The following is a 45676-nucleotide window of genomic DNA, read 5'->3' as shown; positions in this document are numbered from 1 at the left end:
CCCCCCCCCCCCCCCCCCCCCCCCCCCCCCCCCCCCCCCCCCCCCCCCCCCCCCCCCCCCCCCCCCCCCCCCCCCCCCCCCCCCCCCCCCCCCCCACTCCCCGCCGCGGGCGGCTGCCGGAGCGTTTCGGCTGCGCCGCAGAGCCATGACCGCTCCGGTGCGTTCGCGGCTGCGGGAACGCTTCGGCCGCGCGTCGGCGCCATGACCAATTCCGGCCGCCGGGCGGTGCGGGTGTGTTTCGGCTGCGCGTCGGCGTCACGGCGCGCTGCCGCCGGAGGGCGGGGGGTGCGGGGGTCACATCAGAGGGGTCAGGAAGCGGCGTAGGGCTTCCTCGTAGGGGGCTGGGTCGGCGTTCCACATGGCGGCGTGGGGGGCCTGGGGGACGGTCTGGAGGGTGATCAGGTCGGGGCGGTGGGCGGCGAGGCGGCGGGTGGTTGCCCAGGGGGCGACCGTGTCGTCGGGGCCGTGGAAGATCAGGGTGGGTACGCGGAGGCGGGTCGGGTCGGTGGTGCGGGGGGCGTCCAGGCCCGTGCGGCCCTGGGCGGCGCGGACGGCCAGGGGGAGCAGCGCGCCCGGGGTGTGGCGGGCGGCGGCGAGGGCGCGCAGGGTCGCCTGCCAGTCGAGGACCGGGGAGTCCAGTACGAGCCCCGAAACGAGGTCGCGCAGACCGGAGCGGTCGGCGGCGCGCAGGGCCATGGTGGCGCCGGTGGACCAGCCGAGCAGGACGACGCGTTCGGCGCCGTAGCGGACGGCGTGGTGCATCGCCGCGTCCACGTCGCGCCATTCGGTCTCGCCGAGGTGGTTGAGGCCGTCCGGGGGGCGGGGCGCGCCCCGGTCGCCGCGGTAGGCGAGGGCGAGCACGGGGAAGCGACGGCGGTGCAGGAAGGCGGTGAGGTTGAGGACGTGTTCCCGGGTGGTGCCCAGGCCGTGCACGGCGATCACCCAGGTGCGGCGGGCGCCGGGGACGAACCATGCGGGCAGCGGGCCGAGCTCGCCGGGCACGTCGACGTCGGTGTGCTCGAGGCCGAGTGCGCTGCTCGGGTCGCCGATGTGCAGGTTCGGGGTGAGCCAGACGGCGTCGCCGGGGTTCAGCGTGCCGTGGGTGACGCGTTCCAGGCGGCGTACGACGGTGTCGGCGGAGTGCGGTGCGGTGGCCAGGACCGGGCCGACGACCGCGTGGGAGTCGTTGCCGGAGAGGCCGTAGGTGCCGGGGCGCAGGGCGGCGAGGTCCCGGGTGAGGATGACCTGGCCGGCGGCGGTGCCGTGCACGGTGAGCCGGGGTTCGGTGGGCAGGGGCCGGCCGGGCGGCGCCTTCAGGGCGGCGTCGCTGGCGAACCGGCCGGCGGCGACACTGACGGCGCCGGCGGCCAGGGCTGCTGTGACGGCGGCGGCCGTCGCGGTGACAGTGCGCACACGTCCAGTGTCCTGGCCGGGCCCGTGGGCGGCCAGTGGTGGGACGGGGCCGCCCGGGCTCACTCCCGCTGGCCGTATCCCCGCAGCCGCTCCCCCACTTCGGCCAGTTGCTCGTGTGTCAGGAGGGTCGGGGTCCGGCCGGGTACCGAGGACGCCGTCAGCCACAGGCGGCACATCCACTCCAGCTGGGCGGTGCGGTCGTAGGCCTGGTCGAGGGTGGCGCCGTGGGTCACGGTGCCGTGGTTCTGGAGGAGGCAGCCGCTGCGGTCGGTGAGGGCCCGGAGCATGTTCTCGGCCAGCTCCTGGGTGCCGTAGGTCGCGTAGGGGGCGACGCGGACGGGTCCGCCGAGGGCCGCGGTCATGTAGTGGACGGACGGGAGTTCGCTCACCAGGGTGGAGACCGCCGTGGCGTGCACGGCGTGGGTGTGGACGACGGCGCGGGCGTCGGTGGTCCGGTAGACGGCGAGGTGCATGGGCAGCTCGCTGGTCGGGACCAGGGTGCCGAGCACCTGCCGGCCGTCCAGGTCGACGCCGGTGATGTCGTCCGGCGCGAGGCGGTCGTAGGGCACGCCGGACGGTGTCACCAGCACGGTGTCTCCGACGCGGACCGACACGTTGCCGGAGGTGCCGACGACGAGCCCGTCGGTGACCGTGCGGCGGGCCGTCACGACGAGCGCCTCCCAGGCCCGCTTCTCCTCCCCGCTCGGCGTGTCGTCGGTGCCGTCCATCCGGTCGCGTCGCTGCTCTGCCATGCCGTGATCCTGCCAGGAGGTCGCGGGCGCCGCCGGGGGTGCTGCGCACCTGGTCGCGGGGCCGGGGCGGTGCAGGGCGGGGGCCGGAGCCGAGGAAGGGCAGATATCGCTATTTATCGCTCTGTCGTGGAGATCAGGCTCATATCAGCTGGTATGTGGTGATCTTGCTCTAGCGTCTTGGGGGTTCGCCACGCGCGCCGTCATCCAGGGGAGTCCATGGTTCGCGTTCCTTCGTCACCGTTCCGCCGCGCCGTCGCGGCCGTGCTCGCGGCGGCGGGCGCCGCACTCGTCGCGCTGCCCGCCGTGGCCGCGGCGCCGCCGAAGGGGCACGACGTCTCGTCCCACCAGAGGGACGTCGACTGGCCGAAGGCGAGGGCCGACGGGGCCGGTTTCGTCTACGTCAAGGCGACCGAGTCCACCACCTACCGCAACCCCTACTTCCGCCGGCAGTACGACGGCGCCCGCTCCGCCGGACTGATCCGCGGCGCGTACCACTTCGCCCGCCCGGACAAGGGCTCCGGCAGGGCCCAGGCCGCGTACTTCGTGCGTCACGGGGGCGACTGGAGCGCGGACGGGCGGACCCTGCCGCCCGCGCTGGACATCGAATACAACCCCTACGACCGCAGGCACAAGTGCTACGGCCTGAGCCCGGGGGCGATGGCCGCCTGGATCCGGGCGTTCAGCGACGAGGTGCGGCGGCTCACCGGCCGGCGGCCGGTGATCTACACGACCACGCACTGGTGGAACACCTGCACGGACGGCAACCGTGCCTTCGCCGCGGATCACCCGCTGTGGATCGCCCGCTACGAAGCGCCCGGACCTGGCACGCTGCCGGCCGGATGGGCGTCGTGGACGTTCTGGCAGTACGACAACGGCGGCGGCCTGCCGGGTGACCAGAATCTCTTCAACGGCTCCGCGGAAGGGCTGAAGCGGTTCGCCGAGGGGTCCTAGCCGTGCGGCGCGCGGGCCGTCGCGGCGAGTGGAGCGGAAAACGCCTCGCGCGGTCACCACGATGCCCGCCCGAGTTCACCTTCCGTTCACTCAGGTTACCTACGTTCGTCCAGCCAATGACCTCTGAACGATTGCCTGGGTAAATGGAAAACTTCTCGCTGATCCTCGCGATTGTGGTCGTCACCGCACTCGCGTTCGATTTCACGAACGGTTTCCACGACACCGCCAACGCGATGGCCACCACCATCTCGACCGGCGCGCTCAAGCCCAAGGTCGCGGTGGCCATGTCCGCCGTGCTGAACCTTGTAGGCGCCTTCCTCTCCGTGGAGGTCGCCAACACGATCTCCAAGGGTCTCGTCGACGAGACCGGCATACGTCCCGAGGTCATCTTCGCCGCCCTGGTCGGCGCGATCCTCTGGAACCTGCTGACCTGGCTGGTCGGCCTCCCCTCCAGCTCCTCGCACGCCCTCATGGGCGGTCTGATCGGCGCCACCATCGCCTCGGCGGGCGTCGGCGCGGTCCACGGCGACGTGCTCGTCACCAAGGTCCTCATCCCGGCGATCGCCGCTCCGCTGGTCGCGGGCATCGCCGCGATGCTGGCGACGCGCCTGTCGTACACGCTCGGCCGGAAGGCCGACGGCAAGGCGGCGGAGAAGGGCTACCGCGCGGGTCAGATCGCCTCGGCCGGCCTGGTCTCCCTCGCCCACGGCACGAACGACGCGCAGAAGACGATGGGCATCATCACCCTCGCCCTGGTCGCCGGCGGCGCCGTCGCCCCCGACTCCGACCCGCCCATGTGGGTGATCCTCTCCGCGGGCATCGCCATCGCCCTCGGCACCTACCTCGGCGGCTGGCGCATCATCCGCACCATGGGCAAGGGCCTGACCGACCTCCAGCCGCAGCAGGGCTTCGCCGCCCAGACCAGCGCGGCGACGGTGATCCTGGCCTCCTCCCACCTCGGCTTCTCCCTCTCCACCACGCACTCCGTCTCCGGTGCGGTGATGGGCGCGGGCCTCGGCCGCAAGGGCGGCGTCGTCCGCTGGTCGACGGCCACCCGCATGTTCGTCGCCTGGGGCCTGACGCTGCCGGCCGCGGCGCTCGTCGGCGCGATCGCCGAGTACGTCACCGGCTTCGGCGACTGGGGCACGGCGATCGTCGCGGTCTTCCTCGTGGCGTCCAGCGCCGCGATCTGGGGGATCTCCCGTCGCGAGGTCGTCGACCACACCAACGTCAACGCCGTCGAGGAACCGCCCGGCGTGGTGACCACCGCGATGGCCGCGGTGACCCCGCCGCCCACCAGCGCGATGGCCGAGGAGCTGACGGCCACGATCTCCGCCCCCTCCACCTCGACGGGCGAGCCGGCCCCGCCGGCCGCGACCACCGTCTGAGCCCCGCCCCCACTCGGCACCAAGGAAGAGAAGCAGTATGAAGATCGACTGGGCGGCTCTGGGCTCCGTCTTCGGCGTCAGCCTCGTGGTCACGGTGGCCCTGGTGGGCCTGTTCACCCTCGGCATCATGGGGTTGTCGCGGCGCGAGCGTGCCGTGGCGCAGGGCGACTCGGCGGCCCTCGCGGTCACCGGCGCGTACGTCTGCTTCGCGGCCTGCGCGGCCGCGGTGGCCTACGGCATCTCGCTCATCGTGGCCTGACCCTCACCACATCCGCGTCCGCCCCGTCGGAGCCGCCTCACCGGCGGCCTCGGCGGGGCGGACCCATGTCCGCTCGGGGGCGGGTCCCGGATGCGGCGAAGGACCTCCGCGCGTCCGGAAGGTCCGAGCGCCGGGCGTGCCCGGTTCCGGGTCCGCCGGACCGTCCCGGCGGCCCCGGCGACCTCGCCGCCGTACCGGCGGTGTGGGGTTGTGCACACTCTCCCCGTGCAGGTCAGGCGCAGGTTGACGGCCGTTCCGGGCCCGTGGTGGACTGCCGGGGCCATGTACGGCGACAGGAGAGGAAGCCGGTGTGAGTCCGGCGCGGTCCCGCCACTGTCACCGGGGTAGATAGCCCCGGGAGCCAGGAACTCTCGTCGCCGGTCTCGTCGAACCAGGGCGTGGACACCCTGAGTGAGGACATATCGCCATGCTCGGCTGCCGTTCGAGGTTCAGCACCAGGTCGTTGCCCGACTCCACGGTCGGCTGAGCCGATGGGTGCCGATCGCGTTCACGCGTACGGCGCCGCCGCCGGCCTCCTGGGGGACCTGCTCCTCGGCGATCCGCGCCGGGGGCATCCGGTCGCCGTGTTCGGGCGGGCCGCGGCCGGCGTGGAGCGGGTGCTGTGGCGGGACCACCGCGGGTGGGGCGCACTGCACACCGCCGTGTGCGCCGGCGGCGCCGTGGCCCTGGGGGCCGTCGCCTCCCGCGCCGTACGGTCGTCCACCGCCGCCTCCGTCGCCCTCACCGCCACCGCCACCTGGGCCGTCGTCGGGGGGACCTCCCTGGTGAGGGAGGCCCGGACCATCGGGCGGGCCCTCGAAGCGGGGGACGTCGAGGGTGCTCGGGCGCGGCTGCCGCACCTGTGCGGGCGGGACCCGCAGGCCCTCGACGCGGACGGGATCGCCCGGGCCGTCGTGGAGTCGGTCGCCGAGAACACCTCCGACGCCGTCGTGGGAGCGCTGGTGTGGGGGGCCGTGGGCGGGGTTCCGGGGCTGCTGGGTTTCCGGGCCGTCAACACCCTCGACGCCATGGTCGGGCACAGGTCGCCGCGCCACCGCCGGTACGGGTGGGCCTCGGCGCGGCTCGACGACCTCGCCGGGTGGCCGGGGGCTCGGCTGACGGCCGTACTGGCCGCCGTCGCGGGGGACGATCCGCGGGGGGCCGTGCGGGCCTGGCGGGCCGATGCCCGGAAACATCCCAGTCCCAACGCCGGGCCCGTGGAGGCCTCCTTCGCGGGTGCCCTCGGTGTGCGGCTGGGCGGGACCCTCTCGTACGGCGGCCGGGTGGAGCACCGGCCCGTGCTCAACGGGGCGTCGGGCCGGCCCGTGGTTCCCCACGACATCGAACGCGCCGCGCGGCTCTCCCGCCGCGTCGGCCTGCTCGCGCTCGGCGTCACCGTCGCCGCGCGCCTCATCGCGAAGGGGCGTATGTCATGAGCGGAGGTCTCCTCGTCGCCGGCACCACCTCCGACGCCGGCAAGAGCGTCGTCACCGCGGGGATCTGCCGGTGGCTGGTGCGGCAGGGCGTCAAGGTCGCGCCCTTCAAGGCGCAGAACATGTCCCTCAACTCCTTCGTGACGAAGGAGGGCGCCGAGATCGGGCGGGCCCAGGCCATGCAGGCACAGGCCTGCCGTGTGGAGCCCACCGCGCTCATGAACCCCGTGCTGCTCAAGCCGGGTGGTGAGCAGAGCAGTCAGGTCGTGCTGCTGGGGAAGCCGGTGGGCGAGCTGAGTGCCCGCGGCTACCACGGCGGGCGGCAGCAGAAGCTGCTCGGGACCGTGCTCGAGTGTCTCGCCGAGTTGCGGGGCACGTATGACGCGGTGATCTGTGAGGGGGCGGGCAGTCCGGCCGAGATCAATCTGCGGCGGACCGACATCGTGAACATGGGGATCGCCCGGAACGCCCGGCTCCCCGTGCTCGTCGTGGGCGACATCGACCGGGGCGGAGTCTTCGCCTCCTTCTTCGGGACCGTCGCCCTGCTCTCCCCCGAGGACCAGGAACTCGTCGCCGGGTTCCTCGTCAACAAGTTCCGGGGTGACGTCTCCCTGCTGGAGCCCGGGCTCGACATGCTCCACGGGCTCACCGGGCGGCGGACGTACGGAGTTCTGCCGTTCCGGCACGGGCTCGGGATCGACGAGGAGGACGGGATGGCGGTGTCCCTGCGCGGAACCGTCCGGGAGTCGGCCGTCACCCCGCCCGTCGGCGAGGACGTCCTGCGGGTCGCCGTCTGCGCGGTTCCCCTCATGTCCAACTTCACCGACGTCGACGCGCTGGCCGCCGAACCGGGGGTCGTGGTGCGGTTCGTGGACCGGCCGGAGGAGCTCGCGGACGCCGACCTCGTGGTGATCCCGGGGACCCGGGGAACCGTACGGGCGCTGCAGTGGATGCGGGAGCGGGGGCTGGCGGAGGCGATCGTCCGCAGGGCCGCCGAGGGGAGGCCGGTCCTCGGCGTCTGCGGCGGCTTCCAGATCCTCGGCGAGCACATCGACGACGAGGTCGAAAGCCGGGTGGGACAGGTGGAGGGGCTCGGTGTCCTTCCCGTCCGCGTGCGGTTCGCCCGGGAGAAGACCCTCACGCGGCCGGCGGGGGAAGCCCTCGGCGAGCGGGTCGAGGGGTACGAGATCCATCACGGGGTCGCCGACATCGGGGGCGGCACCCCCTTCCTGGACGGCTGCCGGGTCGGCCAGACCTGGGGTACGCACTGGCACGGCTCTCTGGAGTCCGACGGTTTCCGGCGGGCCTTCCTGCGCGAGGTGGCCGCCGCCGCGGGCCGCCGCTTCGTGCCGGCCCCCGACACCTCGTTCGCCGCGCTGCGCGAGGAGCAGCTCGACCGGCTCGGCGACCTGATCGAACAGCACGCGGACACGGACGCGCTCCGGCGGCTCATCGAGTCGGGCGCGCCGCAAGGACTGCCTTTCATTCCACCGGGAGCGCCCGCATGAGCACAGTGTTGTTGTTGTCGACCGCCGACACCGATCTGCTGGCGGCCCGGGCCGCCACCGGCGTCTCCTACCGCATCGGCAATCCGACCCGGGTGGACGTGGCCCGGGAGCTCCCCGGTCTCGTCGAGGGCGCCGACATCGCCGTCGTGCGGCTGCTGGGCGGCAAGCGGGCATGGGAGGAGGGGCTCGCCGTGCTCAGGGCGTCCGGTGTTCCGACCGTGCTGCTGGGCGGGGAGGCCGTGCCCGACGCGGAGTTGATGGCCGAGTCGTCGGTGCCGGCCGGTGTCGTGGCGGAGGCGCTGAAGTACCTGGTCGAGGGCGGGCCCGCCAACCTGGCCGAGCTGGCGCGGTTCCTGTCGGACACCGTGCTGCTGACGGGTGAGGGGTTCGTCGAGCCGCGGAAGATGCCCGCGTACGGGGTGCGCGGCGAGCGGGAGTGCGTCGCGGGGCGGCCGACGGTCGGCGTGCTCTTCTACCGGGCCCACGAACTCAGCGGCAACACCGCCTTCGTGGACACGCTGTGCGACGCGATCGAGGCGCAGGGCGCCAACGCCCTCCCGGTGTACTGCGGTTCGCTACGCGGTGCGGAGCCCGGGCTGTACGAGATCCTGGGGCGGGCCGACGCGCTGGTCGCCACCGTCCTCGCCGCGGGCGGCACGCACGCCTCGCAGGCCTCGGCGGGCGGCGACGAGGAGGCCTGGGACATCGGGGCGCTGGCCGACCTGAACGTGCCGGTGCTGCAAGGGCTCTGCCTGACCTCGTCGCGGGCCGCGTGGGACGAGTCGGACGCCGCCCTGTCCCCCATGGACGCCGCGATGCAGGTCGCCATCCCGGAGTTCGACGGACGGCTGATCACGGTCCCGTTCTCGTTCAAGGAGCAGGGGCCGGACGACGTGCCGGTGTACGTGGCCGACCCCGAGCGGGCGGCGCGGGTGGCCGGGATCGCCGTACGGCACGCCCGGCTCAAGCACAAGCCGAACGCGGAGAAGAAGCTCGCGCTGGTCTTCACCGCGTACCCGACGAAGCACTCGCGGGTCGGCAACGCGGTGGGGCTCGACACACCGGCGTCCGCGGTCCGCGTGCTCGACGCGCTGCGGGACGCCGGGTACGCCCTCACCGACTACCCCGACAACGGCGACGAGCTGATCCACCGCCTGATCGAGGCCGGCGGGCACGACGTGGAGTGGCTGACGGAGGAGCAGTTGGCCGCCGCGCCCGCGCGGGTGCCGTTGGCGGACTACCGGGCGTGGTTCGACCGGCTCGATCCGGAGCTCAGCGACGCGATGACCGGGGCCTGGGGCGAGCCGCCGGGCTCCCTGTACGTCGACGGGGACGACATCGTCCTGGCGTCCCTGCGGTTCGGGAACGTCGTCGTGATGATCCAGCCGCCGCGCGGCTTCGGCGAGAACCCGATCGCGATCTACCACGACCCCGACATGCCGCCCTCCCACCACTACATGGCGGCCTACCGCTGGCTGGACAACAGCTTCGGCGCCGACGCGATCGTGCACATGGGCAAGCACGGCACGATGGAGTGGCTGCCCGGCAAGGGTCTCGGGCTGAGCGGGGGGTGCGCTCCCGACGCCGTCCTCGGCGACCTGCCGCTGATCTACCCGTTCATCGTCAACGACCCCGGCGAGGGCACCCAGGCCAAGCGGCGCGGGCACGCCACCGTCGTCGACCACCTGGTGCCGCCGATGGCGCGTGCCGACACCTACGGCGACCTGGCCAAACTGGAGCAGCTGCTCGACGAGTACGCGCTCGTGTCCGATCTGGACCCGGTGAAGGCCCCGGCCGTGCGGGCGCAGATCTGGACGCTGGTCAAGGCGGCGGAGCTCCACCACGACCTGCACGTGGACGAGCAGCCGGACGACGAGGCGTTCGACGAGTTCGTCATGCACATCGACGGCTATCTGTGCGAGATCAAGGACGTGCAGATCCGGGACGGCCTGCACATCCTGGGCGGCGGTCCGGTCGGTGAGGCGCGGGTCAATCTCGTGCTCGCCGTGCTGCGGGCCTCGCAGGTGTGGGGCGGGCGGGCGAACGCGCTGCCGGGGCTGAGGGCCTCGCTGGCGGCCCGTTTCGGGCTGGTGGAGAAGGAGTTGCTGGCCGAGCCGGGCGCCGTGGTGAAGGTGCCGGTCGAGCTGACGGACCTGGTGGAGGGGCCGTCGCGGACGGCCTCCGACGCGATCGACCTGCTGGAGCAGTTGTGCCGGCGGATCGCGGAGGGGATGGAGCAGCGGGCTTGGGCCGGCTCCGGGATCCGCGACCTGGTGCGGGAGGTGCTCGGCACCGAAGTCCCGGACGCCGTGGCCGTCCTGGAGTTCGCGTGCGACGAGGTCGTGCCCCGTCTGGCGAGGACGACCGACGAGATCGGGCACATCCTGAAGGCCCTGGACGGTGGGTTCGTCCCGGCCGGCCCGTCGGGCTCCCCCACGCGCGGGCTGGTCAACGTGCTCCCGACCGGCCGGAACTTCTACTCGGTCGACCCCAAGGCCATTCCGTCCCGGCTGAGCTGGGAGGTCGGCCAGTCGCTCGCCGACTCGCTGGTGCAGCGGTACCTGCAGGACACCGGCGGGTACCCGGAGTCGGTCGGCCTGACGGTGTGGGGCACCTCCGCGATGCGGACGCAGGGCGACGACATCGCCGAGATCCTCGCGCTGCTGGGCTGCCGCCCGGTCTGGGACGACGCCTCGCGCCGGGTGACCGGCTTCGAGATCGTGCCCCTGGAGGAGCTGGGCCGGCCGCGCATCGACGTCACGGTCCGGATCTCCGGCTTCTTCCGGGACGCGTTCCCGCACGTCGTCGGCCTGATCGACGACGCGGTGCGGGCGGTGGCCGAGCTGGACGAGCCCGCCGAGTCCAACTACGTCCGGGCACACGTGGACGAGGACGCCGCCGGGCACGGCGACCGGCGGCGCGCGACGGCCCGCATCTTCGGCTCCAAGCCGGGAGCGTACGGCGCCGGCCTGCTGCCGCTGATCGACGCCCGCAACTGGCGTTCCGACGCCGACCTGGCCGAGGTGTACGCCGTCTGGGGCGGGTACGCCTACGGGCGCGGGCTCGACGGGCGGGCCGCGCGCGGGGACATGGAGACCGCGTTCCGGCGGATCGCCGTCGCCGCGAAGAACGTCGACACGCGGGAGCACGACCTGGTCGACGCCGACGACTACTTCCAGTACCACGGCGGCATGGTCGCCATGGTGCGGCACCTGACCGGGGCGAACCCCGAGGCCTACGTGGGCGACAGCGCCGTACCGGACCAGGTGAGGACGCGCACGCTGGGCGAGGAGACCCACCGCGTCTTCCGCGCCCGGGTGGTCAACCCGCGCTGGATGGCGGCCATGCGGCGCCACGGCTACAAGGGCGCCTTCGAGATGGCGGCGACCGTCGACTACCTCTTCGGCTACGACGCCACCGCCGGTGTCGTGGACGACTGGATGTACGAGAAGCTCAGCGCGGAGTACGTCTTCGACGCGGAGAACCGGGACTTCATGAAGAAGTCCAACCCGTGGGCTCTGCGCGGGATCACCGAGCGGCTGCTGGAGGCCGCCGACCGCGGGCTGTGGGCCGAGCCGGACGCCGGCACGCTCGAGCGGCTGCGCGCCACCTACCTCGAGCTGGAGGGCGACTTGGAGGGCGACGAGAAGTGAGTGTCCCGTTCCCGTTCACGGCCGTGGTCGGCCAGGACGACCTGCGGCTCGCGCTGCTGCTGAACGCCGTGTCGCCGGCGGTCGGCGGGGTGCTGGTGCGTGGCGAGAAGGGCACCGCCAAGTCGACGGCGGTGCGGGCGCTGTCGGCGCTGCTGCCGGAGGTCGACGTGGTGCCCGGGTGCCGGTTCTCCTGCGCTCCGGGCGCACCGGATCCGGGGTGCCCGGACGGGCCGCACGAGGCCGGTGACGGCGTGCGGCGCCCGGCGCGCATGGTCGAACTGCCCGTCGGCGCCTCCGAGGACCGGCTCGTGGGCGCGCTGGACATCGAGCGGGCGCTCGCCGAGGGCGTGAAGGCCTTCGAGCCGGGGCTCCTCGCGGACGCGCACCGCGGCATCCTCTACGTCGACGAGGTCAACCTCCTCCACGACCACCTGGTCGACCTGCTGCTGGACGCGGCGGCGATGGGCGCGTCGTACGTGGAGCGCGAGGGCGTGTCGGTGCGGCACGCCGCGCGGTTCCTGCTCGTCGGGACCATGAACCCCGAGGAGGGCGAGCTGCGGCCGCAGCTCCTCGACCGGTTCGGGCTGACCGTCGAGGTCGCGGCCTCCCGCGAACCCGACCAGCGGGTCGAGGTCGTGCGGCGTCGGCTCGCGTACGACGACGACCCGGCCGGCTTCGCCGCGCGGTGGGCGGCCGAGGAGGCCGCTGTACGGGCGCGGATCGTGGCGGCGCGGGCGCTGTTGCCGTCGGTGCGGCTGGGCGACGGGGCGCTGCGGCAGATCGCGGCGACCTGCGCGGCCTTCGAGGTGGACGGGATGCGGGCCGACATCGTGATGGCGCGCACGGCGACGGCGCTGGCCGCCTGGGCCGGGCGGACCGATGTGCTGGCGGAGGACGTGCGGCAGGCCGCGCTCCTGGCGCTGCCGCACCGGCGGCGGCGCAACCCGTTCGACGCGCCGGGCCTGGACGAGGACAGGCTGGACGAGACGCTGGAGCAGTTCTCCGGCGAGGGCGACGACGGCGATCCGGATCCCGATCCGGATCCGGACGGGCCCGGTGGCGGCGGCGGTGGGCAGCCTCCGCAGTCCGACGGCGGCGACCCGCAGGGCGGTGACGCCGGGGCACGGCCCGAGGCAGGGGAGGGCCCGGAACTCCAGGCGCCCGGGGCCGGCGAGCAGTCCGCCGTCCGGGCCGCCGAGCCGTTCCGTACGAAGGTGCTGAGCGTGCCGGGGATCGGTGAGGGCGCCGCCGGGCGGCGGTCGCGGGCGCGGACCGAGCACGGGCGGACGACGGGTGCGCGGCGGCCGCGGGGCGGCCTGACGAAGCTGCACCTGGCGGCGACCGTGCAGGCGGCCGCGCCGCACCAGCGGGCGCGTGGGCGGTCCGGGCCGGGCCTCGTGGTGCGCCGGGACGATCTGCGGCAGGCGACCCGGGAGGGGCGCGAGGGGAATCTCGTGCTGTTCGTCGTCGACGCCTCGGGGTCGATGGCGGCCCGGCAGCGGATGAGTGCCGTGAAGGGGGCCGTGCTGTCGCTGCTGCTGGACGCGTACCAGCGGCGGGACAAGGTGGGGCTCGTGACCTTCCGGGGCTCCGCCGCCGATGTGGCGCTGCCGCCGACGTCGTCCGTGGACGCGGCGGCCGCCCGGCTGGAGTCGCTGCCCACCGGTGGGCGCACCCCGCTGGCCGCCGGGCTGCTCAAGGCGCACGACGTGCTGCGGGTGGAGCGGCTGCGGGATCCGGCGCGGCGGGCGCTCGTCGTGGTGGTGACGGACGGACGGGCCACCGGGGGGACCGAGCCCGTCGCGCTGGCGGGGCGGGCGGCCCGGCTGTTCGCGGCCGAGGGCGTCGCGTCCGTGGTCGTGGACTGCGAGTCGGGGCCCGTACGGCTGGGGCTCGCCGGGCAGCTCGCGGGTGAGCTGGGCGGTGCGGCGGTGACGCTGGAGGAGTTGCGGGCGGACTCCATCGCCGGGCTGGTCAGGGATGTACAGGGTGTGCAGGGGATGTCGAGGAGGGCCGCGTAATGCCGCAGGGACAGCCGAGTGTCGTACCGGACGACGGACTGACGACTCGTCAGCGGCGTAACCGGCCGCTCGTCGTGGTGCACACGGGCATCGGGAAGGGCAAGTCGACCGCCGCCTTCGGGCTCGCGCTGCGGGCGTGGAACCAGGGCTGGCCGATCGGGGTGTTCCAGTTCGTCAAGTCGGCGAAGTGGAAGGTCGGCGAGGAGAACGCGCTGCGGGTGCTGGGCGCCAGCGGTGAGGGAGGCTCCGTCGACTGGCACAAGATGGGCGAGGGCTGGTCGTGGGTGCAGCGCGACGACCAGATGGACAACGAGGAGAAGGCCCGGGAGGGCTGGGAGCAGGTCAAGCGCGACCTGGCCGCCGAGACGTACCGGCTCTACGTCCTCGACGAGTTCGCCTACCCCATGCACTGGGGGTGGGTCGACACCGACGAGGTCGTCGACGTCCTGCGGAACCGGCCCGGTACCCAGCATGTGGTGATCACCGGGCGCAACGCCCCGGAGAGGCTCGTGGACTTCGCCGACCTGGTGACCGACATGTCCAAGGTCAAGCACCCGATGGACGCGGGTCAGAAGGGCCAGCGGGGCATCGAGTGGTGACCTCTTCCGTCCCACGGCTGGTCGTCGCCGCGCCCTCCTCGGGCAGCGGGAAGACCACCGTCGCCACGGGGCTGATGGCCGCGTTCGCCGCGCGGGGGCTCGCCGTGTCCCCGCACAAGGTCGGGCCGGACTACATCGATCCCGGGTACCACTCCCTCGCCACCGGCCGGGCGGGGCGCAACCTCGACGCGTACCTGTGCGGGCCGGAGCTGGTCGCTCCGCTGTTCCTGCACGGGGCCCGCGAATGCGACCTGGCCGTCGTCGAGGGCGTGATGGGGCTGTACGACGGGGCCGCCGGGGAGGGTGAACTGGCGTCCACCGCCCAGGTCGCGAAGCTGCTGCGGGCACCGGTGGTGCTGGTGGTGGACGCGTCGTCGCAGTCGCGGTCGGTGGCGGCGCTGGTGCACGGGTTCGCTTCCTGGGACCCGGAGGTGCGGGTCGGGGGCGTGATCCTGAACAAGGTCGCCTCCGCTCGGCACGAGGAGCTGCTGCGGGAGGCGCTGGACTCGGCCGGGGTGCCTGTCCTGGGGGTGCTGCGGCGCACGGAGCGGGTGGAGACGCCTTCCCGTCACCTTGGGTTGGTGCCGGTCGCCGAGCGGCGGGCCGAGGCGCTCGAGGCCGTGGCCGCGATGTCCGCGCAGGTCGCGGCCGGCTGCGATCTCGAGGCGCTGGTCTCGCTGGCACGAGGTGCGGGGGTGTTGGAGTGCGCGGCTTGGGACGCTGCTGAGGCCCTCGCTTCGTCGTCGGCGCCAGGTCGCACCGGCCCGGGCGGGACGACGACGGCGGACCGGCCGAGTCGCCCTGGTCCGGGCGCGCCGGTGACGCCGGAGGGGACGCGCGAGGCGGATCCGCGCGAGAGCGTCACCGTCGCCGTGGCCGCCGGGCCCGCCTTCACCTTCTCGTACGCCGAACACGCCGAGTTGCTCGCCGCGGCCGGCGCCGACGTCGTGCCCTTCGATCCCCTTCGGGACGAGCGGCTCCCGGACGGGACGCGCGGCGTGGTCGTCGGTGGGGGGTTCCCCGAGGTGTACGCCTCCGAGCTGTCCGCCAACGAGCCGCTCCGCAAGGAGGTCGCCGGACTCGCGCTCGGCGGGGCCCCGGTCGCCGCCGAGTGCGCCGGGCTGCTCTACCTCTGCCGGGAGCTCGACGGGCGGCCCATGTGCGGGGTGCTCGACGCCACCGCGCGGATGTCCGAGCGGCTCACGCTCGGGTATCGGGACGCGGTCGCCGTGAGTGACAGCGTGCTCGCCGTCGCGGGGACGCGGATGCGCGGACACGAGTTCCACCGGACCGTCGTCGAGCCGGGCTCGGGGGCGGAGCCCGCCTGGGGCGTGCGCGTCCCGCGGCGGCGGGTCGAAGGTTTTGTACAGCGGGGTGTGCACGCGAGTTATCTGCACACACACTGGGCGGCCGAACCCGGTGTGGCCCTTCGGTTCGTGGAGAGGTGCCGGACGTCATGAGCGACAGCAGGTTGATCGGAGTCGGGGTCGGCCCCGGTGACCCCGAGCTGGTGACCGTCAAGGGCGTCAACGCTCTGCGGGCCGCCGACATCGTCGTCGTCCCGGTCATGGACACCGGGGAGCGGGGGCGGGCCGAGGCGACCGTCCTGCACTACGTGCCGCAGGAGAAGGTCGTGCGGGTCGTGTTCGCGCTCAACGAGCGCAGCGACCGGGCGCGGCGGGAAGCCGCCTGGGACGCCGCCGGGGAGCGGGTCGCCGAGCTGATCTCGCGGCACGGCAGCGTCGCCTTCGCGACCATCGGGGATCCCAACGTGTACTCGACCTTCACCTACCTCGCCCAGACGATCGTGGAGCTGGTGCCGGGCGTCGTCGTCGAGACCGTGCCGGGCATCACCGCCATGCAGGATCTGGCGGCGCGGTCGGGGGCCGTGCTGACGGAGGGCACCGAGCCGCTGACGCTGGTGCCCGTGACCGCGGGTTCCGCCGTGCTGAAGGACGCGCTGGCCGGGCCTGGCACGGTCGTGGCCTACAAGTTCGGGCGGCACGCCGCCGAGGTCGCCGAGGCGCTGCGGGAGACCGGGCGGATCGGGGACGCCGTGTGGGGGGCCTCGCTGGGGCTGCCCGAGCAGTCCGTCCGGCCGGCCGCCGACCTCGGTTCCGAGCCCCTCCCCTACCTCTCGACGCTCATCGCGCCGGCCCGGCGCGACGGCGGGCGGGGCGGCAAGCTGTGAGACCGTCCGCCTCACCCCGCCAGGCCCACCACCAGCCAGATGAAGCCCACGCCCGCGACCGTGCAGAGCAGGGTCGAACGGGCCGGGTGGGCGTGGTGGGCCTCGGGGAGGATCTCGGCCGCCGCGAGGTACAGCAGCGCGCCGCCGAAGAAGCCGAGGTAGGCGCCGAGCAGGTGTTCGGGGATGGTCACGAACGCGGTCGAGGCCGCCCCCGCCACCGGGGCCGCCGCGTCCGCGAACAGCATGACCTGTGCTCTGCGGCGGGCGTTCCCGTACACGCTGGTGATCGTGTACGTGTTGAAGCCGTCCGCGAAGTCGTGGGCGACGACGGCCACGGCGACCGCCGTGCCCATGCCGCCGCCCACCTGGAAGGCCGCGCCGATCGCCACGCCGTCCATGGCGCTGTGGCCGACCATCGCGGCGGCCGCCGTCAGTCCCACCTCGGGGGTGCGGCCGTCGCGGAGCCCCGGAGACAGGGCGGGGCGGGCGTCTTCCCCGGCGCCGTGCGCGGCGTGCCGGTGGGCCAGCAGACGTTCCACCAGATGGGCGAAGAGGAAGCCCGCGACGAAGAGCACGAGCGCGGCCGGGACGCCGAGGATCTCCGTGCCGGCCGCCTCCAGGGCCTCCGGCAGCAGATCCAGGCCGACCACGCCCAGCATGAGGCCGCCCGCCAGGCCCAGCACGAGATGGCGGCGGTCGGTCACCCGCTGTGCGGTGAAGCCGCCGGCCAACGTCATCAGGAACGCGCCGAGCGCGACGAACACCGCCATGCGCCCTTCGTATCCGATCGGGCCCCTGCCCCGCACGTCCGGCCGGCGCCCGTGCCGGTGCCGGTGTCCGTGCCCCCGTCCCACCCGGTCCGGGCCGTGCAGGTCTGGCACCCGCACTCCATTCCGTCATGAGAGGACCCGAACCCATGGCCGACGCCCCCACCGGCAAGGTGACCTTCGTCGGTGCCGGCCCCGGCGCCGCCGACCTGCTGACGTTCCGCGCCGCGCGCGCCATCGCCGAGGCCGACGTCGTGATCTGGGCCGCGAGCCTGGTCCAGGCGGAGGTGCTCGAGCACGCCCGCGAGGGTGCCGAGATCCTCGACTCGGCCACCATGTCCCTGGAGGACGTCGTCGCCGTGTACGAGCGGGCCCGCGAGGAGGGGCTGCGCGTCGCCCGGATCCACTCCGGCGACCCCGCGCTGTGGGGCGGCACGCAGGAACAGCTCGACCGGTGTGCCGAGATCGGGATCGCGACGGAGATCGTGCCGGGCGTGTCCTCCTTCTCGGCCGTCGCCGCGCTCGCGCAGCGGGAGCTGACGATCCCCGAGGTGGCGCAGTCCGTGATCCTCACCCGGCTCGGCGGCGGCAAGACGCCGATGCCGCCCGGGGAGGAGGTGCGGGAGTTCGCGAGGCACGGCACCACCATGGCCATCTTCCTGTCGGCCGCGCGCAGCGGGCAGCTCGTGCGGGAGCTGCTGGAGGGCGGCTACCCGACCGCCACCCCGGTCGTCATCGCCTACCAGGCGACCTGGCCGGAGGAGCTGGTCGTGCGGTGCACGGTCGGCACGCTGGAGGAGACCGTCAAGGAGCACAAGCTCTGGAAGCACACGCTGTTCCTGGTCGGTCCGGCCCTCGACGCCCACGGCACCCGCTCGCACCTCTACCACCCCGGTCACTTCCACGGCTACCGCAAGGCCGACCCGGCCGCCCGCAGGGCGCTGCGCGAACGGGGTGCGAGTACGTGATCACGGTGGTCGGCACCGGGACGGGGGCGCCGGTCCCGGAGGACGTCCTCGCCGGGGCGGAGCTGGTCGTCGGCGGGCGGCGGCACCTGGACGCCGCACGACTGCCCGAGGGTGCCGAGCGGATCGTGCTGGGGCCGCTGGCGCCCGCCCTGGACGCCATGGAGGAGTACGTCGCCGAGGAGCGGCGGGTGGTCGTGCTGGCGTCGGGTGACCCCGGGTTCTTCGGCATCGTGCGCGCGCTCGCCGACCGGTTCGGGGCGCGGCGGCTCGATGTGCTGCCCGGTGTCTCCTCCGTGGCCGCCGCCTTCGCGCGGCTGGGGCTGACGTGGGACGACGCCGTGGTCGTCAGCGCGCACGGGCGGGATCCGCGGACGGCCGTCCATGCGTGCCGGGCTCATCCGAAGGTCGCCGTGCTGACCGGGCCCGGGGCCGGGCCGGCCGAACTGGGCGCCGCGCTCGCCGGGACCGTCCCGGGGCGGGTGCTGGTCGTCGCGTCCGCGCTGGGCGACCCCGGGCGCGAGCGGGTGGAGCGGGTCACGCCGGCCGAGGCGGCGGCCCGGGAGTGGGGTGCGGCGGTGAGTGTGGTGCTGTGCCTGGACGAGGCACGGGTCCTCGGGCCCGCGCGGACCCTCGCGGGGGCGGCGCGGCCCGCCGGATGGGCGCTGCCCGAAGAGGACTTCGCCCACCGCGACTCGATGATCACCAAGTTCGAGGTGCGGGCGCTGGCGCTCGCCCGGCTGGGCCCCCGGATCGGCGACCTGGTCTGGGACGTCGGCTCCGGGTCGGGGTCCGTCGCCGTGGAGTGCGCGCGGCTGGGCGCCGCCGTCAGCGCCGTGGAGAAGACCGAGGACGGGGTCGCGCGGATCCGCGCCAACGCCGGCGCGCACGGGGTCGACGTGCACGTGGTGCGGGGGACCGCGCCGGACGCGTTGCGCGAACTCGACGACCCGGACGCCGTGTTCGTCGGGGGCGGCGGCCGTGAGCTCGCCGGCATCGTCGCGGTGTGCGCGCGGCGGGCCCGGCGGACCGTGGTCGTCGCCATGGCCGCGCTGGACCGGGTGCCGGCGGCCCGTGCCGCGCTCACCGACGCCGGGTTCGACTGCGACGGCGTCCTGCTGCAGTCGTCGCGGCTCGCGCCGCTGCCGGGGGACGTGACCCGGCTGGCGGCCACCAATCCCGTGTTCCTGCTGTGGGGCGTCCGGCCCCTCGCCCATCGAGAAGGAGTTGCTCTGTGATCGGCCTCATTTCCGCCACCGCGGCGGGGGCGGCGGCGCGCGACCGGCTGGCCGCGGCGTGGCCGGAGCGCACGCGCGTGTACGACGGTCCCGTCGGGGACGCCGTGCGGCGGGCGTTCGCGGAGTGCGAGCAGCTCGTGTGCTTCCTGGCCACGGGGGCCGTCGTACGGCTCCTCGCGCCGCTGCTCAGCGACAAGGCGTCCGACCCGGGGGTGGTGTGCGTCGACGAGGCCGGGCGGTTCGCGGTGTCCCTGGTCGGCGGGCACGGCGGCGGCGCCAACGAACTCGCCCGGCAGGTCGGGCAGTCGCTGGGCGCTCAGCCCGTCGTGACCACGGCGACGGACGCCGTCGGGATGCCCGGCCTGGACACCCTCGGGCTGCCCGTGGAGGGCGATGTCGCCGGGGTGACGCGGGCCCTGCTGGACGGGGAGCCGGTCGCGCTCGACGCCGAGGTGGCCTGGCCGTTGCCGCCGATGCCGTTCGCGGAGCGGGGGGCCCACACCGTGCGGGTGACGGACCGGGCGGTCGAGCCCGGCGCCCACGAGGTCCTGCTGCGTCCGCCGTCCCTGGTGGTGGGGGTCGGAGCGTCCCGGGGGGTGCCGGCCGCGGAAGTGCTCGAGGTGATCGAGGGGGCCCTGCGGGACGCGGGCCTGTCCGTGGACAGCGTGGCCGAGCTCGCCACCGTCGACGCGAAGGCCGACGAGCCCGGCATCCTCGCGGCCGCGTCCCGGCTCGGTGTGCCGGTGGTGACGTACTCCGCCGAGGAGCTCGCCGCCGTCGACGTGCCGAACCCGTCCGACGCGCCCCTGGCCGCCGTGGGCACCCCGTCCGTCGCGGAGGCCGCGGCGCTGGTGCGCGGGGGCGAACTCCTCGTGCCCAAGCGGAAGTCGGAACGCTCCGACGGCCGGCCCGCCATGGCGACCTGCGCCGTCGTCCGGCGTCCGGGGCGCGGGCGGCTCGCGGTGGTCGGACTCGGACCGGGCGCCCGGGACCTGCTCACGCCGCGGGCGACGGCGGAGCTGCGGCGCGCCTCGGTGCTCGTCGGGCTCGACCAGTACGTCGACCAGATCCGCGACCTGCTGCGGCCCGGCACCCGGATCCTGGAGTCCGGGCTCGGGGCCGAGGAGGAGCGGGCGCGGACGGCCGTCGCGGAGGCCCGCAGGGGTCAGGCCGTCGCGCTGATCGGCAGCGGCGACGCGGGCGTGTACGCCATGGCCTCCCCCGCGCTCGCCGAGGCCTCCGACGACATCGACGTGGTGGGGGTGCCCGGGGTGACCGCCGCACTCGCGGCCGCCGCGCTCCTGGGCGCGCCGCTCGGCCACGACCACGTCTCGATCAGCCTGTCCGACCTGCACACCCCGTGGGAGGTCATCGAGCGGCGGGTGCGGGCGGCGGCCGAGGCGGACATCGTCGTGACCTTCTACAACCCGCGCAGCCGGGGCCGCGACTGGCAGCTGCCGAAGGCGCTCGCGATCCTCGCGGAGCACCGGGAGCCGTCGACGCCGGTGGGTGTCGTGCGCAACGCCTCGCGGCCGGACGGGACGAGCCGGGTGACGACGCTCGCCGCTCTCGACCCGGCGACGGTCGACATGATGACCGTCGTGACGGTGGGCAACACCGCGACCAGGACCATCGCGGGGCGCATGGTGACGCCGCGCGGCTACCGGTGGCAGGAGGAGGCGCGGTGAACCGTGTGGTGCACCCCGTCGAGGCCGCGTCCTTCCGGCGGCCGCGCGCCCGGCGGGACACCGCGCACGTCCCGCCGCCGGCCCGGGCGGTCGTAGGGCGGGTCGTCCACTCCGCAGCCCGACCGGACCGCGCGAGCGCTCTCGTCACGGACGAGACGGAGCCGGTCGCGGCGCACGCCGGGGCACCCGTCGTGCGCGTCGAGGCGGACGCGGCCGGGATCGTCCGGCGGGAGACCGTCCGGCGTCCGAGGGCCGCGGAGTCCCGCCCCGGGCGGCCCCGCCCGACGCACACCGTGCGGCGGGCGTACGAGGAGGCCGGGCCCCGCGCCCTCTCCTGCGCGCCCACCGCCCCTGAGGCGCCGCCGGCGCTCGACGCCTCCGCCGCGCTGGGCATCGGCCCGCCCGTCATCTGCGCCGGAGCCGCCGCGTCCCGGGCCGCGTCGCGCGGGGGCGGGCTGCCCGCCGTGCGTGCCGTGTCCGAGCGGGGCGGGCCGGCGGTCGCCGCCGCCGCGGTCGACGCCCCGCTGTACCACCCCGCTTCGCCGTCGAAGCAGTCGAACACCTCGGAGGAGACCTCGTGACCACCCCGCCGCCCGCTCTGCTCATCGCCGGCCATGGCACCCGGGACGATGCCGGAGCCGAGGCGTTCCGCGACTTCGTACGGGAGCTGGGGCGCCGCCATCCCGACCTGCCCGTCGCCGGCGGCTTCATCGAGCTGTCCCCGCCGCCGCTGGGCGAAGCCGTCACCGAGTTGGTGGAGCGGGGCGTACGGCGGTTCGCCGCCGTGCCGCTGATGCTGGTGTCCGCCGGGCACGCCAAGGGGGACATCCCGGCGGCGCTGGCCCGGGAGAAGGAGCGGCACCCGGGGATCTCCTACTCCTACGGGCGTCCGCTCGGTCCTCACCCGGCGCTGCTGAGCGTGCTGGAGCGGCGGCTGGACGAGGCGCTCGGCGGAGCCGGGCGCACGCCCGGGGACCGGTCCGACGTGACCGTGCTGCTGGTCGGGCGCGGCTCGACGGACCCGGACGCCAACGCCGAGGTGCACAAGGCGGCGCGGCTGCTGTGGGAGGGGCGCGGGTACGCCGGCGTGGAGACGGCGTTCGTGTCGCTGGCGGCGCCGGACGTGCCGAGCGGGCTCGACCGGTGCGTGAAGCTGGGCGCGCGACGGATCGTCGTGCTCCCCTACTTCCTGTTCACCGGGATCCTGCCGGACCGGGTGCGCCAGCAGACCGAGGGCTGGGCGGCCGCCCACCCGGAGGTCGAGGTGCGGTCGGCGGACGTCATCGGCCCCGAGCCGGAGCTGCTGGACCTGGTGATGGAGCGGTACGAGGAGGCCGTCAAGGGCGACCTGCGGATGAACTGCGACTCCTGCGTGTACCGCATCGCGCTGCCGGGCTTCGAGGACAAGGTGGGGCTGCCGCAGCAGCCGCACTTCCACCCGGACGACGACGGCCACCACCACGGGCACGGTCACCACCACCACGGAGGGCACGCGCACTCCCATGCACACTGACGGGCACGACCTGCGCCACCACGGTGACGCGGAGGTACGCGACGACGGCTCGGCGCTGGTCGACCTCGCCGTCAACGTCCGCGCGGACACGCCCCCGGACTGGCTGCGCGAGCACGTCGCCGCGTCCCTGGCCGGCCTCGCCGCCTACCCGGACGGGCGGGAGGCGCGGGCCGCGGTGGCGGCGCGGCACGGGCTGCCGGCCGAGCGGGTGCTGCTGACGGCGGGGGCGGCCGAGGCGTTCGTGCTGCTCGCCCGCGCCCTGAAGGTCCGCCGGCCCGTGGTGGTGCACCCCCAGTTCACGGAGCCGGAGGCGGCCCTGCGGGACGCCGGGCACACGGTCGACCGGGTGCTGCTGCGGGAGGAGCACGGCTTCCGGCTGGACGCGTCGGCCGTCCCGGAGGACGCCGACCTCGTGGTGGTCGGGAACCCGACGAACCCGACGTCGGTGCTGCACCCGGCGGCCACCCTCCGCCAACTGGCCCGGCCCGGGCGGACCCTCGTCGTCGACGAGGCCTTCATGGACGCCGTGCCGGGCGAACGGGAGGCACTGGCGGGCCGGACGGACGTGCCCGGGCTGGTCGTCCTGCGCAGCCTGACGAAGACGTGGGGGCTGGCCGGGCTGCGCATCGGCTACGTCCTCGCCGCGCCGGAGACGATCGCCGAGCTGCAGCGGGCGCAGCCGCTGTGGCCGGTGTCGTCTCCGGCGCTGGCGGCGGCGGAGGCGTGTGTGTCGCCTCGGGCCCTGGCCGAGGCCGCGCACGCGGCCCACCGGATCGCCGCGGACCGGGCGCACCTTGTCGCCGGGCTCGCCGAGTTCGCCTCCGACGGGTTGCGGGTCGTCGAACCGGCCGAGGGTCCCTTCGTCCTCGTACGGTTGCCCCGGGCGGCGGCCGTCCGTCACCACCTGCGCGGGCTGGGCTTCGCCGTCCGCCGGGGGGACACCTTTCCGGGGCTGGACGAGGGGTGGCTGCGGTTGGCGGTGCGCGACCGGGGAACGGTGAACCGGTTCCTGCAGGCGCTGGACCAGGCGCTGGCGATAACGTCCCGCTGAGCCGGGCGGTATTCGCCCCCGCCGCCCCTACCCGTCCCGACCCCGGGGGCCCCGCCCCCGGCCCCCCGGCCCCCGCCCACCCACCACCCGACTCACTCGGACGAGAAGCGAGCCACACCGGCCTCGGTGGGACGAACGACGGATACAGCCCCAGCCGTCCACCCCTCGACCCACCGAGTCGGGTGGTAATGGGGGCGCGAAGCCCGGGCGCCCGGGCGCGGACCCCCCTCGCAACGACCACAGCACCAGCCGTCCACCCCTCGACCCACCGAGTCGGATGGATGGGTGGGCAAAGGCCGCGCCCCCGGCCCGGGGCTCCTGGCTGGGTCAAGGGGCACGACCCCTCACCCCCTGCACCACGCCGGCACCACCCGACCCGATGGGACCAGCGGCGGCCGCAGCCCCGGGCGTCGTCTTCTCGGCCCACGAGTCGGATGGTGGGTGGGCAAAGGCCGCGCCCCCGGCCCGGGGCCCCTGGCTGGGTCAAGGGGCACGACCCCTCACCCCCTGCACCACGCCGGCACCACCCGACCCGATGGGACCAGCGGCGGCCGTAGCGCGGGGCGTTCACCTCTCGGCTCACCGAGTCGGGGTGGTGGGTGGGCAAAGGCCGCGACGAAGTCAAGGGCTCGGGGCGGAGTCCCTGGCGGCGGGGCCGGTCTCAGCTTCGTCGCCGCGCCAGCGTCACCGCTCCTCCGCCCAGTACCAGCAGGGCGACCGCGCCGCCCACGACGTACGGGGTCGCCGAGCTGCCGCCCGTCGCCGCGAGGTCGGAGCCGGCGGGTGCGCCCTGGGCCTTGATGTCGGCGGCCGGTGCGGCGTCCGACGGGGTCGGCCCTGCGGACGCCTCCCGCGCCGCGGGCGTCTCGCACGTCGCCCGCGCCAGCGTCACCGTGCCGGTGACCTCCGCGACGTTCAGCTTCAGCGGGTCGACGGAGACGGTGAGTTCGAGGGCGGTGGCCGCGGCCGTGCGGGAGGTCGTCTCCCGCTTCGACAGGTCGAGGCGCACCTCGCCCACCCCGGGGACCTTCACGTCGGTCGGCCCGCCGGCGGACACCGACACCCTTTTGCCGAGGACCGTCACCGAGCCGATCACCCGGGACGCGGCGACCGGTGTCTTCCCGGTCTCGCAGACGGCCTTCGAGGAGACGCCCTCGACCTCGACGAGCGACAGCAGGGGCAGGCCGGGGACGTGCAGCCTGGCCTGGGCGAGCCGGGTGGAGGCCTCGGCCTTGCCCTCCCGCACCGTCGCCCGTGCCTCGGCCACGTCCGCGCGCAGCACGTCGACCGGACGGTCGCCGTCGACCCCCTCCACCTCGACGCTCAGTGCCGTCCTCCGCGCACTGTGCGGCGCCTGCACCTCGTTGAGGGTGGCGGCGAGGGGTACGTGGACGGTCTTGTCGAGCAGGGCCACGTCGAGGCCGGTGCGCAGCACGACGGCGCTTGCGTGGCCCTCGTCGGTCGCGTGAGCGGAGTGCGCGCCGGCCAGGGCGACGGGACCGGCGGCCAACGCCGTGGCCGCCACTGCGGTGGCGCAACGGCGTGCGGGCATGCGGAAGTTGTTGCCGTTCAAGGTGGTGGGACCCCCAGGGAGAACGAGCTCGGGACCTCGAAAGGATGTCGCACCACCGGTCGTTCGACAGCGTTCCCGTCCCGGTTCACACGATCGGGGCGCACCCGTGCACGCATTCGAGTCGCCGTTCACGCCGTGGAGCTCGCCCTCCCCCGGCCGGGAATCACGACGGCCGCCTCCTCAGGCCACGACCCGCCCGTTCGTCACCACCCGCGACGGCGCGGCCAGCACGCGTACGTCCGTGCGGGGGTCCCGTTCGTACACCACCAGGTCCGCCGCCGCGCCCTCCTCCAGGCCGGGGCGGCCGAGCCACTTTCGGGCGGACCAGGTCGTCGCCGAGAGGGCGTCGATCGGGGGGATGCCGGCCGTGACGAGTTCCGCCACCTCCTCCGCGACCAGGCCGTGCGGCAGGGTGCCGCCCGCGTCCGTGCCGACGTAGACCGGGATGCCGGCGTCGTAGGCGTTGCGGACGGTGTCGTAGCGGCGGGCGTGGAGGCGGCGCATGTGGGTCGCCCAGGTGGGGTACCTGGTCTCGCCGCCGGCGGCCAGTTTGGGGAACGTCGCGATGTTGACCAGGGTCGGGACGATCGCGACGCGGCGGGCGGCGAAGAGGGGGATCAGGTCGTCCGTGAGGCCCGTGGCGTGTTCGATGCAGTCGATGCCCGATTCCACGAGGTCCTGCAGGGAGTCCTCGGAGAAGCAGTGGGCCGTGACCCTCGCGCCCAGGCGGTGGGCCTCCTCGATCGCCGCTCCGACGGCCTCGCGCGGCCAGCAGGCCGACAGGTCGCCCACCTCGCGGTCGATCCAGTCGCCGACCAGCTTCACCCAGCCGTCGCCGCGCCGGGCCTCCCGGGCGACGTAGGCGACGAGGTCCTCCGGTTCGACCTCGTGGGCGTAGCCGCGGATGTAGCGGCGGGTGCGGGCGATGTGCCGGCCGGCCCGGATGATCTTCGGGAGGTCCTCGCGGTCGTCGATCCAGCGGGTGTCGGAGGGGGAACCCGCGTCGCGGACGAGCAGCGTCCCGGCGTCCCGGTCGGTCATCGCCTGCCGCTCCGCCACGTCCCGGTCTACCGGCCCGTGGGGGCCCAGGCCGACGTGGCAGTGCGCGTCCACCAGGCCGGGCAGCGCCCAGCCCTCCACCCTGCGGACGTCGCGGGCGCCGACCGGGCGGTCGTAGGAGATCCTGCCGCCGACGATCCACAGCTCGTCGCGGACGTCGCCGGGTCCGGCCAGGACCCGGCCCTTCACGTGCAGCACCGGCTCATCGCTCATGCACTGCACCCTAGTCATCCGGTCACTCGGGCTTGCCCACCTGGTCGGACGTCTCCTCCTCCACCTCCGCCATCGCGGGGTCGAGGAGGCGGGAGAGGAAGTGGCGGGTGCGCTCGTGGCGCGGGTTGCCGATGACCTGTTCGGGCGTGCCGTCCTCGACGATCACGCCGCCGTCCATGAAGACGACACGGTCGGCGACCTCGCGGGCGAAGGTCATCTCGTGGGTGACGACCATCATCGTCATGCCGTCCTGCGCGAGCATCCGCATGACGGCGAGGACGTCGCCCACCAGCTCCGGGTCCAGTGCCGACGTCGGCTCGTCGAACAGCATGACCTCGGGTCCCATCGCGAGCGCGCGGGCGATGGCGACGCGCTGCTGCTGGCCGCCGGAGAGGGAGGACGGGTAGGCGTCGGCCTTCTCGGACAGGCCCACCCGCTCCAGGTTCTCCGCGGCCACCTTCGCCGCCTGCCCCTTGTCGCGCCGGAGCACCCGGCGCTGCGGCAGGGTCAGGTTCTCGGTCACGGTGAGGTGCGGGAAGAGGTTGAACTGCTGGAAGACCATGCCGATGCGGCGGCGGGCGGCATCGATGTCGACGTCGGGGTCGGTCAGCTCGGTGCCGCCCACGAAGACCTGGCCCTTGGTGGGTTCCTCCAGGAGGTTCACGCACCTGAGCAGTGTCGACTTGCCCGATCCGGACGGGCCGATGACGCAGACGACCTCGCCCTGCCCGATCTGTAGGTCGATGCCGCGCAGGACCTCGTTGTCGCCGAACGACTTGTGGAGGCCGCGTACGTCGATCTCGGGTCGGCTCATTTCACGGCCTCCTGTGCCTTGGCCTCCATGCGGCGTACGACGAAGCCGAGCGGGATCGTGACCAGCAGGTAGCACAGGCCGGCGACGAGGATCGGCGTGGAGTTGGCGGTCGTACTGGCCAGGTCGCGGCCGTACTTGGACAGTTCGCGCTCCTCCAGGGTGACGCCGAGGAACAGCACCAGGGAGGAGTCCTTGAAGAGCAGGACGAGCTCGTTGGTGAGCGGCGGGAGGATGATGCGGAAGGCCTGCGGGATGATGATCGAGATCATGGCCCGGGCCGGTGAGAAGCCCAGGGAGCGGGCCGCTTCCATCTGGCCCCTGGGGACCGCCTGGATGCCCGCGCGGATCGTCTCCGCCATGTACGCGGCCGCCACCAGGCCCAGCGCCAGGGCGACCTTGCCGTACGTGCCGCCGATGATCTCCGTGCCCGGGAAGGCCAGCGGGACGGCGACCCCGATGAAGATGAAGATCAGCAGGGCGGGCAGGCCGCGGAAGATCTCGATGTAGATCCCGGCGAGCCAGCGGTAGGGCCCCACCGAGGACAGCCGCATCAGCGCGATGACCATGCCGAGGGCCAGTCCGACGGCGAAGCCGGACACCGTGTAGAGCACGGTGTTCTTCAGCGCCAGCGTGATGACGTCCGGGAACATCTGCTCGGCGATCTCGGCCTGCGCGAACTGGTTCTGCAGCCGGTCCCAGTCCGCCGAGACCGCGAAGGCGATCACGGCGGCGACGAAGACGGCGTACTGGACGCCGCGCGAGACGCCGCGCTTCTGGCGCCGGCTCAGGCCCTTGCGGCGCGGAACCGACGCGAGCTCGGTGTCCTCACTCATGAGGCGGACGGGGAGGCCGCGGCCGCGTCGTACGGGCCGATCCACTGCTCGTACAGCTTCTTGTACGTGCCGTCGGCCTTGGCGTCGGCGAGGGCCTTGTTGATGGCCTGGACGAGCTCGCTGTTGCCCTTCTTCACCGTGAAGCCGTACTGCTCGCCGGTGTTCAGGTTGTCGACGACCTCGAAGGAGTCGGCGGTGGCCTTGTCCTTCAGCCAGCCCTGGACGACCGGGTAGTCGATGACGACGGCCTTGACCTGGCCGGTGCGCAGACCGTTGAGGACGGCGTCGGAGGACTCGAAGGAGACCGGGTCGAAGCCCTGCTTCTTGACGTAGTCCTCACCGGTGGTCTGCGCCTGGGCGCCGAGCTTGACGTTCTTGGACTTCACGTCGGCGAGGGAGGTCACGCCGGCCTTCTTGTCGACCAGGACGGCCTGGGTGGCGTCGAAGTACGGGGCGGAGAAGTCGACGTTCTTCTTCCGCTCCTCGGTGATGGTCATACCGGCGGCGGCCAGGTCGCACTCGCCGGAGTTGAGGAAGGCGCCCGTCTTGAAGTTCTCGAAGGGCGTGTCGAGGATCTCCTGCTTCACGCCCAGGTCCTCGGCGACGAGGTCGACGAGGGAGACGTCGAAGCCCTGAACCTTGCCGTCGATCTCCGACTGGAAGGGCGGGTACGGCAGGTGGGTGCAGGTGGTGAGCTGTCCGGCCTTGACGAGCTCGACACCGCCGGCGGCGGTCTTCGAGCCGCTGCCGCCGTCGTCGGTGGAGGTGCAGGCAGCCGCGAGCATCATCCCTGCCGTCGCGGTGATGGCGGCCAGGATGCGGGTCCTGCGGCCGGGGATCGTGTTCACGGCGGGCCTTCCTGTAAGGGAGCTGAGAGTTCCGATTATAAGGAGAGGTTTGAGGCACTCAAAACAAACCGATGGTCGCAGGGGCTCGCGGCCTAAGAAGTCGCCGGTCGGAAGGGCGGGTTGGCGCCGGTTACTCTCGTCACCTCTACCCCGTGAGTGAAGAGAGCACCGCCGTGACCCACCCGTTCCTTGACCTGACCCCGCTGAGTGCCGCCCGCTTCGCGTCGATCGAGGACCGGGTGGCGCGCCTGCTGAGCACCCGGCAGGACGTCGTGATCATGCAGGGTGAGGCGCTGCTGCCGCTGGAGGGCGCGATCCGCGGCACGGCCGGTCCGGGCACGACGGCCCTCAACGTCATCACCGGTCCGTACGGGCAGACCTTCGGCGACTGGCTGCGGGACTGCGGCGCCACGGTGATCGACCTGGCGGTGCCCTTCCACACGGCGGTCGGCGCGGAGCGGATCCGGGAGGCGTTCACCGAGCACCCGGAGATCGACTTCGTGTCCCTGGTGCACGCGGAGGCGGCCACCGGCAACACCAACCCGGTGGCGGAGATCGGCGAGGTGGTGAAGGAGCACGGCGCCCTCCTCTACCTGGACGCGGTCGCCTCGGTGGGGGCCGAGCCGGTACTGCCGGACGCCTGGGGCGTGGACCTGTGCGTGATCGGGGCGCAGAAGGCGATGGGCGGTCCGGCGGGTGTGTCGGCGGTCTCGGTGAGCGAGCGCGCGTGGGCGCGGATGGCGGCGAACCCGCGGGCGCCGCGCCGTTCCTACCTCTCCCTCCTCGACTGGAAGGAGCGGTGGGTCGACGGCGGCCGCAAGGCGCTGCTGCACGCGCCGGCGCAGCTCGAGATGCTGGCGCTGGAGGCCTGCGTGGAGCGGATCGAGGCGGAGGGCCTGGCGAACGTGATGGCCCGGCACGCGTCCGCCGCCGCGGCGACCCGCGCGGGGGCGCTGGCCCTGGGCGGCGGCCTGGAGCCGTACGTGCACGACGCGGCGGAGGCGGCGCCGGTCGCCACGACCCTGCGCTCCCCGTCGGACGTCGTGGCCTCGGAGCTGGTGGCACGGGCCCTGGCGAGCGACCCGGCGCTGCCGCTGGCCGCGGGTGGGGGCGCGCTGGCCAAGGAGATGATCCGGGTCAACCACTACGGCGCCGACGCCACCCCCGGCGCGGTCCGCGCCAGCCTGACGGCCCTGGGCACGGCCCTCGCGGGACAGGGACGGGACGTCGACCTGCCGGGCGCGCTGCGCGCCGCGGACACGGCCTGGCGCTGAGTGCCCCGGCGCTGGGTGCCCCGGGCGCGCTGAGCGGCCCGGCGCTGAGCGGCCCGGCGCCAGGTCGTGTCCCGGGCGGTCGGAGCGGGCGGCGCCGGGCGGACTCGGCGCCGTCGTCGGTGGGTCCTGCGATGCTCCGGGCATGAACACTCTTCCCGACGGCCGGCCCCACCCCTGATGACGGGCGACGAGCGGGCCATGCTCGAGAGCTGGCTCGACTTCCACCGCGCCACCCTGGAGCTGAAGTGCGCCGGTCTGGACGACGCACAGGTCCGGCGGACGTCGGCCGAGCCGTCCTCGCTCACCCTGCTCGGCCTGGTCCAGCACCTGGCCGAGGTCGAACGGAACTGGTCCCAGCGGGTGTTCGCCGGCCTCGACGAACCGCCCGTGTACGAGGACGGGACCGGATACGCCCTGGAGGCCGGCCAGGGGACTCGACGAGGCGCTGGCCGTCCGGCGCCGCGAGATCGCGCGGGCGTGAGCTGACCGCCCGGCGGTCGCTCGAGGACACCGGGCGGATCGCCGGGGGTCCGATGGCCGGGCTGGAGGTCAGTCTGCGGTGGGTGCTCATTCATCTCATCGAGGGGTACGCGCGACACAACGGCCACGCGGACATTCTCCGGGGGCGTATCGACGGGGTTACCGGAGCCTGAATTCGGAGTAATTCACGGGCAATTCCTACGGGTGGTTTTCCATTGCTCTTCTGCCCGCTTTCCCCGGCGCTAAACGCAAAGATTTCGCGAACGTCCGGCGGTGCGCTTCAGGCAGATTCCGTGAGGGTTTCCGCCGTGTGACACGTTCCACACGTTGTCCGTTCTGCGGCTTTTCCACCGGGTGAATCCACGCATATCACCCAACTCTCGCACCCGGCACCCGCCCGCGCGGATAACACAGGAACGGCCTCGCCGTAACCCCCACGCCCCATGCATTTTTTGATTTCCCTCGGTAAATTCAATCCGCATGACTGCCACACAAGCAGACCTGCAGATCGACCGCCCCTCGGTGGCCGACGGGGCCGCGCTCTGGCGTATCGCCAAGGAATCCGGAAAACTCGACCTGAACTCCTCCTACAGCTATCTGCTGTGGTGCCGTGACTTCGCCGGCACCTCGGCGGTGGCGCGCGCGGAGGACGGGCGGGTCGTCGGGTTCGTCACCGGCTACGTCCGCCCGGAGGACCCGCACACCCTGCTGGTGTGGCAGGTGGCGGTCGACGCCGCGTACCGCGGCCGGGGCCTCGCCGCCGCGCTGCTCGACGGGCTGACCGCACGGCTCGCCGCCGAGCGCCCGGTCACCACCGTGGAGACCACCATCACCCCGGGCAACACCGCCTCGGAGCGGCTGTTCACCTCCTACGCCGCCCGGCACGGGGCGGCCCTCTCCCGCGAGGTGCTGTTCGGCGCGGGCCTGTTCCCCGACGGCCCGCACGACCCCGAAGTCCTTTACCGCATCGGCCCGTTGACCTCTGCCTGACCCCACCCCCCACACCGTCACACCGAGGAGCGTTTCGCCGTGACCATCACCCAGCCCGACCTCAGCGTCTTCGAGACCGTGGAGTCCGAGGTGCGCAGCTACTGCCGTGGCTGGCCCGTCGTCTTCGACCGCGCCCAGGGCAGCCGTATGCAGGACGAGGACGGCCATCAGTACCTCGACTTCTTCGCCGGCGCGGGGTCACTCAACTACGGCCACAACAATCCCGTTCTGAAACGGGCGCTGATCGACTATCTGATGCGCGACGGCGTCACCCACGGGCTCGACATGTCCACCGTCGCCAAGCGGTCCTTCCTGCAGACGTTCCAGGACCTGGTGCTGCGGCCGCGCGACCTGCCGTACAAGGTCATGTTCCCGGGGCCGACCGGCACCAACGCCGTGGAGTCCGCGCTGAAGCTGGCGCGGAAGGTGAAGGGGCGCGAGGCGATCGTGTCGTTCACCAACGCCTTCCACGGGATGTCGCTCGGCTCGCTCGCCGTCACCGGCAACGCCTTCAAGCGGGCCGGGGCGGGCATCCCGCTGGTGCACGGCACGCCCATGCCGTTCGACAATTACTTCGACGGCACGGTCCCCGACTTCCTCTGGTTCGAGCGGCTGCTCGAGGACCAGGGCTCCGGGCTGAACAAGCCCGCCGCGGTGATCGTCGAGACCGTGCAGGGCGAGGGCGGCATCAACGTCGCCCGCCCGGAGTGGCTGCGGGCGCTCGCCGACCTGTGCGAGCGCCAGGACATGCTGCTGATCGTCGACGACATCCAGATGGGCTGCGGCCGTACCGGGGCGTTCTTCTCCTTCGAGGAGGCCGGGATCGTCCCCGACATCGTCACCGTGTCCAAGTCCATCAGCGGCTACGGGCTCCCCATGTCTCTGTGCCTGTTCAAGCCCGAGCTGGACGTGTGGGAGCCGGGTGAGCACAACGGCACCTTCCGGGGCAACAACCCGGCCTTCGTCACGGCCACCGCGGCGCTCGAGACGTACTGGGCCGACGGCTCGGCCATGGAGAAGCAGACCCGCACGCGCGGCGAGCAGGTCGAGCAGGCGCTGGTCTCGATCACCGAGGAGAACCTCGCCGACGTCAAGGAGTACCGGGGCCGCGGCCTGGTGTGGGGCCTGGAGTTCCACGACAAGGCGCGGGCCGAGCGGGTGGCGCGGCGCGCGTTCGAACTGGGGCTGCTGGTCGAGACGTCCGGGCCCGAGAGCGAGGTCGTCAAGCTGCTGCCGGCCCTCACCATCACCCCCGAGGAGCTGGACGAGGGCCTCAGCGTCCTCGCCCGCGCGGTCCGCGAGACCGCCTAGCCGGACCGTCCCGTCCGGACGTCCCGGCAGACCACTGCAGCAGACCGTTTCCACGGACGGTCCCGTCGGACCGTCCCGTCGGACCGTCCCGTCAGGAGGAAGTACACCACCGTGATCGTCCGTTCGTTCAAGGACATCGAAGGCACCGACCGGCATGTGAAGGCGGCGTCCGGCACCTGGGAGAGCAAACGCATCGTCCTGGCCAGGGAGAGGGTCGGCTTCTCCCTCCACGAGACGATCCTCTACGCGGGCACCGAGACGTCGATGTGGTACGCGAACCACGTCGAGGCCGTCGTCTGCGTCGAGGGCGAGGCCGAACTCACCGACCACGAGACCGGGCGGACGTACACCGTCACGCCCGGGACCATGTACCTCCTCGACGGGCACGAGCGGCACACGCTGCGCGTCAAGGAGGACTTCCGCTGCCTCTGCGTGTTCAACCCGCCCGTCACCGGCCGGGAGGACCACGACGAGAACGGCGTCTACCCGCTGCTCACCGAGCCCGACGAGGTGTGACATCACCATGACCACCGTCGACGACACCACGGTCACCGATCTCTACCCCAGCCGCGGCACCGCCGAGGTGACCGTCCCCCGCCAGGACCCGGTCGTCTGGGGCGCCCCCGACGCGCCCGGCCCGTTCGTCCCGCTGGACCTCCAGTCGTTCGAGCGGGACGGCTTCGTCACCGTCGACCAGCTCCTCACCGACGACGAGGTCGCCGTCTACCGGCAGGAGCTCGACCGTCTGGTGACCGACCCGGCGATCCGGGCGGACGAACGGTCCGTCGTGGAGCCGAAGTCGAAGGAGATCCGGTCCGTCTTCGAGGTGCACCGCATCAGCGAGGTGTTCGCCGCCCTCGTGCGCGACGAGCGGGTCGTCGGCCGGGCCCGCCAGATCCTCGGCTCCGACGTGTACGTCCACCAGTCGCGGATCAACGTCAAGCCGGGCTTCGGCGCCAGTGGTTTCTACTGGCACTCGGACTTCGAGACCTGGCACGCCGAGGACGGTCTGCCGCGGATGCGGACGGTGTCCGTCTCGATCGCGCTGACCGAGAACCACGACACCAACGGCGGCCTGATGATCATGCCGGGCTCGCACAAGACGTTCCTCGGCTGCGCCGGCGCCACGCCGAAGGACAACTACAAGAAGTCGCTGCAGATGCAGGACGCGGGCACGCCCTCCGACGAGGCGCTGACCGAGATGGCCTCCGCGTACGGCATCAGGCTGTTCACGGGCCGCGCCGGTTCGGCGACCTGGTTCGACTGCAACTGCATGCACGGGTCCGGCGACAACATCACGCCGTTCCCGCGCAGCAACGTCTTCATCGTGTTCAACAGCGTGGAGAACGCGGCCGTGGAGCCGTTCGCGGCGCCGGTGCGCAGGCCGGAGTTCATCGGGGCGCGGGACTTCACGCCGGTGCGGTAGACGCCCTCCCAGGACACCGGGCCGGGCCCCTCGTGCGGTACGGGGGCCCGGCCCGGTCCTGTGCGGTCAGCCGGACAGCACGTCCAGCAGGCGGTCGACCTCCGCTGCCGTGTTGTACAGGTGGAAGGCCGCGCGCAGGTTGCCCGCGCGGTCGGAGACCTGGATGCCGGCCCTGCCCAGCTCGGGCTGGCGGTGGCCGAGTCCGGGCACCGAGACGATCGCCGACCCGGGGGCGGGCACGGGCTGGTGACCGAGCGTCGCGAGCCCGGCCCGGAACCGGTCGGCGAGGGACAGGTCGTGGGCCCGGACGGCGGCGACGCCGAGTTCCTCGATCAGATCGAGGGAGCGGCGCAGCCCCGCGAAGGTGAACAGGGCGTGGGTCAGGTCGAACCGCCGTGCGGAGTGGGCGAGTTCCGCCACCGGGCCGTAGCAGCTGTTCCACGGCTCCTCCGCCGCGACCCAGCCGGCCAGCAGCGGTGTCAGTCCGCCGAAGTCCTCCGGGACGACGAGGAAGGCCGCGCCGTGCGGGCCGAGCAGCCACTTGAAGGAGACGGACGCGGAGAAGTCGTGGGCGTCGGCGTCGATCGGCAGCCAGCCGGCGGCCTGGGAGTGGTCGACGTAGGTGCGCGCGCCGTGCGCCCGCGCCGCCTCGCGCAGGGCGGTCAGGTCGGCGATCCGGCCGTCCGCGGACTGGGCGGCGCTGACCGCGACGAGCGCGGTGCCCGGGCGGACGGACTCGGCGATCCGCTCCAGCGGCACCGCGCGCACCTTGAGGTCGCCGCGGACGTGGAACGGGTTCAGCACGGAGGTGAAGTCGTCCTCGGCGGTGAGGACTTCGGCGCCCGCCGGCAGGGAGGCGGCGATGACGCCCGTGTGCGCGGCGACCGAGGCGCCGAGTGCCACCCGGTCGGCCGGGACTCCGGCGAGCCGGGCGTAGGCGGCCCGGCAGGCCTCCACGTCCTCGTACAGCGACGTCAGCGGCCGGCCCTCGGCCCGCAGCACCGCGGCCTCGTGCAGGGCGGCCACGGTACGGGCCGGGAGCAGGCCGTTGCTCGCCGTGTTGAGGTAGGTGGTCTTCGGGGCGAACTCGGCGCGGACGAGGGTCTCGAAGGTCTCCATGGCTCCACTGTGGGGCCCGGAGAAGTAGAAGTCCATCGCGGATTCTTACGCGGTTCCCCTAAGGAATGCTTATGAATACGCCTTCACCTGCGGCTTGTCGCGTCCGGCCGCGCCGTCAGTGCTGCGGCACCGCGCACCCGTCCGGGCCGCAGGCCTCGCCGGTGCCCTGGTCGATCACGGTCAGCGGTGAGCGCTCGCCCCACGCCTGGGTCAGCGCCTGGGTGAAGACCTCGGCGGGCTGGGCGCCGGAGACGCCGTACGTGCGGTCGAGGACGAAGAAGGGCACCCCGGTGGCGCCGAGCTGGGCGGCCTCCCGCTCGTCGGCGCGGACCTCGTCGGCGTAGGCGGCGGGGTCGGCGAGCACCGTGCGGGCGGCCTGCGCGTCGAGCCCGGCTTCAACGGCCAGCTCCACGAGCCGCTCGTCGCCCTCGGTGAAGACGGACCGCTCCTCGGCGAAGTTCGCCCGGTACAGGATCTGGAGCAGCTCGTCCTGGCGGCCCTGCTCCTTGGCGAAGTGGAGGAGCCGGTGCATGTCGAAGGTGTTGCCGTGGTCGCGGTCCCGGGTGTGGTAGTCGAGGCCCTCGGCGGCGGCCTGGGCGCCGAGGTTCTCCTCGCCGGCCTGCGCCTGCGCCTCGCTCATGCCGTACTTCCGGGTGAGCATCGTGAGCACCGGCTGGACGTCCTCCTTGGCGCGGCCGGGGTCCAGCTCGAAGGAGCGGTGCACCACCTCGACCTCGTCGCGGTGCGGGAAGGCCTCGAGCGCCCTCTCGAAGCGGGCCTTGCCCACGTAGCACCAGGGGCAGGCGATGTCGCTCCAGATCTCGACGCGCATGTCTCGGCTCTCTCCAGTCGTACGGCTACGGAAGACGTCCTCCGGGCGGAGGCTCCCTCCGCCGGGTGCGTGAACGTTCAAACAGCTCGGTTCATTCCCCGCGCACCGGCAACCGCAGGAAGACGTGGTGGTCCCCTTCGGCCGGCGGGTGCTCCGGGTCGGGCACCCAGCCCTGACGTGCGGAGAAGGCCTGTGCGCGCCGGTTGTCGACGTGCACGTCGAGGACGGCCGTGGACCGGCCGTCGGCCCGCCAGTGCTCGACGCAGGCCTCGTGCAGGGCCGTGCCGAGGCCGGCGCGCCAGTGATCGGGGTCGACGTGGAACGGGAACAGCTTGACCCGGTCCGCCGAGGCCCCCTCCGGGGTGCGGAAGGAGGCGAGGGCGAGATCCGGCCCTGCTCGACGGCGCACAGCACCTGTCCGTCCGGCCGCTCGACGGCGCTCCGCCATGCGGCGGGCCGGTCGACGCCGTCGTCGGGGAGGCCGTCCGGGTAGTACGTCGCCCTGGCCCGTCGGTGCAGGGCGGCGACGGTCTCCGCCTCGGCGGGCAGGACGGTGCGGATCACGCGTTCCCGGTCACACGTCGGCTGATCACGCAACGGAGGACGTGACCTCCTCCGCTCCGGTTCCGGAGCAACCGGACCGGCGGCCCCACCGGCACCGACGGCCGCGCTCAGCTTCCGTCGCGCAGGTCGTCCGGCCACTTCGGCCGGAACTCCAGGTGGTCGTAGGTCACGACGCACCCCTCCCCCATCGGCGACTGGGTCATGAAGCCGACCAGGGCCGCGCCCGTCTCCTCCTCCTCGCCCAGCGTGAACAGCCGCACGAAGGTCCAGCGCTCGCCGTCCCGGGAGGCGTGGAAGGCGAAGGCACGCCCGGTGCGGCTCACCCGCAGCCAGACGGAACTCCCGTCCACGGTGAAGGAGTTGGCGTCGTCGGAGTGCCCCCGGGTGACCACCGTGCAGACGGTGGGCACGTCCGGGGAGTTCTCCAGACAGAGCTTGGCCCAGGCGCGTTCACCGACGTGGACGTAGAGGACGCCCGCGTCGAAGGCCCCGTTGAACCCCACGGTGACCCGCGCGATGAGCTGGAAGTCCCCCTCGGGCGCCCCGAGCAGCCGGGGCGCGTCGGTGGCGGGCTCCAGCGCCTCCCCGGTGGGCGGCACGAACCGGTCCTGGCGGGGCCCGGCCCATCCGGTGAGGACACCGCCTTCGTAGGACCAGTTCCCGTCGGGTCCGTAGGTGCGGAGCGGGAAGGGGAGTTCGGGGAGTTCGACGTCCATTGCGCGAGTCTCTCAGGCCGGGGACAGCTTGCCTTGCCGGGGGTGCGGGCCGTACGGCACGCGGCTGCGCCGCGTGGGCGCGACCGGCCTCGACCGGCGCGCGCCCCGCGCACGGCGGCGCTACCGCTCGAGTCGCCCGTTGAACCGCCGCGGCAGCCCCAGCTCGTTCTCGTCCCGCAGCTCCACCGGCAGCAGGGCCTGCGGGGCGTTCTGGTAGACCACCGGCCGCAGCCACCGCTCGATGGCGGTCCCGCCCACCGAGGTCGAGGTGGACGTCGTGGCCGGGTACGGCCCGCCGTGGTGCTGTGCCGGAGCGACGGCGACGCCCGTCGGCCAGCCGTTCACCAGCACGCGCCCGGCGAGCGGCGTCAGCTCGGCGAGGATCTCCGCGCCGCGTCCCTCCCCGGCCGCCTCCTCCTCGGACAGCTGGACCGTCGCCGTGAGGTTTCCGGGCAGCCGCGAGAGCACGGCCTTGACCTCCCCCTCGGACTCGTAGCGGGCCACGACGGTGACCGGCCCGAAGCACTCCTCCAGCAGCAGGTCGTACTCGCCCTCCGCCGCCAGCCGGGCCGCCGGCACGCTCAGGAACCCGGCGCTGACGGTGTGCTCGCCGCCCGCACCCGGCGTCACCGGGGACTCCACGTCGGGCAGTTCCGCGCGCTCGGCGACTCCGGCGATGAAGTTGTCCCGCATGCGGTGGTCGAGCAGCACGCCCGCGTCCGTGTCGCTGACGGCGTCCGTCAGCGACTTGACCAGGCCGTCGCCGGCGGCGCCGGAGGGCACCAGCACCAGTCCCGGCTTCACGCAGAACTGCCCGACGCCCAGCGTCATCGACCCGGCGAGCCCGGCGCCGATCGCCTCGGCGCGCTCGGCGGCGGCCGCCTCCGTCACCACGACGGGGTTGAGGGAGCCCAGCTCGCCGTGGAACGGGATCGGCACCGGCCGGGCCGCCGCCGCGTCGAACAGCGCGCGCCCGCCCCGGATGGACCCGGTGAAGCCCGCGGCGGCGATCAGCGGGTGCTTGATGAGCTCGACGCCCGCCTCGAAGCCGTGGACGAGACCGACGACGGCCTGGTCGATGCCGTGCTCGGCGGCGGCCGCGCGCAGGACGTGGGCGACCAGCTCGGACAGGCCCGGGTGGTCGGGGTGGGCCTTGACGACGACCGGGCAGCCCGCGGCGAGCGCGCTCGCGGTGTCGCCGCCGGCGACGGAGAAGGCGAAGGGGAAGTTGGAGGCCGAGTAGACGGCGACGACGCCCAGGGGCACCTTGTAGCGGCGCAGGTCCGGGACGGGCGGGGTGGCGGTGTCGTCGGGGTGGTTGATGACGACGTCGAGGAAGGCGCCCTCGTCGACGATGTCCGCGAAGGCGCGCAGCTGGTAGCAGGTGCGGGCGAGTTCACCGGTCAGCCGGACCGGGCCGAGCGCGGTCTCGGCGTCGGCGACCTCGACGAGCTGGTCCTTGGCCGCCTCGAGGCGGTCGGCGGCGGTGCGCAGGAAGGCCGCGCGGACGGTGCGGTCGGCGAGGGCCTCGCGCGTGGTGTGCGCGGCACGGACGACGGAGTCCACCTCCTGGGCCGTGGCCTCCACCGCAACCTGTTCACGCTGCTTCCCGGTTCGGGGGTCGACACTCCAGACTGGTGCTGCTGCCACCGCGGGTTCCCTCCACGTTTGTTGCCGCAATGCCGTATACGCAATGCCGCAGTCCTTACGTCACCACCAGGGTCGTTCGATATACTGAACGCCGTCTCTGATGGTGAATATGCTGTTGGAGACTATTTCCCGTCGAACGAAGGGGTCAAGGGCGATGTCGGCTGGCGAGACGGGGGGCGGGGCGCAGGTCAAGTCCGCGGTGCGGACGGTTGAGCTGCTGGAATACTTCGCCGGCCGCCCCGGCATGCACTCCCTCGCGTCGGTCCAGGAGGCCGTCGGCTATCCCAAGTCCAGTCTCTACATGCTGCTGCGCACCCTCGTGGAGCTGGGCTGGGTGGAGACGGACGCGACCGGCACGCGCTACGGCATCGGTGTGCGGGCCCTGCTGGTGGGCACCTCCTACATCGACGGCGACGAGGTGGTCGCGGCCGCCCGTCCGACGCTGGACCGCCTCTCCGACGACACCACGGAGACCATCCACCTGGCCCGTCTGGACGGCACCAACGTCGTCTACCTCGCCACCCGCCAGTCCCAGCACTACCTGCGCCCCTTCACGCGGGTCGGCCGACGCCTCCCGGCCCACTCGACCTCCCTCGGCAAGGCGCTGCTGAGCACCTACACGGACGAGCAGGTCCGCAAGCTGCTCCCGGAGACGCTGCCCGCCCTCACCGAGCACACGATCACGGACCGCGAGAAGCTCATCGAGGAACTGCACCAGGTGCGCGAGCAGGGCTTCGCCGTGGACCGCGAGGAGAACACGCTCGGTCTGCGCTGCTTCGGCGTGGCGATCCCGTACCGCACCCCGGCGCGGGACGCGATCAGCTGCTCGGTGCCGGTGGCCCGGCTGACCCCCGCGCACGAGCAGATGGTGAAGGACGCGCTGTTCGACGCGCGCGACCGGCTCACCCTGGCGACCCGGAGGCTCTGAACGGTGCACGTGGTACTGCGTGAGGTCCACGACAGCGACCTGCCGGTCTTCTACCGGCAGCTCAACGATCCGGAGGCCCTCCGGATGGCCGCCTTCACCCCGGAGGACCCGGCCGACCGGAACGCCTTCGAGGACCGCTGGAAGCGCATAAGGTCCACTTCCCTGGTCCGCACGATCCTGGCCGACGGGGACGTGGTCGGCAACGCGGCGGTGTACGGGGAGCCCGGCGAGCGCGAGGTCACCTACTGGGTGGACCGCGCCTACTGGGGGCGGGGCGTGGCGACGGCCGCGCTGCGCGGGCTGCTGGCCGAGGTGCCGGAAAGGCCGCTGTACGCGCGCGCGGCGGCGGACAACGCCGGCTCGCTGCGCGTGCTGGAGAAGTGCGGGTTCCGGGCGACGACGCTGGCCACGGGGTACGCCCCCGCGCGCGGGGAGGAGATCGAGGAGGTCGTCCTCCTCCTGGAGGCCTGACGGGGCCGTAGATGAACGGACGATGAGAAAGCGGGCGGACGGGAACGATTCCCCTCCGCCCGCTCGTCTTCCCGGACGTCATGAACAAGACGATCAGGCGCGCCTCGGTCTTCGCGCTGCTGCTGGTGCTCGCCCTGCTGGTGCGGGCGACGTGGGTGCAGTTCTACGAGGGCCGGGCGCTGGCGGACGACACGGACAACCGGCGCAACGCGATCGAGACGTACGCGGAGCCCCTCGGAAACATCATCGTCGCGGGGAAGGCGATCACCGGCTCGGCGGTGACGACGGACAGCGACCTGAAGTACCGGCGCACGTACACGGACGGCGAGTTGTACGCGGCGGTCACGGGCTACGCCTCGCAGAGCTACGCCCCCACCCAGCTGGAGGGCGTCTACGCGGACCTGCTCAACGGCACGGACAGTCGGCTGAGGACCGTGATGGACACGGTCACCGACCAGCGGGCCGACCCGGGCGACGTGGTCACGACGATCGACCCGGACGTGCAGAAGGCGGCCTACGACGCGCTCGGTGACACCAAGGGCGCGGCCGTGGCGATCGACCCCGCGACCGGCAGGATCCTCGCGGTCGTGTCGACGCCGTCGTACGACCCGTCGTCGCTCACCGACGCCAACACGGCCGGTACCGCCTGGAAGAAGCTCACCACGGACGCGGACAAGCCGCTGGTCAACCGCGCGCTGCGGCAGCCGCTGCCGCCGGGCTCGACGTTCAAGCTGGTGGTGGCGGCGGCCGCGCTGGAGGACGGGCTGTACGCGTCGGTGGACGAGAGGACGGACAGTCCCGACCCCTACACGCTGCCGGGCACGAGGACGGTCCTGCGCAACGAGAACACGTCGGCGCCCTGCGAGAACGCGTCGATCCGGGTCGCCCTGCAGTACTCCTGCAACAACGTCTTCGCGCGCATGGCGGTCCAGCTCGGACAGGACAAGGTGCGGGCGATGGCCGAGAGGTTCGGCTTCGACGACGAGACGCAGGACGTGCCGGTGCGGGCCTACACGAGCGTGTACCCGTCGGACATGGACGAGTCGTCGACCGCGCTGACCGGTATCGGCCAGTACGACGTGACGGCGACCCCGCTCCAGATGGCCATGGTCTCCGCGGCCATAGCCAACGACGGCAAGCTGGTCTCGCCGCACATGGTCTCGCAGATCACCGACAGCAACGGCGACGTCCTGACGGACTACGACGAGGAGGCCGGGACGACACGGGTCGTCAGTTCCGGCACCGCCGAGCAACTGCGGTCGGCGATGCGGACGGTCGTCGAGAAGGGCACGGGCACCAACGCACTGATCGACGGCGTCACCGTCGGCGGCAAGACGGGCACCGCCCAGCACGGCGAGAACAACAGCAAGACGCCGTACGCGTGGTTCACGTCGTACGGCGGGGCCGACGGCAAGGAGGTCGCCGTGGCGGTGGTGGTGGAGCAGTCGGACGCGGCGAGGTCGGAGGTCAGCGGTAACGGACTGGCGGCGCCCGTGGCCAAGGCCGTCATGAAAGCAGCGCTGCGGTAGCGCCGTAAGGGGCGGGGCCGTGTCGGTGTGCGGCCCCGCGGCACGGGCGCGACCGGCCACGACGACGTCGCACCGGTCGCGCGCCGTTCCTCACTTGACGCCGAGAACCTGCTCGATCGGGTCGATCGCGAAGTACACCACGAACAGCGCCGAGGCGCCCCACAGCAGCCAGTGGACCTCCTTGGCCCTGCCCAGCACCGTCTTGATCACCACGTAGGCGAGGAAGCCCGCGCCGATGCCGTTGGTGATGGAGTAGGTGAACGGCATCACGGCGATCGTCAGGAACGCGGGGATGGCGATCTCGTAACTGTCCCAGTCGATGGACTTCACCTGGGTCATCATCAGGAAGCCGACGGCGACCAGCGCGGGGGCCGCCGCCTGCAGCGGGACGATGGTGAGCAGCGGGGTGAGGAACAGGGCGAGGGCGAACAGGCCGCCGGTGACCAGGTTGGAGAAGCCGGTGCGGCTGCCCTCGCCGACGCCGGCCGCCGACTCGATGTAGGAGGTGGCGGAGGAGGACGAGGCGGCGCCGCCCGCGACCGCCGCCGCGCCGTCGATGAGCAGCACACGGCCCAGGTGGGGCACCTTGCCGTCCTCGTCGAGGAGGTCGGCCTCGGCGCTGACGCCGACGACCGTGCCCATGGTGTCGAAGAAGTCGGACAGGATCAGCGTGAAGACGAGCAGGACGACCGTGATGACGGTGGTCTCCCCGAACGCGCCGAACAGGCTGAAGTGACCGAGCAGTCCGAAGTCGGGGGTGTCGACGACCTTGTCGGGCCACTCGGGCGTGGTCAGGCCCCACGACTCGACGTCCGCGACCGAGTTGACGACGATCGCGACGAGGGTCATCGTCACGATGCTGATGAGGATGGCGCCCTTGACCTTCCGGGCGAGCAGCCCGATGGTCAACAGCACGCCGAGGCAGAACACGAGGATCGGCCACCCGGTGAGGGTTCCCGAGCCGCCGAGCTGGACCGGGACGGTGGTGTTCGCGGCGTCGGGGATACGGCTGACGAAGCCGGCGTCGACGAAGCCGATGAAGGCGATGAACAGGCCGATGCCCACGCTGATCGCCTGCTTGAGCGGCTGCGGGATGGCGTGCATGACGGCCTCGCGCAGGCCCGTCACCACGAGCACGCAGATCAGCAGGCCTTCGAGGACGATGAGGCCCATCGCGTCGTCCCAGCTCATCAGCGGGGCGATCTGGAAGGCGACGACCGCGTTCAGGCCGAGGCCCGCGGCGAGCGCGAGGGGCAGGTTGCCGCCGACGCCCATGATGATCGTCATGACGGCGGCCACCAGGGCGGTGGCGGTGGTGAGTTGGACGGGGTCCAGGGACTCCCCGAACTTGTCCTTGGCGCTGCCCAGGATGATGGGATTCAGGACAAGGATGTAGGCCATCGTGAAGAACGTGGCGAAGCCGCCGCGTATCTCACGGCCGAAGGTCGATCCCCGTTCGGAGATCCTGAAGAACCGGTCGACGCTGTTCACCGCCGGGGGCGCCGTACTTGGCCGGTCGATCGCCTTCTTCGTCTCGGACATGACAGAACTCCTCGTGGCCTGGTCGATCGGTGTGCGGATGCTGGCTGGATTGTTCCCCCGCTGAACCTGTTTCAGGTTTTCGCCGTGTTACGGAATCGGGTGCGCACTACGTTCGGACCACCACACAGCGTTCGAACCCCCGTACCAAACCAAGCGGTCGATCACTGCTACGCTCCCGATCTCGTCCCGCCCCCCTCCCCGGGACATCCTCATGTCATTCACATGACACGCACAGCAGGCGCCCCGGCGGGTGCCGGAAGTCATCGAGAAGAGGTCACCCGTGGGCACAGTCGTCGACGACGCCGCCTCCGTGGAGTTCCATGCCTTCTTCGAACGCCACTACGCCGAACTGTCCCGGCTCGCCCACCTCTTGACCGGCGAGGCGGACACGGCCGACGACCTGGCCGCGGACGCGCTGCTGGCGTTGTGGCACCGCTGGGACCGGGTGCGCGCGGCCGACCATCCGGTGGCGTACGCACGCGGCGTCGTCGCCAACCTGGCCCGCACCCGCATCCGCAGTGCCGTCCGCGAACGCCGCAGGATCTCCCTGTTCTGGTCGCAGCGCGAGGAGAAGACGGAGAACCCCGATGTGGCGGGCGTTGTGGACGTGCGGTCGGCGCTGCGTAGACTCCCCTTCCGCAAACGGGCCTGCGTGGTGCTCCGGCACGCCTTCGACCTCTCGGAGAAGGACACCGCGCTCGCCCTGGGGGTCTCGGTGGGTACCGTGAAGAGCCAGACCTCGAAGGGAATGGCCGAGTTGCAGAAGCTGCTCGGCGCTCAAGGTGCCCCGCAGAAGGTGCACGCCGTGATGGCGGTGCGCACCGGTGAAGCCGGAGGGAGGGACCGATGACGATGCAGCGGGACGTGCACGACGAGCTGCGCGCCCGGCTGCACGAGGCGGCCGAGGCGCACCAGCCGGACCGCGAGCGGATCCTCGCCCGGATCGAGCGCGGCATGGCGGGACAGGAACGGATCGATCACCGGGCGACACGTCCGCTCCTGTGGGGCTGGGCGCGGATCGCGAGTGCCACGGCCGCGGTCGCGGGCATGCTCGCGGTCGGCGGCTACGCGGTGGCGTCCGCGGTGAAGGACGACGCCCCGCCGCAGCAGACGGTCGCCGTCTCGCCCGCACCGGTGGAGTCCCCGGACGCCACGAGCCGCCCGCCGGCCTCCCCGAAGGCGACGCCGACCACCGGCGGCGGGGCGCAGGAGCCGGACGAGCCGAGCGGTCCCCCGGCGCGGACGGAGCAGTCGACGCCCTCCGCGCCGCCCGCGGCCGACCTGCTGCCGGTCCTCGACGACACCGAGGACGGCCCGCTGTGGTCGGACGGCTCGGTGGACCCGCACAGCAACGACTTCTGGGCGCAGAGCAACATCACGTTCAAGACGTCCGAGCAACTCACCGCGCTGACCGTGCAGGTGAGGATCGCGCAGACCGGCGGGGTGTCCTCGACGGGCGCCTGGCGCTCCCTGCCCGAGGACGACTTCGACTTCACGGTCGCCGAGCGGGACGGCTTCCTCGTCTACACCTGGGTGCTCAAGGAGGGCCGTACGGTCCCGAAGGGCGAGTGGGTGTTCGCCGGGCAGTACGACCACGACCGGGGCGGCCGGGACGCCAAGGACGACAGCTACACGATCGAGGTCACGTCGGACGGCCGGGGCAGCGTTGTGGGCGGTGACTTCGCGGCCCAGGACGACGACGAGGGCGACTCGTAGGGAAGTCCCGTAAAAAGTTCCCGCAGAGGCGGCAACCCTTTCCTCACCGGTGGCGACCCCATCACGCACGAGTCACCACCCACTTGAGGAATCGGTACATGACTGCACCGGCAGAACCGCGCGTCCGGCACCGCCGCAAGGTCACCAAGCGGCGGGCGCTGATCGCCGGATCCGCCGCCCTGGCCCTCTCCGGCGCGGCGGTCGTCACCACGACGATGCTCTCGTCCGCGGGCGCCGCGTCCACCTGGCCGACGGCCGACGGCAGCAAGGCCGTCTCCTCGACGATCAAGGTGTCTGGCACGTACGACGGCAAGCTGCAGAAGTTCTACGGCACCGGCGCCCTGGGCGGCAGCGGGCAGGACGAGGGCCAGGATCCCGTCTTCGAACTGGCCGACGGC

The 45676-nt window shown here is 73.0% G+C and carries 41 protein-coding genes, 1 pseudogene and 1 riboswitch (1 of these 43 cut by a window edge); of the genes and pseudogenes, 28 read left to right on the top strand and 14 right to left on the bottom strand.

All coding sequences use genetic code 11. From position 1 onward, the window contains the following. Positions 1 to 294: 294 nt before the first annotated feature. Together ACIHAR_RS22545 and ACIHAR_RS22540 are read right to left on the bottom strand one after the other, a co-directional pair. Entirely contained in the window at positions 295 to 1413 is a 1119-nt protein-coding gene (locus ACIHAR_RS22545) for an alpha/beta hydrolase (RefSeq protein ID WP_400021312.1), read from the bottom strand. A 59-nt stretch (positions 1414 to 1472) separates the two neighbouring features. Further along, a complete protein-coding gene (locus tag ACIHAR_RS22540; RefSeq protein ID WP_400021310.1) occupies positions 1473 to 2165 on the bottom strand; it encodes a class II aldolase/adducin family protein in 693 nt (230 codons plus the stop codon). Positions 2166 to 2381: 216 nt separating this feature from the next. Between ACIHAR_RS22540 and ACIHAR_RS22535 the strand changes: the two genes are divergently transcribed. The 10 genes from ACIHAR_RS22535 to cobI all read left to right on the top strand — a co-directional run bounded on the left by ACIHAR_RS22535 (position 2382) and on the right by cobI (position 16168). Beyond that, on the top strand, positions 2382 to 3116 hold the full coding sequence (locus ACIHAR_RS22535; protein ID WP_365462579.1) for a lysozyme: 735 nt from the start codon (positions 2382 to 2384) through the stop codon (positions 3114 to 3116). A gap of 143 nt (positions 3117 to 3259) precedes the next feature. After that, entirely contained in the window at positions 3260 to 4504 is a 1245-nt protein-coding gene (locus tag ACIHAR_RS22530; RefSeq protein ID WP_365462581.1) for an inorganic phosphate transporter, read from the top strand. A 37-nt stretch (positions 4505 to 4541) separates the two neighbouring features. Then, entirely contained in the window at positions 4542 to 4763 is a 222-nt protein-coding gene (locus ACIHAR_RS22525; protein ID WP_365462583.1) for a hypothetical protein, read from the top strand. Between the two features lie 297 nt (positions 4764 to 5060). Next, a riboswitch (cobalamin riboswitch) is annotated at positions 5061 to 5134 on the top strand. Between the two features lie 120 nt (positions 5135 to 5254). Then, on the top strand, positions 5255 to 6199 hold the full coding sequence (locus ACIHAR_RS22520) for a cobalamin biosynthesis protein (protein ID WP_400021307.1): 945 nt from the start codon (positions 5255 to 5257) through the stop codon (positions 6197 to 6199). Then, a complete protein-coding gene (locus ACIHAR_RS22515; RefSeq protein WP_400021305.1) occupies positions 6196 to 7704 on the top strand; it encodes a cobyric acid synthase in 1509 nt (502 codons plus the stop codon). Before ACIHAR_RS22520 ends, ACIHAR_RS22515 begins: the two co-directional genes overlap by 4 nt. Then, positions 7701 to 11357 (top strand): cobaltochelatase subunit CobN, encoded by a 3657-nt coding sequence (gene cobN, locus ACIHAR_RS22510; RefSeq protein WP_400021303.1) that lies wholly within the window; start codon positions 7701 to 7703, stop codon positions 11355 to 11357. Before ACIHAR_RS22515 ends, cobN begins: the two co-directional genes overlap by 4 nt. Further along, positions 11354 to 13378: a putative cobaltochelatase gene (locus ACIHAR_RS22505; protein WP_365462591.1), complete on the top strand. Its 2025-nt coding sequence runs from the start codon at positions 11354 to 11356 to the stop codon at positions 13376 to 13378. Before cobN ends, ACIHAR_RS22505 begins: the two co-directional genes overlap by 4 nt. Continuing rightward, entirely contained in the window at positions 13378 to 13977 is a 600-nt protein-coding gene (gene cobO / locus ACIHAR_RS22500; RefSeq protein ID WP_365462593.1) for a cob(I)yrinic acid a,c-diamide adenosyltransferase, read from the top strand. The genes ACIHAR_RS22505 and cobO overlap by 1 nt, the downstream gene beginning before the upstream one ends. After that, positions 13974 to 15437, top strand: coding sequence for a cobyrinate a,c-diamide synthase (locus ACIHAR_RS22495; protein ID WP_400021300.1), 1464 nt, complete (start codon positions 13974 to 13976; stop codon positions 15435 to 15437). The genes cobO and ACIHAR_RS22495 overlap by 4 nt, the downstream gene beginning before the upstream one ends. Beyond that, complete coding sequence (gene cobI, locus ACIHAR_RS22490) at positions 15422 to 16168, top strand: precorrin-2 C(20)-methyltransferase (protein WP_400021298.1); 747 nt, start codon at positions 15422 to 15424, stop codon at positions 16166 to 16168. The genes ACIHAR_RS22495 and cobI overlap by 16 nt, the downstream gene beginning before the upstream one ends. Before the next feature lie 11 nt (positions 16169 to 16179). On the opposite strand, the gene ACIHAR_RS22485 is transcribed toward cobI, so the two are convergent. Next, positions 16180 to 16938: a ZIP family metal transporter gene (locus ACIHAR_RS22485; protein ID WP_365462599.1), complete on the bottom strand. Its 759-nt coding sequence runs from the start codon at positions 16936 to 16938 to the stop codon at positions 16180 to 16182. Between the two features lie 146 nt (positions 16939 to 17084). Here ACIHAR_RS22485 and cobM point away from each other — a divergent pair, with 146 nt between their 5' ends. Genes cobM through cobC form a run of 6 tightly spaced genes read left to right on the top strand, consistent with a single transcriptional unit; the run spans position 17085 to position 23390 of the window. Further along, the gene (cobM, locus tag ACIHAR_RS22480; RefSeq protein ID WP_365462601.1) at positions 17085 to 17903 is read left to right on the top strand and encodes a precorrin-4 C(11)-methyltransferase; all 819 of its coding nucleotides are present in this window, start codon (positions 17085 to 17087) and stop codon (positions 17901 to 17903) included. Then, on the top strand, positions 17900 to 19138 hold the full coding sequence (cbiE, locus tag ACIHAR_RS22475; RefSeq protein WP_400021295.1) for a precorrin-6y C5,15-methyltransferase (decarboxylating) subunit CbiE: 1239 nt from the start codon (positions 17900 to 17902) through the stop codon (positions 19136 to 19138). Before cobM ends, cbiE begins: the two co-directional genes overlap by 4 nt. Then, positions 19135 to 20826, top strand: coding sequence for a precorrin-3B C(17)-methyltransferase (gene cobJ / locus ACIHAR_RS22470; protein ID WP_400021293.1), 1692 nt, complete (start codon positions 19135 to 19137; stop codon positions 20824 to 20826). The genes cbiE and cobJ overlap by 4 nt, the downstream gene beginning before the upstream one ends. Beyond that, positions 20823 to 21407 (top strand): precorrin-8X methylmutase, encoded by a 585-nt coding sequence (locus ACIHAR_RS22465; protein WP_400021291.1) that lies wholly within the window; start codon positions 20823 to 20825, stop codon positions 21405 to 21407. Before cobJ ends, ACIHAR_RS22465 begins: the two co-directional genes overlap by 4 nt. Further along, on the top strand, positions 21404 to 22339 hold the full coding sequence (locus ACIHAR_RS22460) for a sirohydrochlorin chelatase (protein WP_400021289.1): 936 nt from the start codon (positions 21404 to 21406) through the stop codon (positions 22337 to 22339). The genes ACIHAR_RS22465 and ACIHAR_RS22460 overlap by 4 nt, the downstream gene beginning before the upstream one ends. After that, positions 22329 to 23390 carry an Rv2231c family pyridoxal phosphate-dependent protein CobC gene (cobC, locus tag ACIHAR_RS22455; RefSeq protein ID WP_365462611.1) on the top strand — a complete coding sequence of 354 codons (1062 nt, stop codon included), beginning with the start codon at positions 22329 to 22331 and terminating at the stop codon, positions 23388 to 23390. Before ACIHAR_RS22460 ends, cobC begins: the two co-directional genes overlap by 11 nt. A 661-nt stretch (positions 23391 to 24051) precedes the next feature. Here the strand turns inward: cobC and ACIHAR_RS22450 are convergent. The 5 genes from ACIHAR_RS22450 to ACIHAR_RS22430 all read right to left on the bottom strand — a co-directional run bounded on the left by ACIHAR_RS22450 (position 24052) and on the right by ACIHAR_RS22430 (position 28730). Then, positions 24052 to 24963, bottom strand: a complete 912-nt coding sequence (locus tag ACIHAR_RS22450; protein WP_400021286.1) for an SCO1860 family LAETG-anchored protein — start codon at positions 24961 to 24963, stop codon at positions 24052 to 24054. A 180-nt stretch (positions 24964 to 25143) separates the two neighbouring features. After that, positions 25144 to 26235, bottom strand: a complete 1092-nt coding sequence (locus tag ACIHAR_RS22445) for an amidohydrolase family protein (protein ID WP_400021284.1) — start codon at positions 26233 to 26235, stop codon at positions 25144 to 25146. Between the two features lie 22 nt (positions 26236 to 26257). After that, complete coding sequence (locus ACIHAR_RS22440) at positions 26258 to 27049, bottom strand: amino acid ABC transporter ATP-binding protein (protein ID WP_365462617.1); 792 nt, start codon at positions 27047 to 27049, stop codon at positions 26258 to 26260. Further along, positions 27046 to 27882: an amino acid ABC transporter permease gene (locus ACIHAR_RS22435; protein ID WP_400021282.1), complete on the bottom strand. Its 837-nt coding sequence runs from the start codon at positions 27880 to 27882 to the stop codon at positions 27046 to 27048. The genes ACIHAR_RS22440 and ACIHAR_RS22435 overlap by 4 nt, the downstream gene beginning before the upstream one ends. After that, positions 27879 to 28730: a transporter substrate-binding domain-containing protein gene (locus ACIHAR_RS22430; protein WP_400021280.1), complete on the bottom strand. Its 852-nt coding sequence runs from the start codon at positions 28728 to 28730 to the stop codon at positions 27879 to 27881. The genes ACIHAR_RS22435 and ACIHAR_RS22430 overlap by 4 nt, the downstream gene beginning before the upstream one ends. Positions 28731 to 28903: 173 nt before the next feature. Here ACIHAR_RS22430 and ACIHAR_RS22425 point away from each other — a divergent pair, with 173 nt between their 5' ends. The 6 genes and pseudogenes from ACIHAR_RS22425 to thpD all read left to right on the top strand — a co-directional run bounded on the left by ACIHAR_RS22425 (position 28904) and on the right by thpD (position 34211). Beyond that, a complete protein-coding gene (locus ACIHAR_RS22425) occupies positions 28904 to 30004 on the top strand; it encodes a pyridoxal-phosphate-dependent aminotransferase family protein (RefSeq protein WP_400021322.1) in 1101 nt (366 codons plus the stop codon). 142 nt (positions 30005 to 30146) lie between these two features. After that, positions 30147 to 30657 (top strand): annotated as a pseudogene (locus ACIHAR_RS22420) (DinB family protein). A 307-nt stretch (positions 30658 to 30964) separates the two neighbouring features. Beyond that, positions 30965 to 31474 (top strand): diaminobutyrate acetyltransferase, encoded by a 510-nt coding sequence (gene ectA / locus ACIHAR_RS22415; protein WP_365462623.1) that lies wholly within the window; start codon positions 30965 to 30967, stop codon positions 31472 to 31474. Between the two features lie 39 nt (positions 31475 to 31513). Beyond that, positions 31514 to 32785, top strand: a complete 1272-nt coding sequence (gene ectB / locus ACIHAR_RS22410; RefSeq protein WP_400021277.1) for a diaminobutyrate--2-oxoglutarate transaminase — start codon at positions 31514 to 31516, stop codon at positions 32783 to 32785. Positions 32786 to 32896: 111 nt separating this feature from the next. Next, entirely contained in the window at positions 32897 to 33301 is a 405-nt protein-coding gene (locus tag ACIHAR_RS22405) for an ectoine synthase (RefSeq protein ID WP_400021275.1), read from the top strand. A 7-nt stretch (positions 33302 to 33308) separates the two neighbouring features. Beyond that, on the top strand, positions 33309 to 34211 hold the full coding sequence (thpD, locus tag ACIHAR_RS22400; RefSeq protein ID WP_365462629.1) for an ectoine hydroxylase: 903 nt from the start codon (positions 33309 to 33311) through the stop codon (positions 34209 to 34211). Between the two features lie 66 nt (positions 34212 to 34277). On the opposite strand, the gene ACIHAR_RS22395 is transcribed toward thpD, so the two are convergent. From ACIHAR_RS22395 to ACIHAR_RS22375, 5 genes are all read right to left on the bottom strand, one after another. Beyond that, positions 34278 to 35330, bottom strand: coding sequence for an aminotransferase class V-fold PLP-dependent enzyme (locus tag ACIHAR_RS22395; protein ID WP_365462779.1), 1053 nt, complete (start codon positions 35328 to 35330; stop codon positions 34278 to 34280). A 115-nt stretch (positions 35331 to 35445) separates the two neighbouring features. Continuing rightward, complete coding sequence (locus tag ACIHAR_RS22390) at positions 35446 to 36162, bottom strand: DsbA family oxidoreductase (RefSeq protein ID WP_400021273.1); 717 nt, start codon at positions 36160 to 36162, stop codon at positions 35446 to 35448. A gap of 91 nt (positions 36163 to 36253) precedes the next feature. Then, positions 36254 to 36571, bottom strand: a complete 318-nt coding sequence (locus ACIHAR_RS22385; RefSeq protein ID WP_400021271.1) for a GNAT family N-acetyltransferase — start codon at positions 36569 to 36571, stop codon at positions 36254 to 36256. 262 nt (positions 36572 to 36833) lie between these two features. Beyond that, on the bottom strand, positions 36834 to 37442 hold the full coding sequence (locus ACIHAR_RS22380; RefSeq protein ID WP_384650442.1) for a DUF1349 domain-containing protein: 609 nt from the start codon (positions 37440 to 37442) through the stop codon (positions 36834 to 36836). Positions 37443 to 37562: 120 nt separating this feature from the next. Next, positions 37563 to 39092, bottom strand: coding sequence for an aldehyde dehydrogenase (NADP(+)) (locus ACIHAR_RS22375; protein WP_365462634.1), 1530 nt, complete (start codon positions 39090 to 39092; stop codon positions 37563 to 37565). 154 nt (positions 39093 to 39246) lie between these two features. On the opposite strand from ACIHAR_RS22375, the gene ACIHAR_RS22370 reads away from it, so the two are divergent. From ACIHAR_RS22370 to ACIHAR_RS22360, 3 genes are all read left to right on the top strand, one after another. Continuing rightward, positions 39247 to 40020, top strand: coding sequence for an IclR family transcriptional regulator (locus ACIHAR_RS22370; protein WP_365462636.1), 774 nt, complete (start codon positions 39247 to 39249; stop codon positions 40018 to 40020). Between the two features lie 3 nt (positions 40021 to 40023). Further along, the gene (locus ACIHAR_RS22365; RefSeq protein ID WP_400021267.1) at positions 40024 to 40491 is read left to right on the top strand and encodes a GNAT family N-acetyltransferase; all 468 of its coding nucleotides are present in this window, start codon (positions 40024 to 40026) and stop codon (positions 40489 to 40491) included. Positions 40492 to 40571: 80 nt separating this feature from the next. Continuing rightward, positions 40572 to 42020, top strand: a complete 1449-nt coding sequence (locus ACIHAR_RS22360) for a peptidoglycan D,D-transpeptidase FtsI family protein (RefSeq protein WP_400021265.1) — start codon at positions 40572 to 40574, stop codon at positions 42018 to 42020. Between the two features lie 90 nt (positions 42021 to 42110). Here the strand turns inward: ACIHAR_RS22360 and ACIHAR_RS22355 are convergent, their stop codons facing one another. Further along, positions 42111 to 43562: an NCS2 family permease gene (locus ACIHAR_RS22355; protein ID WP_400021263.1), complete on the bottom strand. Its 1452-nt coding sequence runs from the start codon at positions 43560 to 43562 to the stop codon at positions 42111 to 42113. A gap of 280 nt (positions 43563 to 43842) precedes the next feature. Between ACIHAR_RS22355 and ACIHAR_RS22350 the strand changes: the two genes are divergently transcribed. The 3 genes from ACIHAR_RS22350 to ACIHAR_RS22340 form a co-directional block, all read left to right on the top strand. Next, positions 43843 to 44412 carry a SigE family RNA polymerase sigma factor gene (locus ACIHAR_RS22350; RefSeq protein WP_400021261.1) on the top strand — a complete coding sequence of 190 codons (570 nt, stop codon included), beginning with the start codon at positions 43843 to 43845 and terminating at the stop codon, positions 44410 to 44412. Beyond that, complete coding sequence (locus ACIHAR_RS22345; RefSeq protein WP_365462646.1) at positions 44409 to 45278, top strand: hypothetical protein; 870 nt, start codon at positions 44409 to 44411, stop codon at positions 45276 to 45278. The genes ACIHAR_RS22350 and ACIHAR_RS22345 overlap by 4 nt, the downstream gene beginning before the upstream one ends. A 98-nt stretch (positions 45279 to 45376) precedes the next feature. After that, positions 45377 to 45676: the 5' end (the start) of a pectate lyase gene (locus ACIHAR_RS22340; RefSeq protein ID WP_365462648.1), read on the top strand. The gene runs 531 nt beyond the window's last position; the window shows 300 of its 831 coding nt (coding positions 1-300); its start codon is at positions 45377 to 45379; its stop codon lies beyond the right edge, outside the window.

The organism is Streptomyces sp. NPDC052016 (assembly GCF_044548445.1).
GTDB lineage: Bacteria > Actinomycetota > Actinomycetes > Streptomycetales > Streptomycetaceae > Streptomyces.
Note: the sequence above shows the minus strand (reverse complement) of the source record. Positions and strands in the feature narration are given on the sequence as shown.

Coding starts and splice junctions, on each gene's coding strand:
- ACIHAR_RS22440 (WP_365462617.1), bottom strand. CDS start 27,049: ATGAGCCGACCCGAGATCGACGTACGCGGCCTCCACAAGTCGTTCGGC.
- ectA (WP_365462623.1), top strand. CDS start 30,965: ATGACTGCCACACAAGCAGACCTGCAGATCGACCGCCCCTCGGTGGCC.
- ACIHAR_RS22345 (WP_365462646.1), top strand. CDS start 44,409: ATGACGATGCAGCGGGACGTGCACGACGAGCTGCGCGCCCGGCTGCAC.
- ACIHAR_RS22355 (WP_400021263.1), bottom strand. CDS start 43,562: ATGTCCGAGACGAAGAAGGCGATCGACCGGCCAAGTACGGCGCCCCCG.
- ACIHAR_RS22530 (WP_365462581.1), top strand. CDS start 3,260: ATGGAAAACTTCTCGCTGATCCTCGCGATTGTGGTCGTCACCGCACTC.
- ACIHAR_RS22485 (WP_365462599.1), bottom strand. CDS start 16,938: ATGGCGGTGTTCGTCGCGCTCGGCGCGTTCCTGATGACGTTGGCCGGC.
- ACIHAR_RS22525 (WP_365462583.1), top strand. CDS start 4,542: ATGAAGATCGACTGGGCGGCTCTGGGCTCCGTCTTCGGCGTCAGCCTC.
- cobC (WP_365462611.1), top strand. CDS start 22,329: ATGCACACTGACGGGCACGACCTGCGCCACCACGGTGACGCGGAGGTA.
- ACIHAR_RS22395 (WP_365462779.1), bottom strand. CDS start 35,330: ATGGAGACCTTCGAGACCCTCGTCCGCGCCGAGTTCGCCCCGAAGACC.
- cobN (WP_400021303.1), top strand. CDS start 7,701: ATGAGCACAGTGTTGTTGTTGTCGACCGCCGACACCGATCTGCTGGCG.
- cobM (WP_365462601.1), top strand. CDS start 17,085: ATGGCCGACGCCCCCACCGGCAAGGTGACCTTCGTCGGTGCCGGCCCC.
- ACIHAR_RS22380 (WP_384650442.1), bottom strand. CDS start 37,442: ATGGACGTCGAACTCCCCGAACTCCCCTTCCCGCTCCGCACCTACGGA.
- ACIHAR_RS22390 (WP_400021273.1), bottom strand. CDS start 36,162: ATGCGCGTCGAGATCTGGAGCGACATCGCCTGCCCCTGGTGCTACGTG.
- ACIHAR_RS22370 (WP_365462636.1), top strand. CDS start 39,247: ATGTCGGCTGGCGAGACGGGGGGCGGGGCGCAGGTCAAGTCCGCGGTG.
- thpD (WP_365462629.1), top strand. CDS start 33,309: ATGACCACCGTCGACGACACCACGGTCACCGATCTCTACCCCAGCCGC.
- ACIHAR_RS22435 (WP_400021282.1), bottom strand. CDS start 27,882: ATGAGTGAGGACACCGAGCTCGCGTCGGTTCCGCGCCGCAAGGGCCTG.
- ACIHAR_RS22445 (WP_400021284.1), bottom strand. CDS start 26,235: ATGAGCGATGAGCCGGTGCTGCACGTGAAGGGCCGGGTCCTGGCCGGA.
- ACIHAR_RS22535 (WP_365462579.1), top strand. CDS start 2,382: ATGGTTCGCGTTCCTTCGTCACCGTTCCGCCGCGCCGTCGCGGCCGTG.
- ACIHAR_RS22360 (WP_400021265.1), top strand. CDS start 40,572: ATGAACAAGACGATCAGGCGCGCCTCGGTCTTCGCGCTGCTGCTGGTG.
- cobO (WP_365462593.1), top strand. CDS start 13,378: ATGCCGCAGGGACAGCCGAGTGTCGTACCGGACGACGGACTGACGACT.
- ACIHAR_RS22520 (WP_400021307.1), top strand. CDS start 5,255: ATGGGTGCCGATCGCGTTCACGCGTACGGCGCCGCCGCCGGCCTCCTG.
- ACIHAR_RS22540 (WP_400021310.1), bottom strand. CDS start 2,165: ATGGCAGAGCAGCGACGCGACCGGATGGACGGCACCGACGACACGCCG.
- ACIHAR_RS22515 (WP_400021305.1), top strand. CDS start 6,196: ATGAGCGGAGGTCTCCTCGTCGCCGGCACCACCTCCGACGCCGGCAAG.